The sequence below is a fragment of the Pseudomonas sp. GM55 genome (assembly GCF_000282395.1).
GTDB classification, from domain to species: domain Bacteria; phylum Pseudomonadota; class Gammaproteobacteria; order Pseudomonadales; family Pseudomonadaceae; genus Aquipseudomonas; species Aquipseudomonas fluorescens_CC.
In genome coordinates, this window is the sequence record NZ_AKJJ01000050.1 from 1 (window position 1) to 57,671 (window position 57,671).

General features: G+C 60.5%; 42 protein-coding genes and 1 pseudogene (1 of these 43 running past the window's edge). 20 read left to right on the forward strand and 23 right to left on the reverse strand.

The features are described from left to right. Positions 1-96: 96 nt before the first annotated feature. From PMI31_RS13655 to mexE, 3 genes are read right to left on the reverse strand one after another with little or no spacing between them, the layout of a single operon-like run. Positions 97-1,518 (reverse strand): efflux transporter outer membrane subunit, encoded by a 1,422-nt coding sequence (locus PMI31_RS13655; RefSeq protein WP_008018639.1) that lies wholly within the window; start codon positions 1,516-1,518, stop codon positions 97-99. Then, positions 1,518-4,697: an efflux RND transporter permease subunit gene (locus tag PMI31_RS13660; protein ID WP_008018640.1), complete on the reverse strand. Its 3,180-nt coding sequence runs from the start codon at positions 4,695-4,697 to the stop codon at positions 1,518-1,520. Before PMI31_RS13660 ends, PMI31_RS13655 begins: the two co-directional genes overlap by 1 nt. A gap of 12 nt (positions 4,698-4,709) precedes the next feature. Beyond that, positions 4,710-5,963 carry a multidrug efflux RND transporter periplasmic adaptor subunit MexE gene (gene mexE / locus PMI31_RS13665; RefSeq protein WP_008018641.1) on the reverse strand — a complete coding sequence of 418 codons (1,254 nt, stop codon included), beginning with the start codon at positions 5,961-5,963 and terminating at the stop codon, positions 4,710-4,712. A 394-nt stretch (positions 5,964-6,357) separates the two neighbouring features. Between mexE and PMI31_RS13670 the strand changes: the two genes are divergently transcribed. Beyond that, positions 6,358-7,365, forward strand: coding sequence for an Ldh family oxidoreductase (locus PMI31_RS13670; protein WP_008018642.1), 1,008 nt, complete (start codon positions 6,358-6,360; stop codon positions 7,363-7,365). Between the two features lie 112 nt (positions 7,366-7,477). Here PMI31_RS13670 and abaF read toward each other — a convergent pair whose 3' ends face one another. The 15 genes from abaF to PMI31_RS13745 all read right to left on the reverse strand — a co-directional run bounded on the left by abaF (position 7,478) and on the right by PMI31_RS13745 (position 22,376). Then, positions 7,478-8,872 carry a fosfomycin efflux MFS transporter AbaF gene (abaF, locus tag PMI31_RS13675; RefSeq protein WP_008018643.1) on the reverse strand — a complete coding sequence of 465 codons (1,395 nt, stop codon included), beginning with the start codon at positions 8,870-8,872 and terminating at the stop codon, positions 7,478-7,480. Positions 8,873-8,945: 73 nt separating this feature from the next. Continuing rightward, positions 8,946-9,863 (reverse strand): dihydrodipicolinate synthase family protein, encoded by a 918-nt coding sequence (locus PMI31_RS13680; protein WP_008018644.1) that lies wholly within the window; start codon positions 9,861-9,863, stop codon positions 8,946-8,948. Between the two features lie 126 nt (positions 9,864-9,989). Next, positions 9,990-11,018: a trans-3-hydroxy-L-proline dehydratase gene (locus PMI31_RS13685; RefSeq protein ID WP_008018645.1), complete on the reverse strand. Its 1,029-nt coding sequence runs from the start codon at positions 11,016-11,018 to the stop codon at positions 9,990-9,992. 172 nt (positions 11,019-11,190) lie between these two features. Continuing rightward, positions 11,191-11,913, reverse strand: coding sequence for an amino acid ABC transporter ATP-binding protein (locus PMI31_RS13690; protein ID WP_008018646.1), 723 nt, complete (start codon positions 11,911-11,913; stop codon positions 11,191-11,193). Then, complete coding sequence (locus PMI31_RS13695; RefSeq protein ID WP_008018647.1) at positions 11,906-12,556, reverse strand: amino acid ABC transporter permease; 651 nt, start codon at positions 12,554-12,556, stop codon at positions 11,906-11,908. The genes PMI31_RS13690 and PMI31_RS13695 overlap by 8 nt, the downstream gene beginning before the upstream one ends. A gap of 10 nt (positions 12,557-12,566) precedes the next feature. After that, positions 12,567-13,232: an amino acid ABC transporter permease gene (locus PMI31_RS13700; protein ID WP_008018648.1), complete on the reverse strand. Its 666-nt coding sequence runs from the start codon at positions 13,230-13,232 to the stop codon at positions 12,567-12,569. Further along, positions 13,225-15,003 carry a cis-3-hydroxy-L-proline dehydratase gene (lhpI, locus tag PMI31_RS13705; protein ID WP_008018650.1) on the reverse strand — a complete coding sequence of 593 codons (1,779 nt, stop codon included), beginning with the start codon at positions 15,001-15,003 and terminating at the stop codon, positions 13,225-13,227. The genes PMI31_RS13700 and lhpI overlap by 8 nt, the downstream gene beginning before the upstream one ends. A gap of 10 nt (positions 15,004-15,013) precedes the next feature. Then, on the reverse strand, positions 15,014-15,832 hold the full coding sequence (locus PMI31_RS13710; RefSeq protein ID WP_008018651.1) for an ABC transporter substrate-binding protein: 819 nt from the start codon (positions 15,830-15,832) through the stop codon (positions 15,014-15,016). A 300-nt stretch (positions 15,833-16,132) separates the two neighbouring features. Further along, positions 16,133-16,882, reverse strand: a complete 750-nt coding sequence (locus PMI31_RS13715; RefSeq protein ID WP_043302370.1) for an AraC family transcriptional regulator — start codon at positions 16,880-16,882, stop codon at positions 16,133-16,135. 74 nt (positions 16,883-16,956) lie between these two features. Further along, positions 16,957-18,213, reverse strand: a complete 1,257-nt coding sequence (locus PMI31_RS13720) for an NAD(P)/FAD-dependent oxidoreductase (protein WP_008018653.1) — start codon at positions 18,211-18,213, stop codon at positions 16,957-16,959. Next, positions 18,210-18,446: a 2Fe-2S iron-sulfur cluster-binding protein gene (locus PMI31_RS13725; RefSeq protein ID WP_008018654.1), complete on the reverse strand. Its 237-nt coding sequence runs from the start codon at positions 18,444-18,446 to the stop codon at positions 18,210-18,212. The genes PMI31_RS13720 and PMI31_RS13725 overlap by 4 nt, the downstream gene beginning before the upstream one ends. Then, positions 18,439-19,554, reverse strand: a complete 1,116-nt coding sequence (locus PMI31_RS13730) for an NAD(P)/FAD-dependent oxidoreductase (RefSeq protein ID WP_008018655.1) — start codon at positions 19,552-19,554, stop codon at positions 18,439-18,441. The genes PMI31_RS13725 and PMI31_RS13730 overlap by 8 nt, the downstream gene beginning before the upstream one ends. Further along, entirely contained in the window at positions 19,551-20,483 is a 933-nt protein-coding gene (locus PMI31_RS13735; RefSeq protein WP_008018656.1) for a 4-hydroxyproline epimerase, read from the reverse strand. Before PMI31_RS13735 ends, PMI31_RS13730 begins: the two co-directional genes overlap by 4 nt. A 114-nt stretch (positions 20,484-20,597) precedes the next feature. Further along, positions 20,598-21,269 carry a GntR family transcriptional regulator gene (locus tag PMI31_RS13740; RefSeq protein WP_043302373.1) on the reverse strand — a complete coding sequence of 224 codons (672 nt, stop codon included), beginning with the start codon at positions 21,267-21,269 and terminating at the stop codon, positions 20,598-20,600. Positions 21,270-21,461: 192 nt separating this feature from the next. After that, the gene (locus PMI31_RS13745; protein ID WP_008018659.1) at positions 21,462-22,376 is read right to left on the reverse strand and encodes a LysR family transcriptional regulator; all 915 of its coding nucleotides are present in this window, start codon (positions 22,374-22,376) and stop codon (positions 21,462-21,464) included. A 258-nt stretch (positions 22,377-22,634) separates the two neighbouring features. On the opposite strand from PMI31_RS13745, the gene PMI31_RS13750 reads away from it, so the two are divergent. The 3 genes from PMI31_RS13750 (at position 22,635) to pgm (ending at position 27,693) form a co-directional block, all read left to right on the forward strand. Beyond that, positions 22,635-23,657, forward strand: a complete 1,023-nt coding sequence (locus tag PMI31_RS13750) for a zinc-dependent alcohol dehydrogenase family protein (protein ID WP_008018660.1) — start codon at positions 22,635-22,637, stop codon at positions 23,655-23,657. A 578-nt stretch (positions 23,658-24,235) separates the two neighbouring features. Beyond that, positions 24,236-25,744 carry a hypothetical protein gene (locus PMI31_RS13755; RefSeq protein ID WP_008018661.1) on the forward strand — a complete coding sequence of 503 codons (1,509 nt, stop codon included), beginning with the start codon at positions 24,236-24,238 and terminating at the stop codon, positions 25,742-25,744. Positions 25,745-26,046: 302 nt separating this feature from the next. Continuing rightward, positions 26,047-27,693 carry a phosphoglucomutase (alpha-D-glucose-1,6-bisphosphate-dependent) gene (gene pgm, locus PMI31_RS13760; RefSeq protein WP_008018662.1) on the forward strand — a complete coding sequence of 549 codons (1,647 nt, stop codon included), beginning with the start codon at positions 26,047-26,049 and terminating at the stop codon, positions 27,691-27,693. Positions 27,694-27,999: 306 nt separating this feature from the next. Here pgm and PMI31_RS13765 read toward each other — a convergent pair whose 3' ends face one another. Further along, a complete protein-coding gene (locus PMI31_RS13765) occupies positions 28,000-28,695 on the reverse strand; it encodes a pirin family protein (protein ID WP_008018664.1) in 696 nt (231 codons plus the stop codon). 278 nt (positions 28,696-28,973) lie between these two features. Here PMI31_RS13765 and PMI31_RS13770 point away from each other — a divergent pair, with 278 nt between their 5' ends. Then, positions 28,974-31,439: a UvrD-helicase domain-containing protein gene (locus PMI31_RS13770; RefSeq protein ID WP_008018665.1), complete on the forward strand. Its 2,466-nt coding sequence runs from the start codon at positions 28,974-28,976 to the stop codon at positions 31,437-31,439. Positions 31,440-31,560: 121 nt separating this feature from the next. Here PMI31_RS13770 and PMI31_RS13775 read toward each other — a convergent pair whose 3' ends face one another. After that, a complete protein-coding gene (locus PMI31_RS13775) occupies positions 31,561-31,833 on the reverse strand; it encodes a DUF1652 domain-containing protein (protein ID WP_008018666.1) in 273 nt (90 codons plus the stop codon). A gap of 253 nt (positions 31,834-32,086) precedes the next feature. Here PMI31_RS13775 and PMI31_RS13780 point away from each other — a divergent pair, with 253 nt between their 5' ends. The 4 genes from PMI31_RS13780 to PMI31_RS13795 are packed head-to-tail and all read left to right on the forward strand — an operon-like array spanning position 32,087 to position 35,878. After that, positions 32,087-32,902 (forward strand): helix-turn-helix domain-containing protein, encoded by an 816-nt coding sequence (locus tag PMI31_RS13780; protein ID WP_008018667.1) that lies wholly within the window; start codon positions 32,087-32,089, stop codon positions 32,900-32,902. A gap of 50 nt (positions 32,903-32,952) precedes the next feature. Continuing rightward, entirely contained in the window at positions 32,953-34,359 is a 1,407-nt protein-coding gene (locus tag PMI31_RS13785; RefSeq protein WP_008018668.1) for an NAD(P)/FAD-dependent oxidoreductase, read from the forward strand. Positions 34,360-34,403: 44 nt separating this feature from the next. Further along, positions 34,404-34,745 carry a cupin domain-containing protein gene (locus tag PMI31_RS13790; protein ID WP_008018669.1) on the forward strand — a complete coding sequence of 114 codons (342 nt, stop codon included), beginning with the start codon at positions 34,404-34,406 and terminating at the stop codon, positions 34,743-34,745. A 47-nt stretch (positions 34,746-34,792) separates the two neighbouring features. Further along, on the forward strand, positions 34,793-35,878 hold the full coding sequence (locus PMI31_RS13795; RefSeq protein WP_008018670.1) for a polyamine ABC transporter substrate-binding protein: 1,086 nt from the start codon (positions 34,793-34,795) through the stop codon (positions 35,876-35,878). Between the two features lie 43 nt (positions 35,879-35,921). Here the strand turns inward: PMI31_RS13795 and PMI31_RS13800 are convergent, their stop codons facing one another. After that, positions 35,922-36,578 (reverse strand): lysozyme inhibitor LprI family protein, encoded by a 657-nt coding sequence (locus PMI31_RS13800; RefSeq protein ID WP_043302371.1) that lies wholly within the window; start codon positions 36,576-36,578, stop codon positions 35,922-35,924. Positions 36,579-37,172: 594 nt separating this feature from the next. Here PMI31_RS13800 and PMI31_RS13805 point away from each other — a divergent pair. The 8 genes and pseudogenes from PMI31_RS13805 to PMI31_RS13840 all read left to right on the forward strand — a co-directional run bounded on the left by PMI31_RS13805 (position 37,173) and on the right by PMI31_RS13840 (position 50,661). Beyond that, the gene (locus PMI31_RS13805) at positions 37,173-38,630 is read left to right on the forward strand and encodes a serralysin family metalloprotease (protein ID WP_008018673.1); all 1,458 of its coding nucleotides are present in this window, start codon (positions 37,173-37,175) and stop codon (positions 38,628-38,630) included. Between the two features lie 81 nt (positions 38,631-38,711). Continuing rightward, positions 38,712-39,113, forward strand: a pseudogene (locus tag PMI31_RS13810) (AprI/Inh family metalloprotease inhibitor); the annotation flags it as partial. A 172-nt stretch (positions 39,114-39,285) separates the two neighbouring features. Then, positions 39,286-41,061 (forward strand): type I secretion system permease/ATPase, encoded by a 1,776-nt coding sequence (locus tag PMI31_RS13815; RefSeq protein ID WP_008018676.1) that lies wholly within the window; start codon positions 39,286-39,288, stop codon positions 41,059-41,061. Positions 41,062-41,096: 35 nt separating this feature from the next. Further along, a complete protein-coding gene (locus tag PMI31_RS13820; protein WP_443217001.1) occupies positions 41,097-42,407 on the forward strand; it encodes an HlyD family type I secretion periplasmic adaptor subunit in 1,311 nt (436 codons plus the stop codon). 2 nt (positions 42,408-42,409) lie between these two features. Continuing rightward, the gene (locus PMI31_RS13825; RefSeq protein WP_008018679.1) at positions 42,410-43,777 is read left to right on the forward strand and encodes a TolC family outer membrane protein; all 1,368 of its coding nucleotides are present in this window, start codon (positions 42,410-42,412) and stop codon (positions 43,775-43,777) included. 154 nt (positions 43,778-43,931) lie between these two features. Continuing rightward, positions 43,932-46,979, forward strand: coding sequence for an autotransporter outer membrane beta-barrel domain-containing protein (locus PMI31_RS13830; protein ID WP_008018680.1), 3,048 nt, complete (start codon positions 43,932-43,934; stop codon positions 46,977-46,979). Between the two features lie 23 nt (positions 46,980-47,002). Next, positions 47,003-48,703, forward strand: coding sequence for a polyurethane esterase (locus tag PMI31_RS13835; RefSeq protein ID WP_008018681.1), 1,701 nt, complete (start codon positions 47,003-47,005; stop codon positions 48,701-48,703). Between the two features lie 104 nt (positions 48,704-48,807). Continuing rightward, on the forward strand, positions 48,808-50,661 hold the full coding sequence (locus PMI31_RS13840) for a polyurethane esterase (RefSeq protein ID WP_008018682.1): 1,854 nt from the start codon (positions 48,808-48,810) through the stop codon (positions 50,659-50,661). Positions 50,662-50,757: 96 nt separating this feature from the next. Here the strand turns inward: PMI31_RS13840 and PMI31_RS13845 are convergent, their stop codons facing one another. Further along, positions 50,758-50,982, reverse strand: a complete 225-nt coding sequence (locus PMI31_RS13845) for a YgdI/YgdR family lipoprotein (protein ID WP_008018683.1) — start codon at positions 50,980-50,982, stop codon at positions 50,758-50,760. A 191-nt stretch (positions 50,983-51,173) separates the two neighbouring features. On the opposite strand from PMI31_RS13845, the gene PMI31_RS13850 reads away from it, so the two are divergent. From PMI31_RS13850 to PMI31_RS13860, 3 genes are read left to right on the forward strand one after another with little or no spacing between them, the layout of a single operon-like run. Beyond that, positions 51,174-52,841 carry a VRR-NUC domain-containing protein gene (locus tag PMI31_RS13850; RefSeq protein WP_008018684.1) on the forward strand — a complete coding sequence of 556 codons (1,668 nt, stop codon included), beginning with the start codon at positions 51,174-51,176 and terminating at the stop codon, positions 52,839-52,841. Beyond that, positions 52,838-55,126 carry an ATP-dependent DNA helicase gene (locus PMI31_RS13855; protein ID WP_008018686.1) on the forward strand — a complete coding sequence of 763 codons (2,289 nt, stop codon included), beginning with the start codon at positions 52,838-52,840 and terminating at the stop codon, positions 55,124-55,126. The genes PMI31_RS13850 and PMI31_RS13855 overlap by 4 nt, the downstream gene beginning before the upstream one ends. A gap of 13 nt (positions 55,127-55,139) precedes the next feature. Next, positions 55,140-57,059 carry a hybrid sensor histidine kinase/response regulator gene (locus tag PMI31_RS13860; RefSeq protein ID WP_008018687.1) on the forward strand — a complete coding sequence of 640 codons (1,920 nt, stop codon included), beginning with the start codon at positions 55,140-55,142 and terminating at the stop codon, positions 57,057-57,059. Between the two features lie 117 nt (positions 57,060-57,176). On the opposite strand, the gene PMI31_RS13865 is transcribed toward PMI31_RS13860, so the two are convergent. Continuing rightward, a protein-coding gene (locus PMI31_RS13865) for a MalY/PatB family protein (RefSeq protein ID WP_008018688.1) crosses the window boundary here: on the reverse strand, positions 57,177-57,671 show its final stretch. Its footprint extends 660 nt past the window's final position; the window shows 495 of its 1,155 coding nt (coding positions 661-1,155); its start codon lies off the right edge, out of view — the gene reads right to left on this strand; it ends in the stop codon at positions 57,177-57,179.

Here is a 57,671-nt window from a genome sequence, read left to right on the forward strand (position 1 = left end):
AAGTTTTGGACAAAAAAAGCCCCGCGACCGAATGAGACGCAGGGCAAGGAAATTGGTTGGTTGCGGCCAACCAAAGGAGCGCTTCAAGACATCGAATTAATTGCTCGCGACCGTTTCCGGCTGCCAGCCGCCTCCGAGGGCCTTGTAGATCGCGACGATGCCGCGATACAGGTCCACTTCGGCCTGGGCCTGGGTGTCTTCGGCCGCCAGGCGTTCCCGCTGGGCATCGAGCAGCACGAGGAAATCGGCCGTGCCTTCGCGGTAGCGAATCTGCGCCAGGTCGGCGGCCGAGCGACTGGACTCGCTCTGACGAATCAGCGAGATCAGGCGCTGTTGGCGTTTGCCGTAGTCGCTGAAGGCGTTTTCCGATTCTTCCAAGGCCAGCAACACTTGCTGTTCGTAAGTCGCCAGGGCGCCTTCGGCATCGGCGTCGGCGCCACGTATGCGGGCTTTTACGCTACCCAGGTCAAACGCGGCCCAGGTGATGCTCGGACCCAGTGCCCAGGCGTTGGCCGCTGAAGAACCGATCTGCGAACCACGTCCGGCGGTCCAGCCAAGGAAGCCGCTGAGGCTGACCCGCGGGAACAGATCCGCCTTGGCCACGCCGATTCGCGCCGTGGCCGAAGCCAGTTGGCGTTCGGCGCTGAGGATGTCCGGACGGCGTTGCAGCAGTTCACCCGGATCGCCGATCGGCAGGGCCTTGGCAATCGCCGGCAGGTCTTTGGGGCTCAAGTCCACGGTCAGCTTGTCCGGGCGCTCACCCAGCAGGGTGGCGATACGGTTTTTCTGCCGCACCTGTTCGGCCTGCAGTTGCGGCACGCTGGCTTCAACCGACGCCAACCGCGCATCGGCCCGTTCCACATCGAGTTGGTCGCCAACGCCGGCATCACGCAGGCTGACCGTGATCTTGCGCGACTCCCGCTGGTTTTCCAGGTTGGCCAGGGCGATTTTCTCCCGCAGTTGCGCGCCGCGCAGTTGACCGTAGGAATCCACCAGTTCGGCAATCATGGTGACTTGCAGTTGATACAGATCTGCCTCGAACGCCTGTTGCTCGGCGTTGGCCGACTCCAGGTTGCGCTGGATGCGACCGAACAGGTCAATCTCCCAGGCCATGTCCAGGCCCAGGTCGTAGCGTTCGCTGTTGACCCGCTGGGTGGTCTGGCCCGGGATCTGGCCTTTGCCCAGGTCACTGCTGGCGCGGCTGGTGATGGTCGGCATGGCGTCGTTGCTGACGTCATCGCGGATCGCCCGCGCGGCTTTCCAGCGGGCAAAGGCGACGCGCAGATCGCGGTTGCCTTGCAGGGATTGCGTCACCAACTGGTTGAGGGTCGGGTCTTCGAACTGTTGCCACCAGATGCCTTCGAAATGCGAACGGTCAAAGTTCTTCTGGCCGGCGGCGCCATCGGTGGCGGCCGTGATGTTGGCCGCCTCGGTGGTTGGCGTCTTGTAGTCGGGACCCACGGCGCAGGCACTCAAGGCCAGCGCCAGCAGGCCCGGCAGGAAGGCTTTCAAACTCATCAGTGCGACTCCAGCTTCAGGTTGGCCTTGGCAGCTTTGCGTGCCTGGCCGCGCTCGACAAAGTTACGAATCAGTACGTAGAACACTGGCGTCAGCAACAGACCGAAGAAGGTCACCCCGAGCATCCCGGAGAACACCGCCACACCCATGGCGTGACGCATTTCGGCACCGGCACCGCTGGAGAACACCAGTGGCACCACACCCATGATGAACGCGAAGGAGGTCATCAGGATCGGCCGCAGACGCAGGCGGCACGCTTCCAGGACCGCAGCCAGCGGGTTGAGGCCTTCGATCTGTTTGTCCTTGGCGAACTCGACGATCAGGATCGCGTTCTTGCACGCCAGGCCCACCAGTACGATCAAGCCGATCTGGGTGAAGATGTTGTTGTCACCGCCCGAGGCAATCACACCGGTAATGGCCGACAGCAGGGTCATCGGTACGATCAGGATCACCGCCAGTGGCAGGCTCCAGCTTTCGTATTGAGCCGCCAGTACCAGGAACGCCAGCAGCACGCAGAGCGGGAACACGAACAGCGCGGTGTTGCCGGACAGGATCTGCTGGTAGGTCAGGTCGGTCCATTCGTAGGTCATGCCGTTGGGCAGTTCTTCCTTGAGCAGTTTCTCGATGGCTTTTTCCGCTTGGCCGGAGCTGTAGCCAGGGGCTGCCGCACCGTTGATCTCAGCGGTGATGAAGCCGTTGTAGTGCATCACACGGTCGGGACCCGAGGTGTCGCTGACCTTGATGAAGGTCGCTAGCGGGATCATCTCGCCCTTGTTGTTACGCACTTTCAGCTGGCCGATCTGGTCGGATTCGAGGCGGAACTGTTGTTCGGCCTGGACGTTGACCTGATAGGTGCGACCAAAGCGGTTGAAGTCGTTGGCATACAGCGAGCCCAGGTAAATCTGCAAGGTGTCGAAGATGTCGCTGACGGCCACGCCGTGGGTCTTGGCTTTTTCCCGGTCGATAGCCGCATCGACTTGGGGCACGTTCACCGTGTAGCTGGTGAACAGGCCGGCCAGTTCAGGCACGCTGTGGCTCTTGTTGATGATGTTCATGGTTTCCTTGTACAGCTCTTCGTAGCCCAGGTTGCCCCGGTCTTCGATCTGCAGGCGGAAACCGCCGATGGTGCCCAGGCCTTGTACCGGTGGCGGCGGGAAGATCGCCATGTAGGCTTCCTGGATGTTCGCGTACTGGCCGTTCAAGGCACCGGCGATGGCCCCTGCGGACATGCTCGGGTCTTTGCGTTCGTCGAACGGCTTGAGGGTCACGAACACGATGCCGGCGTTCGGGCTGTTGGTGAAACCGTTGATCGACAGGCCAGGGAAGGCCACCGCACTTTCCACTCCAGGCTGTTTCAGCGCCAGCTCGGACATGCGCTTGATCACGTCTTCGGTACGGTCCAGGCTCGACGCATCCGGCAATTGCGCGAAGGCCACCAGGTATTGCTTGTCCTGGCCGGGTACGAAACCGGTCGGGGTGCTGGAGAAGCCGAAGAAGGTCAGGACCATCAGACCGGCGTACAGCAGCAGGGCGATACCGCTGGAGCGGATCACACGGGCAACGGTGCCGACGTAACCATGGCTGGCCTTTTCAAAGAAACGGTTGAACGGACGGAACAGCCAGCCGCCAAAAATCTTGTCCAGCACCTTGGAAAAACGGTCTTTCGGTGCGTCGTGGCCCTTGAGCAGTACCGCGGCCAGCGCCGGCGACAGGGTCAAGGAGTTGAAGGCCGAGATCACCGTGGAAATCGCAATGGTCAGGGCGAACTGCTTGTAGAACTGGCCGGTCAGGCCGGAGATGAAGGCCGCCGGAACAAACACCGCACACAGCACCAACGCCGTGGCAATGATGGGACCGGTCACTTCACGCATGGCGCGTTTGGTGGCTTCCACCGGGGTCAATCCGAGCTCGATGTTGCGCTCGACGTTCTCCACCACCACGATGGCGTCGTCCACCACGATACCGATCGCCAACACCAGGCCGAACAGCGACAAGGCGTTGAGCGAGAATCCAAACAGGTGCATCACGGCAAAGGTACCGATCAGCGAGACCGGCACAGCCACCAACGGAATGATCGAGGCGCGCCAGGTTTGCAGGAACAGGATCACCACCAGCACCACGAGGATCAGCGCTTCGAAGAGGGTGTGGACCACCGCCTCGATGGAGCCGCGCACGAAGATCGTCGGGTCATAGACGATGCTGAAGTCCATGCCTTCGGGAAAACTCTTCTTCAGTTCGGCCATTTTCGCCCGCACTTCATTGGAGATTTCGATGGCATTGGAGCCCGGACGCTGGAAGATCGGGATCGCCACCGCCGGCTGGTTGTTCAGCAGCGAGCGCAGGGCGTACTGGCTGGAGCCCAGCTCAACGCGAGCGATGTCTTTGAGGCGAGTGATTTCACCGTTGTCGCCAGAGCGAATGATGATGTTCTCGAACTCTTCCTCGGACACCAGACGGCCCTGAGTATTGACCGACAACTGGAATGCCGTGGCATTCGGTGCAGGCGGCGCGCCCAATGCACCAGCAGCCACTTGACGGTTCTGTTCGCGAATCGCCGTGACCACATCGGTCGCGGTCAGATTGCGCGAAGCGGTCTTGTTTGGGTCGAGCCACACCCGCAGCGAGTAATCGCCCATGCCAAACAACTGCACATCACCGACACCGCCCAGGCGCGCCAGCTCATCCTTGATGTTGAGCAGGGCGTAGTTGGACAGGTACAGCATGTCGTAGCGTTTGTCCGGCGAGGTCAAGTGCACCACCATCGTCAGGTCGGGCGAAGCCTTGTCCACGGTGATGCCGATGCGCGTCACTTCCTCGGGCAGTTTCGGCTCGGTGCGGGTCACGCGGTTCTGCACCTGCACCTGGGCGTTGTCCAGGTCAGTACCCAGGGCAAAGGTGATGGTCAGGGTGATCTTGCCGTCAGCGGTGGATTGCGAGGACATGTACAGCATGTTCTCGACGCCGGTGATGGCTTGCTCCAGTGGAGCGGCCACGGTTTCACCGATGACTTTCGGGTTGGCACCCGGGAAGTTGGCGCGCACCACCACGGTGGGCGGCACGACTTCCGGGTATTCGCTGATCGGCAACTGGAACAGCGAGATCGCACCGGCGATCAGGATCAGCAGCGACAGCACCGCTGCGAAGATCGGCCGCGAAATGAAGAATTGGGAAAAATTCATCTTGGAAATCCCTTAACCGCGTGGGGTCGTGGCAGCCAGTTTCACAGCCGTACCCGGTGCAACCCTGGCAGGCGCGACTTGGGGCAGGTTGCTGGCTTCCAGCGCTTGGCGTTGTTGTGCGAGTGCCGCGAGGGTTTGTTCGCTGGCCATCGGAATCACTTCAGGGGTGACCGGTGAACCAGGACGTACCCGCTGCAGGCCCTTGACGATGATGGTGTCGTCCTTGTTCAGGCCGCTGCGCACGATGCGCAAGCCTTCAATCTTCGGACCCAGTTCCACCGCGCGGTAGGCGGTCTTGTTGTCGCCGTCCATCACGATCACGAACTTCTTGCCCAGGTCGGTGCCGACCGCTTCATCGTTGATCAGCATGGCGCTGTAGGTACCGCTGCCCACCAGTTTCAGGCGTGCATACAAGCCCGGGGTGTAGCTGCCATCGCTGTTGTCGAACACGGCGCGACCACGGATGGTGCCGGTTTTCGGGTTGACCTGGTTGTCGACGAAGTTCATCACGCCCTGATGCGGGTTGCCGTCCTCGTTGGACAGGCCCATGTATACCGGAGTGGTGGCGCCGCGCTTGCCCTGGCGAGCGAGCTCCGTGTACTTGAGGAACACACGTTCATCGGCGTCGAAGTAGGCGTACACCTTGTCGGTGGAGACCACACTGGTCAGCGGGGTGGTGTCGGCGGTCACCAGGTTGCCGGCGGTGATTGCCGCACGGCTGACGCGGCCGCTGATTGGAGCCGTCACGCGAGTGAAGCTCAGATTCAACTTGGCCAGATCCAGTTGCGCTTGCAGGGCACCGACCGCGGCGCGAGCTTCCTGGGCTGCGCTGGTACGCGAATCAGCCAGTTCGGCGGAAATGGCGTTGCTGGTGCGCAGGCGTTCACCGCGCTGGGCTTCGTTTTCGCTGCGGGTGGCATTGGCGCGCGATTGTGCAACCAGTGCTTCGAGGCGGCGGACCTCAGCCTGGAACGGACGCGGGTCGATCTGGAACAGCAGGTCGCCTTTCTTGACCAGGGCACCTTCAGTGAAGGCCACTTCATCGATCTGGCCGGAGACCCGTGGACGAATCTCGACGGTTTCCGGCGCTTCGAGGCGACCGGTGAACTCGTCCCATTCGTTGACCGGTTGTTCCAGCACCTTGGCCACGCTGACCTTGGCTGCGGGCATGCTGGCGGCGGTCTCTGGAGCCTTGCCGCAAGCGCTGATCACCACTACGGCCAATAAAGCCAACGGGAAGCGCAAATGTTTGAGTGACTGTTCCATGGATGCATCCGCCAATGTGTTGAGATTGGCGAATGATGCGCGGCGGGTTTGTATCTCACGAATCGAATGGGGCAAAGGTAACTATCATTCGGAATGATATGAGACCCCAGCCAGCCCTCTAGAGTGCGCCTTGCATTCGGTCGTCATCAACTGGGTTGATGACAATTGTGTGTTGCATTGGATGCAATAGTCAGGAGGGAGACCGAGGTGTGGCCATCGCGAGCAGGCTCGCTCCTACGCAGGATCTTTGTCGTTCCCAAATCCCTGCGGGAGCGGCGGTGCGCCGATCCGACCTGCCTGCGCTGTGCCAATTTCGTCACCGCCAATGCCCAAACCCATCAAGCCATAACGCCTCGGATAGACCACTCTGACCGGTCTGTCCAAGGAGATGACCATGATCCGACTGACCCTGATCGAAGCCCGTGAGTTGGCCGAATCGATCTTGTTGCACAACGGTTTTAATCTTGCCCATGCACAAGCGGTGGCGGCGACGGTGGTTGTTGGCGAACGTGATGGCTGTGCCTCCCACGGTTTGTACCGGATTCTGGGGTGTGTGAATTCCCTGCGGGCCGGCAAGGTGTCAGCCGATGCCGAGCCTCTGGTGATCGACCAGGCGCCGTCGATTGTGCGGGTGGATGCTGGCGGTGGCTTTTCGCAGTTGGCGTTTCAGGCGGGGTTGCCGTTGCTGGCGCAGAAAACCCGGGCCAACGGCATTGCGGCGTTGGCAATCAACCGCTGTGTACATTTCTCGGCGCTGTGGGTGGAGATCGAGCAGCTGACTGCTGTCGGTCTGGTGGCACTGGCGTGTAATCCGAGCCACGCCTGGGTGGCGCCGGCTGGAGGACGGCTGCCGGTGTTCGGCACCAATCCGATTGCCTTCGGTTGGCCGCGTGCGGGGCAAGATCCGTTTGTGTTCGACTTCGCCACCAGCGCGATTGCCCGTGGTGATATCGAACTGCACCGGCGTGCCGGCAAGGCGATTCCCGAAGGTTGGGGCGTCGACGCCCAAGGCCAGCCGACCACCGATGCCAACGTGGTGCTCGACAGCGGCGCGATGCTGACGTTCGGCGGGCACAAGGGTTCGGCGCTGGCGGCGATGGTGGAGTTGATTGCCGGGCCGCTGATTGGTGACCTGACCAGTGCCGAGTCGTTGACTTACGACGGGGGCAGCAAGTCGTCGCCGTACCATGGCGAGTTGATCATCGCCCTGGACCCTCGGCGCTTTCTGGGGGACGCCACCGAAGAACATTTGGCCCGGGCCGAAACGTTGTTCCAGGGCATTGAAGGGCAGGGCGCACGCTTACCGTCGCAACGACGTTACGCGGCGCGGGTACGCAGCCTGGTGGAAGGTGTGCAAATTCCCGAGGCGCTGTACAACGACCTCAAGGCCTTGCTCGCCTGATTCAGTAGGAGCGAGCTTGCTCGCGAAAAACGCAAGGACAACGTTTCCATTCAGGCAACACGCGTTATCGTTGACGTCCATCGCGAGCAAGCTCGCTCCTACAGGGATTTACTCAGGCCAGAGAGTCGGCTCGGCGTGGGCTAGTCGAGGCTGGGTCCAGCGCAGCAACCCGCGCCGCCGACTCGGCATCCACCTGGCGCAATGACTTGCCACGAGTCTCGCGGGTCAGACCGACAGCCACCACGGAAATCAGCGCGGCGGCCACCAGATACCAGGCGATCGGAGTCGAGCTGTGGTACTTGTTGAGCAAGGTGATGGCGATCAGCGGTGCTAGGGAACCGGCGAAGATCGGCGCCACCTGGTAGCACAGGGACAGAGCGGTGTAGCGTACGTGGGTCGGGAACAGTTCAGCCATCAGCGCCGAGTAAGGCGCGTAAGTCATCGACTCGATGGCCAGGCCCAGGGTGATGGCGGCCATGATCAGCCAGTTGTTGCCGGTGTCCATCATCGGGAAACCGATGAAACCCCAGAACGCTGTGAGCACCGCGCCGGTCAGGTACACCGGTTTGCGCCCGACGATGTCCGACAGATAGCCCATCAGCGGGATCAGGAAAAAGTGCACCAGGTGCGCGCCGAACATCAGCAGCAGAATTTGCGAAGTGTCCTTGTGCACCACCAGTTTCAGATAGGTAATCGAGAACGTCACCACGGTGTAGTAGAGGATGTTCTCGGCAAAGCGTGCACCGATTCCCACCAGCACCGAACGCCAGTGATGACGCAGCACTTCCACCACACCGAGCTGTTGCTGTTTGGTCTGTGCCTGACGGGCCTGGGCTTCCTTGAAGATCGGCGCGTCATCGACGCTGGTGCGAATCCAGTAACCGATCAACACGACTACCGCCGAGAACCAGAACGCCACGCGCCAGCCCCAGGCAAGGAACTGTTGCTCTGACAGGTTCGACGACAACAGCAGCAGGGCGACCGTGGCCACCAGGTTGCCGGCCGGCACCCCGGCTTGCGGCCAACTGGCCCAGAAACCCCGACGATTGTCCGGGCAGTGTTCGGACACCAGCAGAATCGCGCCGCCCCATTCGCCACCGAAAGCGAAGCCCTGGATCAACCGCAACAGCACCAGCAGCACCGGGGCTGCGTAACCGATCTGGTCGAAGCCAGGCAGGCAACCCATCAGGAAGGTGGTGATGCCGACCACTACCAGGCTCAGTTGCAGCAGGCGTTTGCGGCCGAATTTGTCACCGTAGTGACCAAATACCAAACCGCCCAACGGCCGGGCGAGAAAGCCGACCGCGTACAAGGCGAAGGCGGCGATGATGCCGTCGATGGGGCTGTCGGTCTGGCGGAAGAACAACTGGCCGAAAACCAATGCCGAGGCGGTGCCGTAGAGAAAGAATTCATACCATTCGGCGACGGTGCCAGCCATGGCGGCGGCCACTACGCGTTTGAGTCCCGAGGGTGTGGTTGCGCTTTGCGTGTGATGAGGATTCGACATGCTGACGTACCTTGTTAAGGCGCAAAAAAACGGGCAGCCGGGCGGGGCCAGTAAAGGCCCGCCCGGCAATCTCTCAGAGACCGACGTCCGGTAGTTCCGGGCGGTTGGCCAACGCCTTGGCCATGATCTGCTCGACAAATACGCGGTCGGCTTCCGGCAGGGCCAGGCGTGGCGGACGGGTCAAGGCGCTACCGCGACCGGCGATGGCTTCACACAGCTTGATGCACTGCACCAGGTCGGCACGGGCATCGAGGTGCAGGATCGGCATCAGCCATTCGTAGATCGGCATGGCTTCGGCGAAACGACCGGCCTTGGCCAGGCGGAAGATGGTTTCGCCTTCTTTCGGGAACACGTTGGACATGCCCGAGACCCAACCTTCGGCACCCACGGCGATGCTTTCCAGCACCACGTCGTCGAGGCCGGCGAACAGCACGAAACGGTCACCGACTTCATTGCGCACGTCGATGAAGCGGCGGGTGTCGCCGGAAGAATCCTTGAAGCACACCACGTTGTCGCAGTCGGCCAGGGAAATCAGGATGTCCGGGGTGACGTCGTTCTTATAGATAGGTGGGTTGTTGTAGACCATCAGCGGCACGTCGGCGTTTTTCGCCACGTAGCGGTAATGCTCGGCGGTCTCGAACGGCTTGGAACCGTAGACCAGCGCCGGCATCAACATCACGCCATCGACGCCGACCCGGCGTACGGCATTGGCGACCTTGGCCGCTTGTATGCTGGTGAACTCGGCCACACCGCAAATCACCGGTACGCGACCACGGGCGGCATCGACAGCGACTTCAGTCACGGCGATTTTCTCTTCGGCGGTCAGCGAGGTGTTTTCACCCACCGAACCGCAGACCACCAGGCCCGACACGCCGTCGCGGATCACGTTGGAAATCACCTGATGGGTTTTTTCCAGGTTGATAGAGTAGTCATCGTTGAATTGAGTGGTCACCGCAGGGAAGACGCCACTCCAGTTAATGCGCTTGCTCATTGTTGTCTCCGATTCGTTAATTGTATTTCGTATACGTTTTTTTATAATGACAATGCTCGGCTAGTGCTCTTTTTGGTTTTCAGGGGTTTTTACTGGCCGATGGTCTGGGGGGCAGGGATTGCGTGATCAGGCGCCGGGCCAAGTGTCGGACAGGCGATAGCCTTGTGGCCACGGATCGCTTGGGTCGAGCAGCAATTGATGGGTGCCGGTGATCCACGCCCGGCCGGAAATGCACGGGTAAATCGCGGCGCGGCCGGCGACTTCGGTCAACGAATCAATGCGACAGTGGAACTCGGAGCCGATAATCGAACGGCCGACAAAGCGCTCGCCAACCTGCATCAAGCCTTTGGCCTGCAACACCGCCATGCGCGCCGAGCAACCAGTGCCGGTGGGGGAGCGGTCGATCTTGCCCGGTTGAATCACCACCGCATTGGCGCCGGTGGCGATGCCATTCTCATGGACGATCGGCGCGGCGATCTGGCAGAAGGAAATATGCGACCACTCGGGATTCAGCGGATGCACGAAGCCCAGCTGTTCGTTGGCCGCTCGAGTGATTTTCAGCCCGACCGCCACCAGATCGGCCGCTTCATCCGGGCGGATGGAGAACCCCAGGCCTTTGGCATCGGCAATCACAAAACTGTCGCCACCATAAGCGGTGTCAACCTTCAGCGAGCCGATGCCTTCGACTTCAATCCACGCATCCAGTCGATCCGCGAAGGACGGCACGTTTTTCACTTCCACCCGTTGCACCTTGCCATCCCGGCAGTCGGCCACGGCTTCGATCAGGCCGCCGGGCGCTTCCAGCACCAGGCGGGTTTGCGGCTCGGTCATGGGCAGGATGCCGCTGTCGAGCAATACGGTGGCGACACACAACGAGTTGGAGCCGGACATCGGCGGGGTGTCCGCCGGTTCCATGATGATCCAGGCCATCTGCGCCCGTGGGTCCTTGGCCGGAACCAGCAGGTTGACGTGGCGGAACACGCCGCCGCGGGGTTCGTTGAGGACGAAGTTGCGCAGGGTTTCGTCCCGGGCGATCCAGCGCGACTGTTCCCACACGGTGGCGCCTGGCGGCGGGGCGACACCGCCCACGATCACGTCGCCGACTTCGCCTTCAGCGTGGCAGCTGACTACATGAATGACTTTTGATGAACGCATGACTTGATCCTTGTTTTTTCTGTTAGGACCTCGATCACTGTAGGAACTGGCTTGCCAGCGAAGATTGCAAGGACGACGCGTTTATCCAGCATGCACGCGTCATCGTTGACGTCCATCGCTGCGATGCGGCGACCCGACAAGCCAGCTCCTACAGGATTGCTTTGGCCTTGGGTTATTTCACTGATTTCAGAAACTCTGCAGTCTCCGCACGCACCGGATTGCCAATCACCTGATCCGGCGAACCAATCTCATGCACCAGGCCATTGCGGAAGAACGCCACGCGGTCGGACACGTCCCGGGCAAAGCGGATTTCGTGGGTCACCAACACCATGGTCATGCCGTCTTCGGCGAGCATGCGCATGGTGTCCAGCACTTCACCTACCAACTGCGGATCGAGGGCCGAGGTGGCTTCGTCAAACAGCATGTAGTCCGGTGACATGGCCAGGGCGCGGGCGATGGCCATGCGTTGTTGCTGTCCACCGGACAGCTTGCCAGGGAAGGTCTTGAGCTTGTCGCCCAGACCGACGTGGGTCAGTTGCTTCACCGCTAGCTCTTCAGCTTCAGCCTTGCTTTTACCCAGCACTTTGCGCGGCGCGAGCATGACGTTTTCCAGTACCGTCAGGTGCGGGAAGGCATTCCATTGCTGGAACACAATGCCGATTTTCTGCCGCAGGCGATTCAGGTCGGTGGCGCTGTGATGGACCTCGACGCCGTCAACGCGGATGTTGCCTTTCTGGATCGGTTCCAGGCCGTTGATGCACATCAGCAAGGTCGATTTGCCGGAGCCGGAGCCGCCGATGATCGACACTACTTCGCCCTTGTTCACCGTCAGGTTGACGCCCTTGACCACTTCGAGGTTGCCGAAGGATTTATGTACGTTGTCGATCTCAATCATTTTCTTGCCACCTTCTTTCCAGACGAGCGCCCAGGCGTGCGACCACCAGGCTCATGACGTAGTAGATAAGGCCCGCGATGCACAGCACCAGCAACGGTTCCTGGATGCGGGTGACGATGGTTTGCGAGGCGCGCAGCAGTTCGACGATGCCGATCCACATCACCAGCGCAGTGTCTTTCATTACACCGAGCACCAGGTTCAGCCAGCCGGGGAACGCTACTCGGGTGGCCATCGGCAGAACGATCCAGCGCAAGTCCTGCAAGAAGCTCAGCCCCAGCGAGCGGCTGGCCCGGCGCACGGTGAACGGTACCGCCAGCACGCCGGCACGCACGATCTCGGTGAAGTACGCCGCAGCGTAAACCCCCAACACAATGCAGCCGACGCTAAAGGCGCTGATGTTCAAACCGATGATGCTTTTGAGTGAGTTGAACAGTACGAACTGGATCAGCAACGGCACGCTGCGAAACACGTCCAGCACCCAGGCCAATGGCCGGCTGGCCCGTGGCAACAAGGCGCGCAGCAGGCCGAAGACCAACCCGGCCAAGGAGCCGAGAATGATCGACCAGAACGTCAGTTGCATCGTGACCCACGCACCGTTGAGCAGGAACATCAGGTCATTCGAGGAAAAATCGGTGGAAAACATGGACAGCTCCTCAGTAACGGAACAACCGCCAGGCCATCAGCCGGGCTGCCGCGACGATCGCCTTGGCAATCAAGTAATACAGCACCGCTGCGATGGCGAAATACTCGAAGGTGCGGAAGGTTTTGACGTTGTATTCCTGGGTCACACCGGTCAGGTCATTGTTTAGTCCGACGATCACTCCCAGCGACGTCATCAACACCGCCCAGACCATCTGATTGGTCAGCGGGTAGAACACGACCCGTAGCAGTTGCGGGACGATGATCATGCGGTAGGCCTGGAAGGCGCTCATGCCGAGGGAACGCGCCGCACGCACCTGCGTGTCAGGCACGGCCTTGAGGCCGCCGCGAAAGTTCTCCGCCAGATACCCGGCATTGTTGAAGGTGATCCCGGCCAGCAGGGCGAACCAGGAACTGACGTGCAGGTTCAGCGAGCCGAGGCCGAAGTAGAGGATGTAGATCTGAAACAGCGACGGGGTATTGCGGGCAATCGATACCCAACCGTTGCCGAACCCGCGCAGTAATGGGTGTTTGGCCTCGCGCATCACCGTCAGGACCAGGGCGATCAGTACGCCGAAGATCATCGACAACGCGGCGGTTTCGAAGGTGACGATGGCACCGGCAAGCATGTCCGGCAGGGCGCGCAAGGCGGTGCGCCATTGGAAGCTGTAGTCAAACATGTGCAGGGGTCTCCAGTAGGGCCGCAGGTTGTAACCAGGCCGGCAAACGTCCGCTGGCCGTTGCGGTGCAGGCTGCGTCGACGCATTCGGCAAGGCTGGCGAAGTGCACCTTGCGGCCGACCAGGCCCGGTGCGTAGTGGGCGTATTTGCCCGAGTTGGTCATCAGGGTTTTAGCTGCCAGAGGGATTACGGGTTCGCCGAGCATGCACCAGCAGGTGTCGGTGACCAGGGTCGCGCCAAACACTTCGATCACGGCGATGTGCCCGGCCTCGCGGGCCAGCTCCAACGCGGCACGGCCGCAGGTGATGGCAAGCACCACATCCGGGTGTCTTTGTCGTCCCCGGCACAGTCGCGCCAGGTGAGCGAACTCGCTGAGGGAAAAGTGCGGGTTACCCAGCGACACGACATCCACCCGGCTATCGCGAGCACTGTTGAGTTCGCGCCAACTCTGCAGCAGATCCTTCAGGCGGATTTTTTCCACGGCAATGGCAGTGTCCGCATCCAGCACCTGCGCCGGGTCAATGGCCTCCGGGGTGACCCCGGCGATGTGGAACAGTGGCGCCGCAGAGGTGGTGGCGAAGGCCGCGCCAAAGGCTTTGAGGTCGTCCAGGCTCGGCTTGCGTTTTTCCAGTCCCAGCACCAGCGGCACGCGACTGCCGGCCAGGGCACCAATGTGGTAACCCAGCAGCGGGTAGAAGGCATCGTCCAGTTCACCGAGGGCAGGCAGCTCGAGCTGCAACCGGGCCTTGCGTTGCGCGTCCAGGTGGCAGCCGATCAGCGGGGCGCGACCGGTGAGGGCGATGCAGATGTCCAGGTAATCCGGGTATTTCAGGGTGCGGGCACCGAGCACGCTGTTGGCATAGACCACTGCGTTGGATTCCGCCCAGACTATTTGCTCGCCAGCCTTCGGTGCAGTGTCGAGCAGGTACGGCGCGCAAGTGAAACTGAGCTGTGCGCCCATCGCCATATAGGCATCGCCCAAGGCACTGGCCGGTTCACCCAGTGCCGGATCGATACCCAGTTCGCGCCAACGGCGCTGGTCGACGGAAATTGAATTGAGGGTGGTGGGCACTCGCACTTTTGCTCCCCATTGCACCAGTTGCCCGGCAAAGCGCAGGCTCGCCGGTCCGGTGTAAATGCAGCCGTCGATGTGTGCTTGAGTGACATCCACCAAGTGGTCGGCACCCTGCAGTTCGGCCATGCGCAGGACGATCTGCATGGCCATTTGCGCGGCCTTGCCATGCCGGCCATCGAGCAGCGCCCGATCGTGCTCGGTGAGCCTGATCGAGGCGGTGCTGTCAGTATTTGGTAATGGGCTGTCGAGCGCCTGCCAGGCGTCGCCCGGCAGGTGATCGAACAGGCTCAGCGTTGTATTTTCGACCCGGGCGAAGACTTGGCCGCGCAAGGCGGCGAAGGCCTCCCGACCGATGCACAGCACCGGCAGGGAACGGGCAAAAATGGTCTGCGCCACCAGCACGCCCAAGGTCAGGATCTCGTCGGCTTCGGCCAGCACCAATGCCGCCGGTGCATGGCCGTTGCTGATCAGTTCCATCAACACACTGCTGCCGGTGCACGAGCCGCGACCACTGGGAATCGCCAGCACGCGGCCGGCCAGGTGTTGGCCGCTGAGCGGGTGATGGCGGTCGATGACTTCACCCGTGCAGGGATCGACTCCGCCCCAGAAACTCAAGCCGACATCGGCGAACATCAGGGCGCCTTGCGCGGCACCCGTCACCAGGCTGCGTCCGGTCAGAGAAATTGGCCCAGGCATGCCGGACATCTCAGTAGTAGACCTGAGGCACGGTCAGGTTGGTCGGCGGGATCTCGGTGCCGACCCATTTAACGAACAGCTCCTTGTAGCGACCGTTGCGCACTTGTTGGTTGACGAACAGGTTGAGGTAGTTGAGCAGGCCGTACTCGCTGCGCTTGGCACCCAGGGACACGTAGTCGATGACGTACGGGGCGTTACCGGCGACTTTCAGGTTTTTGTATTTGCCCGACTTGAGGGTGGCGGCGGCCACGGTGTTGGTGACGACAGTGGCATCGATGTGGCCTTGGGCGACGGCTAGCAGGGTATCGCTCTGCGACTGGTAGGCTCGGAAACTGCCCGAGCCCCAGTTCTTCACGTCTTTCTCCAAGGCGATGGCCTCATAGGTGCCGCTGGTGTTGCCCACTGCTTTGCCCTTGAGGTCGTCGAAGCCGTTGATGCCGGTGTCGTCGCGAGTCAGCACCACCATCTGGAAGGCAAAGTAGGGCACGGTCAGGCCAACGGTCTTGGCGCGTTCGAGGGTGTCGGAGGTGGACGCGACGATCACGTCAGCCCGCCCGGAGACCAGTGCCGGAATGCGATCCGGGAACGGTGTTTCCACCACTTCGGCCTCGACCCCGAGGATCTTCGCCAGGTCGCGGCAATAGTCCACATCGAAGCCGGCCGGCGAGTTGCTGGCATCGCGAAAGCCCATGGGCGGGAAGTCCAGGGTCACGGCGCAGCGCAGCTTGCCCGAACCGATGATGTCGTCGAGCTTGTCGGCTTGGGCAGTGGCGATAAAGGAGGTACTGAGAACAGCGCTGAGGGCTACGGCAAATGCGGGGTTTTTCATAGAGGCCTCGTTGATGTGAAGTGCTGTTAAATATCGTATTGGGGATTTCGTATACGATATTAACAATAGCAATCAGCGTGCCTATTTCCAGTCCGAGGGGTGAATTAGTTGTCAGGCCTTGGCGTAGAGGTTTTGTAGCGCTGCAACCCGAAGCACAGTGACGCCAAGGTATCGGGGGCAGGTGTTACATATGGGAGCAGCGGTAGCGCGGGCGCCCCTTTAAGGAACACTCGCAGGCGTTTTAATCGCGGGTGTGCGCGGTCGGCACGGGAGCTGGCGCAGCCTGCGATCTTTTGATCTTCAGCGCTGGTTATCGCGATACTGACTCGGCGACAAACTGGTCAGCGCCCGAAACTGCCGGCTGAAGGCACTGTGGTCGGTGTAACCACAGCGCAAGGCAATCTCGGTAATCGGCAACTCGGTGTGCAGTAACAACCGCGAACCTTCTTCCAGGCGCGTCTTGTGAATCATTTGCCGTGGGGTGAGCTGGAACACCCGTTTGCAGTGCCGCTCCAATTGCGCCACGGAATAGCCAGCGATGGCGGTCAGTTCGGCGAGGCTGATGGCGCGGGCGAAGTGGCGGCGGATATGGGCATCCACCGCGGCGAGTTTCTGGAACGCCGGATGGTTCGACTGCGGTGATTGCAGGTCGCGGGAGATACCGGCCAGGCCCACGATTCGACCCTGTTCATCCTTCAAGGCGAGTTTGTGGGTCAGGCACCAGATCGGCTGATTGCCATAATACAAATGCAGCTCCAGCTGATCGGCCAGTTCGCGACCGCTGGACAGCACTCGCCGATCCTGCTCGGTGTACAGCGGACCGAAGCGTTCCGGGAAGACCATTTCGGCGGTGCACCCCAGCAGCTCGTCCCTGTGTTTGAAACCACAACGCCGGGCCAGGGTCTGGTTGACGAAGGCGTAGCGGGCCTCGCAGTCCTTGATGAAAAACACCACGTCCGACAGGGTATCGAGCAACAGCGCGATGGGCTGAAGGCTGTTCAGCAGCGTCGGCAGATCGCAAGGTTTAAAGGTGGTGAGCGAGGGATACATGGCGCTGGGGGTCTGAGGGTGACCCCCGGGATCATAGAGACTCGGCAGTGTGGCCGAAACCCCAGGCGTGGTCATCACGCTGGCGGGGTATCGTCCAGGGACATCAAGGTTTCGATCCGCGCCGGGCTGAAGGGTGGGCGCGGTGCTGAGGGCTGCCAACCAAACAAATGCTGTACTGCGCCGCCACACACCCGGCCCTGGCAGGCACCCATGCCGCAGCGACTGGCGAGTTTGGCTTCGCGCCAGTCAGAGTGACCGGTCAATGCCGCGTAGGGCACGTCTTCGCAGCGGCAAACCAGGGTGTCGGGTTGGGCCAGGGACTTGAGTCGCGGGTCGAGGGCGAACGCACTGTTCAGCGCCTTGGCGAAACCCTGCCAGCGCGCCCGGCGCGGCCACAATTGCTTGGCGGCTTCCAGATTGCCGACCGCAGCGTGGCCGGCAATCGCACCTTCCACCAAAGCCAGTTCACTGCCGCCGAACCCTGTGCATTCGCCCGCCGCATAATGATCGGCGCGGTTGCTGGCCTGCCAGGCATCCACCGTGATGGCTTGATCTTCGACGGCGCAACCCAGTGCCTGGCCCAACTGGATATTCGGAATCAATCCGAAAGAACAGGCCAGCCGATCACATTCCAACTCAACGATGTTGCCTTGCTGTTGCAGGCGCACGCCTTCCACTCGGTCGGAGCCAAGCGCTGCCAATACGTGGGTGGCGGTGCGGTAGTGGTGGTCGAACAGGCTGAACGATTGCAGCCATTTGCCGGGCCAGCGCGGCAGTTGCGCGGCGAAACCGGCGACGGCGCTGCGGCTGGCTTGTTCGGCGATGCGTTGCACTTGCGCGCCATGCTGTTTGGCGGTGGCGGCACTGGCCAGTAACAGCGGGCCGCTGCCGGCGATCACCACGCGCTCGTTCTGCACCGGCAAACCGGCCTTGATCAGCGCCTGCAACCCACCCGCACCGGTGACTCCCGGCAGGGTCCAACCGGGGAAGGGCAGCAGCAATTCGCGGGCGCCGGTGCACAGAATCAGTTTGTAGTAGCTGATCAACCAGCCATGGTCGTCATCTTCGACCAGCAGTTGTTTCGCGCCGGGGGCGGCGATCACCCGAGTACCGGCATGATGGCGGATGTTGTTGCACGACGCCAGACGCTCGCGCAGGCGCCGGGCCTGACCGGGCACGTTGGCTTGAGGTCCGTCGCGCCAGATTTGCCCGCCCGGCAGCGGGTTGTCGTCGAGCATGACAATGCGGGCGCCACTGGGGGCGGCGGCAAGGGCGGCGCTCATCCCGGCAGGGCCGGCGCCAATGATCAACAGATCAGCGTATTCATTCATCGGCGAGTCTCCACCTGCATGCCGTCACGGCACAGGGTCTGGCAAGCCAGGCGACGCCGGCCATCGATGGTCACCCGGCATTCCTGACAAATGCCCATGCCGCACAGCGGCGCACGGCGCTGACCGCTGATTGAGGTGCGCGTGCAGCCGTCACTTGCCAGCGCCAGGGCAGCGGCGACGCTGGTGCCTTCGGCGACTTTCAGGGCGTGGCCGTCCAGCAACAATTCAGGCATAGACCGGTTCTCCGAGAAAACGCTGGGGCAGATAAGGTTGTGCGGCCAGAGGCGGGGTTTCGTTGAACAGTTGCGCCACCAGTAAATCGGCGGTGCCGGGGGCGGTGGTTACGCCCAGTCCTTCGTGACCGACTGCCAGCCACAAGCCTTGACGTTGTGGATGTTGGCCCACCAGCGGCAAGCCGTCGGGGCTGGCGGCACGGAAACCGGTCCAGGCACGGATGCCATTGAGCCGGGCCAGCCCCGGCATGTACTCGGCGGCACGCTTGAGCATTTTCGCGAGCATCCAGCCTTCGACCTGCGGGTCGGTGGTGCCGAATTGCCGCGAGGCGCCGATGAACAGTTGCCCGGTGGGGCGCGGCTGGATATTGCAGGCGGTCGACGGCCCCGTGGCGTTGTGGGCACTGGTGACGTAACCCAGTTCCACCAGCGTATGGGTGACGCTGCCGGGGTAGCGGTCAGTGATAAGCAAGTGGCCTTTTTTCGGCTCGATGGGCAACTCCGGGCACAGCTCGTTGGCTTGAATACCGTTGGCCAACACCACGGCATCGGCACTCAACCAGTGACCATCATCGAGGCAGACGCGGTTGCCATCGACCGCACTGACCCGTGCCCGGCGCTGGCGGAGGTTCGGTGTTTGGAGCATCCATCTGGCCGTCGCCGGGGCGTATAGAATGCCGTCGCCATTGATCAGCAAGCCGCCTTCCAGTCCTTCGCTCAGCTCCGGTTCGCGCTGGCGCAGGGCACTGGCGCCGATCAGTTCGCAAGCCACGCCCTGGGCTTGCAGGTTCAGGAATTTGCTGTGGGCCACCACCATTTCTTCGGCATTCGCCGCCAGCCACAGCGTGCCGTTGCAGCGGTAGTCACAGCTGTCGGGCAGGTCCGCGCCCAGTTCGCGCCAGCGCTGCAACGAATATTGACTCAGGGCCAGTTCGGCGGGGTTGTCGTCGAGTACCAGCAAGTGGCCCATGCCGGCGGCCGTGGCGCCGTGCAGGCCAGCGTCCAGCACCAGCACCTGCAAGCCGCGACGGGCCAGCGCCTGGGCACAGGCGGCACCGATAATGCCGGCGCCGATCACGATTACATCGGCCACCTGGCCCTCGTTCATGGACGAATGCCCCAGGCGAACGGGTCGTCCTGTTCGATGATCAGGCTCGCCTCGGCACTGATGAACGCACGACCACGAATGGTCGGCACGATGCGCTCACCCTGCAGTTCGTAGGAACCCTCGAACTCGCTGCCGATGACGCTGGCCTGGCGCCAGATCTGCCCCGGTTGCAACTTGTCGTCGGCCGCCAGGCATGCCAGTTTGGCACTGGTGCCGGTGCCGCAGGGCGAACGGTCATAGGCTTTGCCGGGGCAGAGCACGAAGTTGCGGCTGTCGGCGTGATCGTCATCGGCGAACAACTCGACGTGATCGATCACGCCGCCGTCTTCACCGCGAATGCCTTGGGCTTCCAGTGCTTGCTGCACGGCGAAGGTGTAAGCGGTCAGCGCTTCGAGGTTGTCGCCGGCCACCCGCAGGCCATGCTCGGCGATCAGGAAAAACCAGTTGCCGCCCCAAGCGATATCACCGACCACTTGGCCGATGCCCGGCACCTGCACCGCCAGCGCCTTGCGATAACGGTAGGCCGGCACGTTGCGCACGCTCACCGAATGGTCTTCGTGCAGGGTTGCCTGCACCGTGCCCACCGGCGTTTCGATGCTGTGCACGCCAGGGCCGATCTTGCCCAGGTGCGCCAACGACGCCACCAGGCCGATGGTGCCGTGGCCGCACATGCCCAGATAACCGGTGTTGTTGAAGAAAATCACCCCGGCACAGGCGCCAGGGTCCACCGGAGTACAGAGCAGGGCGCCAACCAGTACATCACTGCCCCGTGGTTCCAGCATACAGGCGGCGCGCCATTGATCATGCTGTTCAGCTAATACCTTGCGCCGTTCGGCCATGCTGCCGGTGCCCAGGTCAGGAAAGCCGGCGGTCACCAGGCGGGTCGGTTCGCCGCCGGTGTGGGAGTCGATCACAGAGATGCGATTCATGGGAGGGCCACGTCCATTCGGTTGAGTGAACGCAAGAGTGGCCCGTGCGGCGGGGTGTCGGCTTGATGGATTTAGTCTGTGTCGATGACGAAATCGGCACAGCATCCGCAGCTGTCAGTGGGTGTGGGGCAGGTGCTCGAACAGGGTCGTGCAGACGCCGGCAATGTGCTCGTCCAGAAGCTTCACCGCCAGGTCCACATCCCCGGCGCGGCAGGCCGCCAGGATCTCGCGGTGTTCGTGATCGGCCCGTTCCTTACCGGCCGACAAGCTCATCTGAATGCGTAGATAACGCTCCAGCTTGTCGTTGACCGATCGGATCAGACTCACCAGAAACGGCCGCTGCGCCGGCTCGTACAGGCAGGAATGCAGTTCCCAGTTGAGCTCGGCCCAGCGCCCCACGTCGTCCTCGCCGATGAACTCCTGACAGATGCGCTCGGCACGGGCGAAGGTCTCTTCGGTCATGTTCGGAATGGCCAGGCGCAGAATCTTGTCCTCCAGCAACATCCGCACTTCGAACATCTGCGCCAGTTCCGCATCGGAAACCCGCGTGACCATCGCCCCGCGATTGCGCTGGAACATCACCAACCCTTCGGCCTCCAGCCGCTTGAGAGCTTCGCGCACCGGGATCTTGCTGACATTGAACTGGCGGGCGATGTCGTCCTGGCGGATCGGCTCATCCTCGGCAAAATGCCCGGCGACAATCGCATCCCGCAGATGGCGGGTGATGATTTCCGAAGTCGAAGGCGTGTTACCAAGGTCGGGTGCGTTGAGTTTGGGTAGGTTCACGGCGGCGGTCATTTGGAGTGAGATAGCGCTAGGGTATACGAAATTCTTTTGCTGATCTTCCCCGGTTCGACGTCGATGCACCCGATGTCGGTCATGCAACCCGCTACAACAAAACGGGCGCCTGTCAAGGCACCCGTTTTCATTCAGGCCTGCGCCAAACCTGATCCTCTTAAAGGTATTCTGCAAGCCTTCTCAGAGGCTGTCCGGATCTCCGAAGAACATCTGAATCCTCGATCGCAACCAGCGCTCACCCGGATCATTATCCTGCGACCCGCGCCAGGCCATGTGCAGTTCAAAACTGCGCACTGGCAATGGCGGGTCCTCCGCCCGCACACCGCCAGCAGCAGTCAGTGCATCGGCGGTGTAGTCCGGCACGGTAGCCACGATGTCGGTTCCGGAGAGCAGGGTGCCCAGCCCGTTGAACTGCGGCACCGCGAGCACGACATGACGTTTGCGCCCGAGCTTTTCCAGTTCTTCATCGATGAAGCCGCTGAGGTCGCCGGCGAACGACACCAGTGCGTGGGGGCGAGCGCAGTAGTCATCCAGGCTCAACGGCCCCGGCACGGTGTCGGCGCGCAACAGCTTCGGCTGGCTGCGGCGCAGGACCTTGCGCTTGGCATTGGCCGGCAGGTCGGTGGTGTAACTGACGCCGATGGAGATCTCACCGGATGCCAGCAACCCCGGCATCAGGATGTAGTTGACCCTGCGCACCACCAGCACGATCCCCGGTGACTCCGCGCGCAGGCGCTTGAGCAGCATCGGCAACAATGCGAACTCGACATCGTCCGAAAGGCCGATGCGGAACACCGCGGTACTTGTGGCAGGATCAAATTCGGCTGCACGGCTGACCGCGGTGGAAATCGAATCCAGTGCCGGCGACAGCAGGGCGAAAATCTCGATCGCCCGGGCGGACGGTTCCATGCTGCGACCGGTACGCACAAACAAAGGATCATCGAACAACCCGCGCAGGCGCGAGAGCGCCGCACTGATGGCTGGCTGACCGAGGAACAGTTTTTCCGCGGCACGGGTCACGCTGCGTTCGTGCATCAATGTTTCGAAAACGATCAACAGGTTCAGGTCGACACGACGTAGGTCATTACGATTCATCTGGAGTCCTGGCAGAGTCAGCAAACTTGACGTGAGCGGCCATATGAGAACAATGGCCAGCAGGAATATTACGGGGAAAGGCTGGTACTCTGCACCGGGTAATTCAGATTTCCTGCCAAGGAGGCCAGTTTCCTGCGGCATTTGACGATGCTGTGGAATCAATGACAGGCATGTCGACTATTAATAGCCACTGATAGTGTTGGGTTGAAAGCCCAGCTAGAGTTCAAGGCATTAGAGGTTCATTTGGCGAGGTTTGCGATGTCCCGCACGATCCGTTTTCACAAGTTTGGTCCAGCCGAGGTGCTCAAATGCGAAGAGCATGCGGCGGCTCTGCCTGCACCGGGCGAAGTGCAGGTGCGCGTCGAAGCGATCGGCATCAGTTGGTATGACATTCTTTGGCGCCAGAACCTGGCCTCGTCCCATGCTCGCCTGCCTTCAGGCCTTGGTCATGAAATGGCCGGTATCGTCACCGCGGTCGGTGAGGGCGTGGATGACCTGGCGGTTGGTGACAAGGTTGCCAGCTTTCCGGCCCAAAGCCCGAACGATTACCCAGTCTACGGCGAACAGATCGTTCTGCCGCGCTCGGCACTGACCCGCTACCCGGATGTGCTCAGCCCGATTGAAGCCAGCGTGCACTACACACCGTTGCTGGTTGCCTATTTCGGCTATACGGATCTGGCACGGGTCAAACCCGGGCAGTTTGCCCTGGTGACCGACGCCAGCCACTGCGCAGGCCCCTCGTTCGTACAACTGGGCAAGGCCTTGGGTGTTCGAGTGATCGCCGCGACCAAGAGCGCGGAGGAACGTGAATACCTGCTGTCGCTGGGTGCCGAGAAAGTCATCGTCACCGAGGAAGAAGATCTGCTGATGCGGATCAACAAAATCACCGATAACCGCGGCGTGGATGTGGTGTTCGATGGTTTGGGCGGTCCTCAGATGTCGTTGCTTGGCGATGTGCTGGCGCCGCGCGGCAGCCTGGTGCTGTACGGCCTGCAAGGTGGCAACCAGACGCCGTTCCCGGCCTGCGCAGCGTTCCAGAAGAACATTCAGTTCTTCGTACACTGCATCGGCAACTTCACGGGCAAGCCGGAACTGGGCATCACCCAGGACCAGGTCGCACTGCAACGTGCCTTGCGCGACATCAATCAGCTGACCGCCGATCGCGTTCTGCTGCCGCTCAAGACTCGGGTCTTCCCGTTTGCCGAGTTTGTCGAAGCACACCGCTACATGGACGAATGCCCGTGTCGCGAAAGGGTTGCGCTGCAGGTCCAACCGGCCTGATTTACCCCTGAAGATCACCCTCGAAGAGTCCGTGCGCCCACGGACTCTTTCGCTTTCTGCGCTTTGCTTCATGAGACGCCTTTGGCCTGTCGACGGAACTGTTCAGCAACTGAACTGGTTTTTGCTCTCGATCCGTAGCTTCTAATCGGCAACTAAGCCCTGATAATTGGATGACTACTTTCATCTCAAGGAATGAGCCATGGACGGGTATCAGGTCGATACTTTTTAATGCGCTGCACGGCTGTCTATTGAAAAATAAGCGCACTCTTACACAGTTGCAGAACAATCGTCGGCAACTTCTTTCTTTATTCTTTGTATTAAACGTCTGTGGGATTCTGTAGGGCGTTTCCTAGGATGTCGCGATCCGCTGCCGAAAACCCTTGAGGCCGGGCTTTTCGGCTCCTTGCGTGTGCTCATGGGTGTTTCCACCCGTTCAGTATCTGAAATGCCGAGCTGAAAATTTCAGTGTTAGCATTCGGCCATACATCCACTCATCAAATCATATCCAGGCACATTCCCTGCGCTGTGTGTGCAGTTGTTTGCGCAATATCGAACTTACGAGCATCAGGTAAATAAAAATGACCAGTATTCATGATCAAGCGATGACCTATGTCTACCAACAAGTGCTGCAGCGATTGCTGAGTTTCTTTTCCCGTGCAGAACGCACGGCACTGCAGTTGTTGATTCAACGCCTGGGGTTTGCCGCCGGGGGCATGGAGCGCATAGGTGACTTCAAGGTGCTGGTGATCCAGTCCGGTTCTCGTGACAGTTGCTACACCCTGGCGTTGCTGCGCGCCGCACAATTGTCCATCGCCAGCCGGGCGCCGGCGACGTTCCATTTGCGGGTGGCGACCTTGCGCTTGAACGGCAGCAATCCGACTGCGCTGGAGAACATCCATCGCACCTGCAGCGCCTTGTTCGTCTATGACGATCCACGGGTTGAAGTGCTGATGGTCGATAACCGGGAAGTCCTGGCGCTCGATCACTCGGCACCGATTTCCCCGGCCGGGCACGAATCCAATCGGACGAACCTGCTGATGCTGGGGTATCGTCGGGTCTGGGACGGACCGCTTGATCTGTGGGATGACGGTTATTTGTCCACCGGTGAGTTCTACGGGCAAATAGCTCGCTGGAACCATGGCGTCGATGCCTGGGTCAGCGGCGACACGCCTCGCCAGCAGAAACAGTTTATCGAGGGTTTGAAACGCGCGGCCGCCAAGGCCGGACTTCAGGCCTCGGACCAGCATGAGCCAGGCTACGCCGGGTTGTTCGCGCTGCTCGAGGAGCTGGGCAACCAAGGCTATCAGCGGTTTTACACCGAGGATGGCCTGGATCCGTGGCGCCCGGCCGAACAGTTTGAAACCTGTCGTAGCGCAACGTTCATCGATATCCACGACATGCTGGTGAGCAATCTGGAGGAGCGTTGGCCATTGCTCACCGAATTTCTCGGATTCCAGGCAGACGAGCTGGCGGCGCAGCTCAGTGACAACGAATACATCAGCTTTCCGGTTTCGGCGCATCTGCGAGGGCTGCAGGCCTGTTTCCTGCAGGGTCGCAGCTACGAGGCGGGCGTCGTCGAGTACCTGCAACAGACCTTGGTGATGATGTGCCGCAAGCAACTGCCGGACCGCTTGTGCGAATTGGCGGAGGAGGTATTTGGCGATCCGGCGATCCTGGCGGATCTGCGTGCACGGGCGACGGCCGAGGCACAGTGCAGTCTGGGTCTTAGCGAAGTGCAATTGGTGTGTCTGCTGTTTGCGCCTTTTGCTGACAATGCCGCGAACCTTGAACGTTTTCTGCGTCAGTGCCACCCCGGCATGTTGGTGGCCATGCCGGAGTTGCACCGGGCCATGAAGGGGCATCCGGTCGCGGATCAGGTCAAGCAATGGATGGTCGACGTCAGCGGCTTGCCGGTCAATTTGATTGGCAAGCTCTATCGCATGGGGCCGGCGCCTGCAAATGAGAGCAGGGCCTTTGAATTGGCGACCTGTGATCCGGACGTGGAAGCCGGCAACGACAACACCTCCATGACCGCTCCCCTGATGCCACGTGAGACGTGTCGACATGCCTTCGCTCCCTTGCCATGAAAGGCCCCCTACGGTTATTCGCTCTCGCGCCATTTGAGCGCCGAATGGCAAAGCGCCGGGAGAATTGTTCAGTCTCCAGGCGCTGCATACGCAACATCTGCGTTCGACAGCGATCACGACCTCTCCACCGCGCCGGGCTTGTTGGGGGAGGCGTTGTGCCAGGCGTCGATCGACAGAGCAGGGCTGTTCGGGATTTATAACATTGCGCTTGAATCGAGTCGGGATCGATAACGTCGCGCTGCGGTCAAACTGCCAGTAAACTGCGTTCCAATTCCTGAACCACTCTATTCCAGAGGTTTTGCATGACACTCAGTCATTTTGCGGGTAAACCGGCACCGGCAGAATTGTTGGTCGACATCCCGCGACTGGTAACGGCGTATTACACCGGCCAGCCTGATGCCGCCATTTCGACCCAACGCGTGGCTTTCGGCACGTCCGGGCACCGAGGCAGCTCCTTCGACCTGAGTTTCAATGAATGGCACGTGCTGGCGATCAGTCAGGCGATCTGCCTGTATCGCGAAGCCCAGGGCATCGATGGTCCGCTGTTCGTCGGCATCGACACCCATGCGCTGTCCACGCCGGCCGGCGCCAGCGCCCTGGAAGTGCTGGCCGCCAACGGGGTGACGGTGATGATCGCCGAAGGCGACGAATACACGCCGACGCCGGCCATTTCCCACGCGATTCTTTGCTACAACCGCGGACGCACCTCGGGCCTGGCGGACGGCATCGTCATTACGCCGTCCCACAACCCGCCGCAAAGCGGTGGCTACAAGTACAACCCTACCAACGGTGGCCCGGCCGATACCCACATCACCAAGTGGATCGAAGCCAAGGCCAACGAACTGCTGGGCAACAAGCTCGCCGGCGTCAAACGCATCAGCTACGAGCAGGCGCTGAAGGCCAGCACCACTCATCGTCACGACTATGTGAACACCTACGTCGCCGACCTGATCAACGTGATCGATTTCGATGCGATCCGTGATGCCAAGCTGCGTCTGGGTGTCGATCCGTTGGGCGGAGCCGGGGTGCGCTACTGGTCGGCGATTGCCGAGCATTACCGCCTGGATCTCGATGTTGTGAACAAGCAGGTTGATTCGACCTTCCGTTTCATGACCGTCGATTGGGATGGCCAGATTCGCATGGACCCGTCGTCCACTCACGCCATGCAGGGCCTGATCGGTCTCAAAGAGCGTTTCGACGTGGCGTTTGCCTGCGATCCGGACCACGACCGTCATGGCATCGTCACCCCCTCCGGCGGTCTGCTGGCGCCGAACAACTACCTCGCGGTGTCCATCGATTACCTGTTCCAGAACCGTCCGCACTGGCGTGCCGATGCGGCCGTGGGCAAAACCGTGGTCAGCAGCGGCCTGATCGATCGCGTGGCCAAGCGCTTGGGCCGCCGTCTGTACGAAGTACCGGTCGGCTTCAAGTGGTTTGCCGATGGTCTGTTCGACGGTTCCCTGGGTTTTGGTGGTGAAGAAAGCGCCGGTGCATCGTTCCTGCGCAAGGATGGTGGCGTGTGGAGCACCGACAAGGACGGCTTGATCCCGGCGCTGCTGGCAGCCGAAATGACCGCCCGCACCGGGCGCGATCCAAGCCAGGCCTATCGTGCCTTGACCGACGAATTGGGCGAACCGTTCTCGGTGCGCGTCGACGCCAAGGCCAATCCGGAACAGAAAGCCCTGCTGAGCAAGCTGTCGCCGGCGCAGGTCACGTCGACCGAACTGGCTGGTGAAGCGATCCAGAGCATCCTCAGCCATGCACCGGGCAACGACCAGGCGATTGGCGGTTTGAAGGTCATGACCGAAAACGGCTGGTTCGCGGCGCGTCCATCGGGCACCGAGGACATCTACAAGATCTATGCGGAAAGCTTTGTCAGCGATGAGCATCTGAAGCAGTTGGTGGCTGAGGCCCAGACCCTGGTGGATGGTGCTATTTCCGCGAAATAAGTGATGGCCTGTAGTGAGGGGACTTACCCCGTCACCACAAAAGGGCTAAGCGAAAAAAAGGGGGGCGACCATTCACGGTCGCCCCCTTTTTTTATTGCGTGTGGTTTGGAGGTCACTTCATTTTCGACTCAGACGCGGTCTCGTGTAGGAGCTGGCTTGCCAGCGATGGTCGTTAACGATAACGCGTATGAACTGAATAAACGCGGCGCACTTGAGTCTATCGCCAGCAATCGAGCGTCGACCGGCCGTTCCTACAGTTTTCCGGGATTGCGTGAAGAACCCTTTTTTTGCCCGACAGTTAATGGATCAGGCCAGATCCACCAACACGATTTCACTGTCCTCAACGGCGGTCACTCGCAGTACCTGCTCATCGGCCACCGCAACACCGTCTCGAGCTTGTGCACGCAAGCCATTGACCTCAATGGCACCCGTAGCCGGCACCAGGTAGGCACGGCGGCCATGGTCCAGATGGTACTCGGCACTTTCACCGGCCTTGAGGTTCGCCGCCACCAGTCGCGCATCGGCTCGAATGCGCAGGCTCTGATCGTCGCCGGCCTTGCCGCTGGCCAGAGTCACGAAACCTTCGCGCTGGCCTTTGGGGAAGGGTTTTGCCCCCCAGGACGGCGCCAGGCCCGATTCATTGGGGATGATCCAGATCTGGAAGATCTTGGTCGGTTTCGCTTCCAGGTTGTATTCGCTGTGGGCGATGCCGGTGCCGGCGCTCATGACCTGCACGTCACCGGCCTCGGTACGGCCCTTGTTGCCAAGGTTGTCCTGGTGGGTAATCGCACCTTCACGCACATAGGTGATGATTTCCATGTCCCGGTGCGGGTGCTGCGGGAAACCGGTGCCGGGGGCGATCACGTCATCGTTCCATACCCGCAGGTTGCCCCAGTTCATGCGCTTGGGGTCGTAGTATTCGGCGAACGAAAAGTGGTGATGGGCATCCAACCAGCCGTGGTGCGCGCCACCGAGCGAGTTGAAAGGTCTGAGTTCAAGCATGATCGTCTCCTGAAAAGGTTCGTCATGGGGCAGGGTGCCTGGGCCACGTGGCGAGACCGGTGGTTGATGACGGGCATCATCCTTCAGCCAACGATCGAGAAAAAGCGTAAAAACTGCCTCATAAACATCGAACAATTTGATATGAAACAACCTGGAAACGTTCTTATCCAACATTCAATTCAACGCATAAGCCAATGAACCGAAAGCATTTCACTAGAACTCAACGGCAAATGCAGACACCATAGCTTCCACTGCCTCGAACCCTGGAGTCCGTCCGCGTGTCGCAACACACCCCCGATCTTCCACCCGAACTTCGTCCACTGGCCGAGATGCCGCTGCTCAAGCGCCTGGCCGCGCGTTTTTTTGGTCACGGCCTGACGCGCCTGCGCGCACAACACCGTGCCTCCTGGCTGCACGGCCAGGCGGACGGCTTTCGCAGTGGTCACACCGCAGGCGTGGAATACGGTTACAAGGAAGGCAAGCTTGAGGGGTTGGAAGAGGGCCGGCAGGTCCTGCTGATCCGTGACTCGCGCTCGACCGAGCATCGCCCGCCCAATATCGATGATCATCTGTTTGACGATTGGCGCCTGCCGCTGACCGCCGACATCAAGAAGCGCATGAAAGCCGACGTCGCCCGCCTGCTGCCGGCCCACGCGCAACCCAGTGCCGCCCAGTGGAAGATGATTTTCAGCGACACGCCGTCAACCTCGGTGATCGCCGGCGCCGGTGCTGGCAAGTCGACGACCCTGGTGCTGCGTATTGTGCTGTTGACCCATTACCTGGGGTTTGAGCTGGATTCGATGACGGTGGTGACCTTCACCCGCGAGTCGCGCAAGGACTTCATCAACAAGCTGATCGAACTGTTCGCGCTCTGGGGGCGGTCGCTCAGTTTCAAGGAGGCGCGGGATCTGGTGCGCACCTTCCATTCGCGGATCCTGCCGATGGTGCGCAGCCTGCCAGGCTTCGAACGCCTGCAAGCTTTCGAAAACCTCAGTCTGCGTGCATCCAGCGGTGATGAAGAGGTGGACAGCAATCCGTTCGACCTGCGCATCAACGATGCCCAGCGCCAGCAACTCAACGCCTGCTTTCACGCCTTGCATACCCGAGACGAGCGCTTCCGCGAATTGATCAGGCCGTTGTCACGCCACGCCTTGCAACTCAAGGAGCTGGAGCGCGATCATCCGGATGTACAAAAGCGCATGGCGGTCACTGAGCTGGCGGCCAAGCGCGATGAAGAACTGTGCGACACGATCGAGGACCTGTGGTTTCGCGCCGAGGCCTGGCCGATCAAGGGCATCGAACCGAGTCGCCAGACTTTCGATATCAATGGCTCGGTATTCCATTGCCATGGCTACATCCCATCCCTGGATGCCTGGGTGGTACTGGGGTTCGATCCCCGGGAGAATGCCCAGGTCACTCGCCCCAACGCCAAGTTGACGGTGCGCGCCGAATGGGCGTTAAAGCGCACCCTGTTTCAAGCTTTCTGTCGTAAACCATTGATATGGCTGGATAGTTACGAATCGTCCAGGCGTGTACTGGCGTCACTCGCCGGCGACGCCAGCGCCGGGCCAGGCTTCGAATACAAGGTCAAGGGCGAGTTGGCCGCAGCACCGTTGCTGGATTGCTTTGTTGCGGCGGCCGGATTCATCGAGAACCTTGGCCTGGACGTGCCCAACGCCGTGAGCCAGATGAGTTTCGCCAAGGACGACCCGGACCGGTTTTTCTTCGAGGCCCTGAGCCTGTACTGGCGCGCCCTGGAAGATCATCTGCTCGATCAGAAACCGCCGATCATGACCTACAACCGGATGTTTGCCCTGTTCAGCGAGCATTCCCCGGAGAATCTCAAGCTGCTGAGCGATGAGCTGTTGCGGCCGCTTTCGCACCTGATGATCGACGAATTTCAGGACGTATCGCCGCAAATCGTTTCCTGGATCCGCGCCAGCCTGAGTGAAATCCGTAGTCGCGGTCCGAGCATGCACGTGGGACGCGGTGCCCAGCGCTCATCATTGCTCTGCGTCGGCGACGACTGGCAATCGATCTATGGGTGGCGTGGCAGTTCTCCGAGCTACTTCATGGAGTTCAACAAGGAGTTCTCCTCGCCGAGCACCACCAAAGTCATGCTCAGCGACAACTATCGCAGCCACCAGCACATCATCGATGCCGCCGAACACATTGTGCGGGCCGCACCGGCGATTGCCGGCAAAAAGGCGAAGGCCAGCGGCGAGCCGAAGGATTTGCTGCCGGTCAACGTTCTTGATCGCGACGATCCGGGCATGGCCAGGCGCCTGATCGAGCACTATCGCCAGGGCGATTCAATCTTGATGCTTTATCGAAAAAGTAGCGATAAGTCATTGATAGAAGAGCATATTAAGTCTGTAGTTAATGTTGATTCTAGCTTGCCCCAGGCAGCACGACGCCTTAAGCAACTGACCTATCACAGCGCCAAGGGGCTGCAGGCCGACGCGGTGTTCCTGCTTGGCGATTGCCAGCACCTGACCAGTTCGCCTTACAAGAATCAGGTTTACCGCATGGCGGGACTGGGCAAGCCCGGCGACAGCGAGCCGTATGACAATGCGCAGAAAGACGAAATCCTGCGTTTGGCCTATGTGGGCATTACCCGGGCGGTGAGTCATTGCTACTGGTATGTCGATGGGCAGGATACACAGGCCGCCAACATGCCCAAGGCCTCCGATCGGATTGGCAAGGGCAAGGCGTTTTTTGCCGATCATCGCCAGGGCAGATGAGGAAACTGTAGGAGCGAGCCTGCTCGCGATGGATTCAAGAGCGCCGCGTTTAACCAGTGAACACGCGTTATCGTTAACGACCATCGCGAGCAAGCTCGCTCCTACATACAATCAATCGGACTCAGGCATAACTCCTGAGAGTCTCCGGCGGAATGAACGCTTCCAGCTCATCCTCCACCGCTTCGATTATTCGCTCGACATCGGCGGCATTCATGACCGTCGCACAAGGAATACCGGCAATGGCGATCATGGTCTCGCCACTGGCCCGATCAAACAGACGGGCAATCATGCTGCCCGGGGCATCCATGCTCGCCTCGAATCCCATGGGATGAAAATGCCAGCGCATCAGCTGGCAGGCATTTGGAAATGTGACCTTGCTGAACCCTTTATTCATATGTTGCCCGCCTTCTTCATCGAGCGCTTCCCTTAGCTCACGTTAGGAGGGAAGAACCTTCATTGGCTCAACCAGTAACAGAATTTAAAAGTAGCATCCGGTTGTGAAAAAAATGTGCTTTTTTCAGTTCGTTTGGCGATTGCCGTATTTGTTTTGATTCAGGTCACCGTTCCAGCGCGGCTCGCCCAGCCAGGCAGCCATTGAAGCGGGCGGGAAACTTCGGCAAGCTCGGTTTTTTTTCGTCGAGACCCTTATGCACGCCGAGGATGATGGTCCGCAGCAAACCCAGGCCACGGGCGAGACGGTCATGCGGTATCACTTGTGCTGGAAACACCGGGATCTCGACGGAGTCATGGCGTTGTATCACCCCGAGATTCAGTACAGCGACTTTTTCCAGAACCGCGTGATGGGGCTGGACGAATTGCGTGATTACGTAGGCAACAGCATGCCCCGCGATCCGGATGAAGCACTGGAACACTCGGACCGCATTCGCCTGGACGGTAATACTGCGTTCATTCAGTACCGCATAACCCTGCGCGGCGGGGAAGGCCTGGTGTCGTTTCGCGCCAGCGAGGCCATCACCGTGAGGGACGGACTGATCTGGCGGGTCAACGAGTACGCCTCGCTGGTTCACGAGCAAGCAACCGGCAGAACCATCGGCACGCAGCGTCCGGCGGTCAGTCGCCTCGGCTTGTCGCCGCGCCAGTTGAGCTTCATGGCCAACGATTTGCAGCAGTATTTCCAGCGTCAGCAACCCTATCTCGACCCTGAACTCGACCTGCAACGGGTGGCCAGGGAATGCGGGTACAGCCGCAATCAGATTTCCTATCTGCTCAATCAGGTGCTTGGCCAGAGCTTCTATCGCTACGTCAACCAGGCCCGCCTGCAACACCTGCTGGCAGCGCTGGAAAACGCCACGCCACCGTGGCGCATCGATGAACTGGCATTCGCCGCGGGCTTCAATTCGCTGTCGGCGTTCTACAGTTGTTTCCGCCAGCACACCGGTCAGTCGCCCAAGGCCTACGCCAAACAAATTTCTTTGCGTGCACGCGCGCAAGACAGCCTCTGAACCCACGCACTAGGATCAACTCCATCGAAGTTTGAGTGGCGGAGTCTTGCATGCCGGCGTGGCGCAGTATCAGTTTGTGGATGGACCAACTCGACGAGCCGCTATTGGCACGTCCGGCGCTGGAACAGGATCTGGACATCGACGTGGCAATCATCGGTGCCGGTTATACCGGGCTGTGGACCGCGTACTACCTCAAACGTCAGGCACCGCAGCTGAACATTGCCATTATCGAGGCGCAGACTGCCGGTTTTGGTGCCTCGGGCCGCAATGGCGGCTGGCTGATGGGTAATCTGTTAGGCGAAGACCGGCTGCTGGCCGGCCTGTCACCGGAGCAGCGCCGGGCGTCCTATGACTTGTTGCACAACATCCCCGATGAAGTGCGAGTTGTCCTCGAGCGCGAAGGTATCGACTGCGATTTGCGCAAAGGCGGGGCATTGTATTGCGCCGCCCGCTACCCGGAGCAGGAAGCCAGCCTTCGCCTCTATCTGGACAAGCTCTACCGCCAGGGCCTCAACGAAAACGATTACCGCTGGCTCGGCCCGGAACAACTGGCGCAACAGATTCGTATCGCCAAACCCTATGGCGGCATCCATGCGCCCCATGTAGCGACCCTGCACCCGGCGAAACTGGCGCGCGGCCTGGCACGCACGGTCGAGCGCATGGGGGTCAGGATCTACGAAAACAGCCCGGTCACCCAATGGCACTCCGGCAGCCTGCGCACGGCACAAGCCTCGGTGCGCAGCCGCTGGGTGGTGCCGGCGGTGGAAGGTTATGCCGTCACGCTGCCACCGCTGGGGCGTTATCAGTTACCGGTACAAAGCCTGATCGTCGCCACCGAACCGCTGTCCGCCGCCACCTGGGACGAAATCGGCCTCAGTCAAGGGCAGGCTTTCGGTGAAAGCAGCCGTCAGGTCACTTACGGCCAGCGTACCACCGACAACCGGCTGATCTTCGGCGCCCGGGGGGGCTACCAGTTTGCCGGTCGATTGCGCCATGACTTCGACCTGACCAGCAGCGAAATTGAGTTGCGCCGGTATCTGTTCGGCGAGCTGTTCCCGCAACTCAAGAATGTGCGCATCAGCCATGGCTGGGGCGGCAACCTGGGCATGTCCCGGCGCTTCCAGCCGCACATGCTGTGCGACCGGGCCAGCGGTATTGCCTTGTCCGGCGGTTATGGCGGGGAGGGCGTCGGTGCCAGCAACCTGGGCGGGCGAACCCTGGCGGACCTGATCCTGGAGCGCGATACCGAGCTGGTCCGCCAGCCGTGGGTCATTGCCCAGGGCGGGCTCGACGCACTCAAGGCATGGGAACCCGAGCCGTGTCGCTGGCTCGGCTACAACGCGATCATCCGCAGTTTCGTTCACGAAGATCAGACCCTGGCCAATCCGGTCAGCGCGCCCTGGCGACGCAAACTCGCCAGCGGAATCGCGGGGTTCATGGAAGGTTTCATGCAGTAAAACGGCGCGCTCTTCAACTACAGGCTTTATCGACAGGTACTCCCATGAGCATCACGCAATTCAAGAACACCACAACCATGAAGCTTGAAGAATCGAACCCGGTCACCGTGCCATTGGGTACGCCCGTGGCCGTGGCTTCGACTACCAGCGTGGAGCGCGACGATGGCGTCGAAACCGGCGTCTGGGAATGCACGCCCGGTCGCTGGCGGCGGCAGATCGTCGCCCAGGAGTTCTGTCACTTCATCCAGGGCCGTTGCACCTTCACTGCGGATGACGGCGAAACCCTGCACATAGAAGCCGGCGACGCACTGATGTTGCCCGCCAACACCCTCGGGATCTGGGATATCCAGGAGACCGTGCGCAAGACATACGTTTTGATTTTTTGATTATTTGATTGCCTGCCAACAACAAAAAACCCTACAGGAATCGACTCATGCTCCGAAAAACAGTGACCCTGTTACCCCTGATGCTCGCCGCTTCAATCAGTCAGGCGGCGGAAACCGTCAAGATTTACAACTGGTCGGATTACATCGCGCCGGACACCACGAAGAACTTCCAGAAAGAAACCGGCATCGCCTTCACCTACGACGTCTACGACAGCAACGAAACCCTCGACGGCAAGTTGATGACCGGCAAATCCGGTTACGACGTGGTGTTCCCGTCCAACCATTTCATGGCGCGGCAGATCGAAGGCAAGGCGCTGTTGAAGCTCGACAAGAGCCAGTTGCCGAACTGGAAGAACCTCAACCCGGTGTTGCTCAAGGCCTTGCAGACCAACGATCCGGGTAACGAACACGGCTTCCCGTACCTGTGGGGCAGTACCGGCATCGGCTACAACATTGCCAAGGTTAAAGCGGTGCTGGGCGATAACGCCCCCGTGGATTCCTGGGACCTGATCTTCAAGCCGGAAAACATGCAGAAACTGCAGAAGTGCGGTGTGGCCATCCTCGATAACGGCCCGGAACTGCTGCCCGCCGCACTGAACTATCTGGGGCTGGCGCACCACAGCAAGAACCCGGAAGACTACAAGAAGGCCGAAGCGCTGCTGATGAAAGTCCGGCCTTATGTCAGCTACTTCCACTCGTCCAAATACACCAGCGACCTGGCCAACGGCGATATCTGCGTGGCGGTCGGGTTCTCCGGCGACATCCTGCAAGCGGAAAATCGCGCCAAAGAAGCCAAAAACGGCATCGACATCGGCTATTCGATTCCCAGGGAAGGTGCTGCGATCTGGTTCGACATGGTCGCCATGCCCGCCGATGCCCCGGATGAGAAGGCCGGTTACGCCTTCATGGACTACCTGCTGCGCCCGGACGTGATGGCGAGCATCAGCAACCATGTGCACTACGCCAATGGCAACGAGCAGGCGGACGGCCTGATCGACCCGGCCATCAAGAACGATACCAAGGTTTACCCGAGCCCCGAGATGATGGGGAAATTGTTCGCGCTGGAAGCGATGCCATTGAACATCGACCGGATTCGTACCCGGGTGTGGAACAAGATTCGCACCGGCAGCTGACGAGCGGTATCAGGCCATCGGGAAAGGGTGTCCCGATGTGCCATCAGCCGGCTGGCTCGAACGTACAACGCATTTGCCCCGAGCCAGGGATCTGCAACAGGGGCTCGTTATCGGTTTGCCAAAAGCTGTAGCTACCCCGCAAATCCTTGCCGATGTATTGACTTGCATAATCGTTCGGCACCTGGATAAGCGTGGCAGAGGTGTTCGCCCATTTCAGGTACACCACGCGCGGCTCGACATTGAAGAAAGTGGCGGCAATCAATGCGTTCAATCCTGTGCAACGAAAGGCCACGGGGCCATCGGTGAGCCTGCTTGGATCCTTGGTCCTGGCAATGGCCGAACCCTGGCGAAGCTGGTGTGCGCGTTCGGCATAACTGCGGATCGTGCATGCCTTGGGCTCTGCCTTGGTGGCACATTGATTGCGCGCGTCGACCCAGAAGCGCTGTTCGATCTCGACCTTGTCGGGACGCGGCACCGAATGATCGTCCGTGAGCGCCAGGCGATAAAGGCGTGTCAGTTCGATCTCCATCTGCTTGAGCTGTGGGTCGCGACAGATCAGCTTCTCGACGGATGCGCTGGCCCTGGCACAGTCGAAGCTGGTTGCCAGGACCGTAGTCGTCCCGGCATTCGCACAATTGCTCATTAGCGCACCAGCGCTGGTGGCGATGAGAGCGGTCAAAAAGGGCGTGACCATTTTCATGTCGGCTTCACCCGGATCATTTCGTGAGGCCCGTGGTGCAAGGCAATCCATCGAGCCCTTGCACCGTCATTCGTTCATAGGCTGTATCGCAGTTTAAGGCAGTGTGCAAAACCTGCCACACCGGGGAGGGTTCCAAAGGGACGACAACGCCGGTTGTGTAGCCTTTCTGGAGCTGAAATCGCTATTGCCCGATGGTCATTCGTTACCTGTAATGGCCTCTTCACGAGCCTGCTCGCGAAGAACGATAACTCGGTATTCAGAGGTGATCACTTCATTGAAATGTTTAACAGATTAAACATATATAGTCGGACGATTCAACGCCCAGAAACTTACCTGTATTTAATAATTAAATTGTCGATTGTCCGACAATAACTCCCGTCCAATGTTTTTTAACTCAATACTTTCTGGGCACGCCCATTGTTTACGGGCACAGTCCTGAAATAGACAAATTTGACGTCAAAAAAGTAGTGGACGTTTGATTTCTGATTGTGTCAGTTTTCCTATGCCTTCAATGGGCGAGTGATAGGACGATCTCGCCAGGGATCGTCGTAATCTGACAAAAACTGTTCCATAGCTAAACAAGGAAGTGTGTTTATGTCGAAAGTAAAAGATCACGCTATTGATTCCGCCGAACAGGTGCTGCTGCCACTGTCAGCATTGGCGGCAAGTAGTTCTGCATTCAATCAAATCAATATTTTCAGCCATCAGTATGATCGGGGTGGCAACCTCACGGTCAATGGCAAACCCTCGTTCTCCGTCGACCAGGCAGCCAACCAGTTGCTACGCGACGGCGCCGCTTACCAGGACAAGGACGGTAGCGGCAAAATCGAACTGACCTACACCTTCCTGAATTCGGCATCGTCGAGCACGATGTACAAGCACGGGATTACCGGGTTCAGTCAATTCAGCGCGCAGCAGAAAACCCAGGCCGTGCTTGCCATGCAATCCTGGGCCGACGTGGCCAGCGTCACCTTCACCGAGAAGGCCAGCGGCGGCGACGGTCACATGACCTTCGGCAACTACAGCGGTGGTCAGGAGGGTGCGGCGGCGTTTGCCTACTTGCCTGGCACCGGGGCCGGTTACGACGGGACCTCCTGGTACCTGGTCAACAGCAGCTACACGCCCAACAAGACGCCGGACCTGAACAACTATGGCCGGCAAACCCTGACCCACGAAATCGGCCACACCCTGGGCCTGGCCCACCCCGGCGACTACAACGCCGGCGAGGGTTATCCGACCTACAAAGACGCCACCTACGGGCAAGACACCCGCGGCTACAGCGTCATGAGCTATTGGAGTGAAAGCAACACCAGCCAGAACTTCAGCAAGGGCGGCGTCGAAGCCTATTCGTCCGGTCCGCTGATGGACGATATCGCCGCCATTCAGCAGCTCTACGGCGCCAACACCACGACCCGCACCGGCGACACTACCTACGGTTTCAACTCCAACACCGGCCGCGACTTCCTGAGCGCGTATTCGTCGGCGGACAAGGTGGTGTTTTCGGTCTGGGATGCAGGCGGCAAGGACACCCTGGACTTCTCCGGGTTTACCCAGAACCAGAAGATCAACCTCAATGAAGCGTCGTTCTCTGATGTTGGCGGCCTGGTGGGTAACGTCTCCATCGCCAAGGGTGTCACCGTCGAGAACGCCATTGGCGGGTCGGGCAACGACCTGCTGATCGGCAATAACGTGTCCAACGAGCTGAAGGGCGGTGCCGGTAACGACATCCTTTACGGCGCTGGCGGCGCGGACAAACTGTGGGGCGGCGCAGGTTCGGACACCTTCGTGTTTGCCGCCAGCAGTGACTCCAAGCCAGGTGCGGTCGACCAGATCCTCGACTTTGTCAGCGGTCTGGACAAGATCGACCTGACCGGCATCACCAACGGCGCAGGCCTGCACTTTGTCAGCGCCTTCACCGGGGCAGTGGGCGATGCGGTGCTCAGCACGTCGGGCGGCAACAGTTTGTTGTCGGTCGACTTCTCCGGGCATGGCGTGGCTGATTTCATGGTCAGTACCGTGGGCCAGGCGGCGTATTCGGACATCGTGGCTTGATGTGAGACGAACAAGGAGGGCGGCGCTCGATGCGCCGCTCTCTTACCGTAAGCAGGGGGGCGGCCCGGAGTATAGAAAGCTATGAGGCACAGCGCCTTTTCCCGCAAGGCAAGCGCGTGGCTACTGGCAGCGCTGATGATGTTTTTTGGAGAGGAAACCATGGCAAACAGTCTGAAACTGGCGGATCCGTCAGAATTGGCCGGCAATTGGCTGGCTACGTTGAACGCCGCGCAAGACACGGACAAATCACCGCTCGTCGCTTCGAATGAATGCTTGATCGACCTTCTGCCAAACCAGACCCTGGGCGCTGGCGCGGACTGTTTCACTTCCTGGCTCGGGGAGCAGGCGATCGGCTGGTTTCCTGAACCGGACGGCATCGCAATCACCGGCAATGAGGGCTCGAAAATCCTGTTCCTCAGCCGCCAGTACGAAGGGCTTTATCAAGGCACTTTGCAGTCGGGTCGGATCATTACCCTCAAGCGGCCGATGGGTTTGCCGCAAGGCGGTCCATCGCCAGCCGCCGATACTTTATCGATCACAAAACTGTGTTCGTTACTTGTAACCGATAACGGGCAAACAATGTCTCGACACTGTGCAGACAGTTAACTGGAACCTCGCCCACGCGTGGCGATAAATATCAGTTCAGGAATAACCAATGAAGATGGCGAAGGCCCCAGCCACTGCACCATTAATCAAGGCACTGGGGGACTATAAGAGCATCTTGGTCAGTGTCGGTTGCTTTACCGCCCTGATCAATATTCTGATGTTGGCGCCCTCTATCTACATGCTGCAAGTCTATGACCGGGTACTGTCTTCGCAGAATGAAACAACGCTGGTCATGTTGTCGCTGATGATTGTCGGGTTCTTTGCCTTTATCGGTTTACTGGAAGCTGTTCGCAGTTTCATCGTTATCCGTATCGGCAGTCAGTTGGAGCGCCAATTCAATCTGCGGGTCTATCGGGCGGCGTTCGAGCGCAACCTGTTCAAAGGCGAAGGCAATGCGGGACAGGCGCTGGGGGATCTGACACATATTCGCCAGTTCGTCACCGGCCCTGCGTTGTTCGCGTTCTTCGATGCGCCGTGGTTCCCGGTGTACCTGTTGGTGATTTATTTGTTCAACATCTGGCTCGGCGTTTTTGCCACCGCAGGGGCACTGTTGCTGATTGCGCTGGCCTGGCTGAATGAGTCCATGACCAAAAAACCGCTGGGTGAAGCCGCCGCGTGCTCCCAGCAATCCAGCCAGTTGGCCACCAGCCATTTGCATAACGCCGAAACCATTCAGGCCATGGGCATGCTGGGGGCGTTGCGCAACCGCTGGTTCCAGATGCATTCACGCTTCCTCGGCCTGCAAAACCAGGCCAGCGACACGGGCGCCGTCATCAGTTCCTTGAGCAAAACCCTGCGCCTGTGCCTGCAATCGTTGGTGCTGGGCCTTGGCGCGTTGCTGGTGATCAAGGGTGACATGACCGCCGGGATGATGATTGCCGGCTCGATCCTGATGGGCCGCGTGCTGAGCCCTATCGATCAGTTGATCGCCGTGTGGAAGCAGTGGAGCGGCGCCAAGCTGGCTTACCGCCGTCTCGACGCCTTGCTGCAAGCCTTCCCGGCGGGCGACGAGGCCATGGCGTTGCCGGCGCCGAAGGGCCAGATCACCTTTGAGCAGGTCAGTGCGGCGCCTCCGGGGCAACGGGCGGCGGCCCTGCACCTGGTCAGTTTCAGCCTCGCAGCGGGTGAGGTGATGGGCGTGCTCGGTGCTTCCGGTTCCGGTAAATCCACACTGGCACGGGTACTGGTGGGTGTCTGGCCGACGCTCGGCGGTACGGTGCGGCTCGACGGTGCGGACATCCATCGCTGGAACCGCGACGACCTCGGGCCTTACATCGGTTACCTGCCGCAGGACATCGAGTTGTTCAGCGGCAGCATCGCGCAAAACATCGCGCGTTTTCGCGAGGCCGATCCACAAAGCGTCGTGGCCGCCGCGCAGCAGGCCGGGGTGCATGAACTGATCCTGCGCCTGCCGCAAGGGTACGACACCGTACTCGGCGAAGACGGCAGTGGCCTTTCCGGCGGGCAGAAACAACGGGTGGCCCTGGCCCGTGCGCTGTACGGTCAGCCGAGCCTGGTGGTGCTGGATGAGCCGAACTCCAACCTCGACACCGTGGGTGAAGCGGCGTTGGCCAGCGCGATTGCGCAAATGAAGGCCCAGGGCACCAGTGTGATTCTGGTGACCCATCGTTCCTCTGCGTTGGCCCAGGCCGACAAGTTGCTGGTGCTCAATGACGGGCGCTTGCAGGCATTCGGGTCGAGCCAGGACGTGCTCAAGGCGCTCTCGGGGGCTCAGCAAGCACAACAAGAAAAAACCGCGCAAGCGCCGGGCGGGCTCAGCATGAGCTGGCAGTCTCAGCCCGCGACAAGGAGTTCGGGCGTATGAGCCACAGCCAGGTTAACCCTCAAGACGAAGCGACGATGGAGCAGGACTACCTGGCTGGACAGCCTGAACGCGACGCGCGTTACTTCGCCCGCCTGGGCTGGATACTGGCGCTTGTCGGCGCTGGCAGTTTCTTCACCTGGGCCAGCCTGGCACCCCTCGATCAGGGCATACCGGTACAGGGCACAGTGGTGGTTTCGGGCAAGCGCAAGGCCGTGCAGTCAATGAGCAACGGCGTGGTCAGCCAGATTCTGGTGAGCGAAGGCCATCGGGTGAAACAGGGGCAGCCGCTGTTCCGGCTCGACCAGACCCAGGTCGCCGCGGACGTGCAATCGTTGCAAGCGCAGTACCGCATGGCCTGGGCCAGCCTTGCCCGTTGGCAAAGCGAGCGGGACAACCTCAAGCAGGTGAATTTCCCCGCCGAGTTGAGCAACGATCCCGACCCGCGTCTGGCGCTGGTGCTGGAAGGCCAGCGCCAGTTGTTCAGCAGCCGCCGCGATGCACTCGCCCGCGAGCAGGGCGCTTTGCGCGCCAGCATCGAAGGCGCTGGCGCGCAACTGGCCGGCATGCGCCGTGCCCGCAGCGACTTGAGTGCTCAGGCCGATTCCCTGCAACAACAGCTAAGCAATCTGACGCCACTGGCGGAAAACGGCTACATCCCGCGCAATCGGTTGATGGAGTACCAGCGGCAACTGTCGCAAGTGCAACAACAGTTGGCAGAAAATCTGGGGGAAAGCGGCCGGGTGGAGCAGGGCATTGTCGAGTCCCGCTTGAAGCTGCAGCAGCATATCGAGGAGTACCAGAAAGAAGTACGCACCCAACTGGCCGAAGCGCAGCTCAAAAGCGTGACGCTGGAAGAACAGTTGACCTCCGCCGGGTTCGATCTGCAGCACAGCGAGATCATCGCCACCGCTGACGGCATTGCGGTCAATCTGGGTGTGCATACGGTCGGCGCGGTGGTGCGTCAAGGCGACAACCTGCTGGAGATCGTGCCTCAGGACACGCGCCTGGAAGTGGAAGGGCGCCTGCCAGTCAACCTGGTGGACAAGGTCGGTCCGCATCTGCCGGTGGATATCCTGTTCACCGCCTTCAACCAGAGCCGTACCCCGCGTGTACCCGGTGAAGTCAGCCTGGTCTCCGCCGACCAGTTGCTCGACGAGAAAACCGGCGCACCGTACTACGTGCTGCGCAGCAGCGTCAGTGACCAGGCCATGGAGAAACTCAATGGCCTGGTGATCAAGCCCGGTATGCCGGCGGAAATGTTCGTGCGTACCGGTGAACGTTCGCTCCTCAATTATTTGTTCAAACCGCTGCTCGACCGGGCAGGCTCCGCGTTGACCGAGGAATAAGGATGTTCGGCTGTATGAATAAGCTTTCGATGCTCGGGGCGACGTTGATGTTGTTCGCGGGCAACCCGGCCGTGGCGGCCATGGGACCGTTCGATATCTATGAACAGGCATTACGCAATGATCCGGTATTCCTCGGCGCCATCAAGGAACGCGATGCAGGCCTTGAGAACCGTGCCATCGGCCGTGCCGGGCTGTTGCCAAGACTGGGTTACAACTACAACAAGGGTCGCAATAGCTCCAAGGTCACCTGGCTCGACGAGCGCAGGCAAAACCAGAGCGATGACCGCAACTACAGCAGTTACGGCTCCAACCTGACCTTGCAACAACCGTTGCTCGACTACGAGGCCTACGCGGCTTATCGCAAGGGCGTCGCGCAATCGCTGTTTGCCAATGAAAACTTTCGTGGCAAGAGCCAGCAATTGCTGGTGCGCGTGCTGGAAAACTACACCAAGGCGTTGTTCGCCCAGGACCAGATCGATATCGCCCAGGCCAGGAAAAAAGCTTTCGAGCAGCAGTTCCAGCAGAACGAGCAGTTGTTTCGCCAGGGCGAAGGTACTCGCACCGACATTCTTGAAGCCGAATCGCGCTACGAACTGGCTACCGCCGAAGAAATCGAAGCGCGTAATGAACAGGATGCATCTCTGCGCGAACTCGGCGCGCTGATCGGCGTGCCGGCGATCGACATTGCCGACCTTGCACCACTGGATCAAAACTTCCAGACCTTCACCCTGCAGCCAGCCAATTACGACACCTGGCATGAGATGGCCGTGGCCAACAACCCCAACCTGGCTTCCCAGCGCCAGGCGCTGGAAGTGGCGCGCTACGAGGTCGAACGCAACCGGGCCGGGCACCTGCCCAAGGTCAGTGCCTACGCCACGGTGCGTCAGAATGAGTCGGAAAGCGGCAATACCTACAACCAGCGCTACGACACCAACACCATCGGCATCGAAATCAATGTGCCGCTGTACGCCGGCGGTGGTGTTTCTGCATCGACCCGTCAGGCCAGCCGCGCGATGGAACAGGCCGAGTACGAACTGGACGGCAAGACCCGGGAAACCCTGATCCAGTTGCGTCGCCAGTTCAGCGCCTGCCTTTCGGGGATCAGCAAGCTGCGCGCCTATCAGAAAGCCCTGGTCTCCGCCGAAGCGCTGGTGGTGTCGACCAGGCAAAGCATTCTGGGCGGCGAGCGGGTCAACCTCGATGCGCTGAACGCCGAACAACAGCTCTACACCACCCGTCGGGACCTGGCCCAGACGCGCTACGACTATCTGATGGCCTGGACCCGGTTGCATTACTACGCCGGCACCTTGAGCGAGCAGGACCTGGCCAGGGTGGATGAGGCCTTCGGCCAGGGGCCGAGGGCGCAGTAGCTATTAAAAACAGTGTGGCGAGGGCTCACACAATGCCTGTCTGTCAAGCAATTGAACACCGCAGCCTCTGTAGTAGCGCGTTTTAACCAAGAGGAATTGAGGCAAGGCTTCCAGCAACAGGGATTCAGGCAACACAACTAAGGACGGTAGCTCGATGAATAACAAGTACAACAATCTAGCTTTGCTCTGCGCGTTGGTCACACTGGGCACCGCACACGCGGCACCCTACGTGGAAAACGGCAGGACAGGCGATCCCGCAAGCTGGCGCAGCACAGAATTCAACGCCGACTGGGGCCTGGGGGCGATCAACGCGCAGGATGCCTATGCGGCCGGTTACACCGGCAAAGGCATGAAACTGGGGATCTTCGACCAACCGGTATACGCCTTGCACCCGGAATTTTCCGGTGCCAATAAGGTCATCACGCTGGTGACCAGCGGCATCCGTGAATACACCGATCCGTACATTCCGGTCAAAGCCGGGGACGCCTTTCTTTATGACGGTTCGCCCTCGGTAGGCTCCAACGGCAAACTCGGTGCTCACGGTACCCACGTTGGCGGGATCGCCGCCGGCAGCCGTGATGGCGGGCCGATGCACGGCGTCGCCTTTGGTGCGCAGATTATCAGCGCCGACAACGGCGACCCGGGGCCGGAAGACGGTATCGTACGCGGCAACGACGGCGCGGTGTACAAGTCAGGTTGGGACGCCCTGATCGCCAGCGGCGCGCGGATCATCAACAACAGCTGGGGCATCGGCATTACCGACCGCTTCGACCTGGGAGGTCGAAACCCGGCGTATCCGCACTTCACCGCGCAGGACGCACAACTGCAGTTCAACGAGATCCAGACTTTGCTGGGGACCAAACCCGGCGGTGCCTACGACGGCGCCATCGCGGCGGCCCGCAGCGGCATCGTGACGATTTTCGCCGCTGGCAACGACTACAATCTCAACAATCCGGACGCCATCGCCGGCCTCGGCTACTTCGTCCCCGAGATCGCGCCGAACTGGATGACCGTCGCGGCCTTGCAGAAGAACCCGGACACCAACAGCCCCGAGCTCTACAACATCAGCACCTTCTCGTCGCGCTGCGGCTACACCGCAAGCTTCTGCGTGTCGGCACCGGGCAGCCGGATCTACAGCTCGATCATCAGTGGCACCCATGCCGCTGATCTGACCAGCGGTTACGCCAATTACAACGGCACCTCCATGGCGGCGCCGCATGTTGCCGGCGCCGCGGCGGTGTTGATGGAGCGCTTCCCGTACATGACCGGCGCGCAAGTCGCCAGCGTGCTGCGCACCACCGCCACCGACCTCGGCGCACCCGGCGTCGATTCGCTGTATGGCTGGGGCATGATCAACCTGCGCAAAGGCATCGACGGCCCGGCGATGTTCGTCACCGAGCAGGACATTCCCGAAGAGTTCCGCATCGACGGCGCCTACGGCTCCAGCCAGTTCGTCGCGGACTTGCCGGGTATCGGCGCGATCATCGACGCCGGCAAACCCACCGAGCGTGTGTGCAACGACGTGCACTGCGGGCTCGACGTCTGGCGTAATGACATTTCCGGCCACGGCGGTCTGACCAAGCAGGGCATTGGTACGCTGGTGCTGACCGGCACCAACACCTACGCCGGCCCGACGCTGGTCAATCAGGGCCGATTGGCCATCAACGGTTCGCTGCTGTCGGCCGTCACCGTCAATGACAATGGCATCCTCGGTGGTAACGGCAGCATCGCGGCACTCACTGCGAAAAGCGGCGGTACCGTAGCGCCCGGCAATTCCATCGGCACTTTGCAGGTGACGGGCGACGTGACCTTCGAGCCAGGCTCGACTTACGCCGTTGAGCTGTCGCCCACCCGCAGCGACCAGATCATTGCCGACGGCAAGGCCGCCATCGAAGGCGCAACGGTCAGCCTGTCGCTGGAAAACAGCCCAACACTGCTGACCACCGGCGAGGCGAAAACCCTGCTGGGCAATCAGTACAACATCCTGCAAGCCGTTGGCGGGATCGAAGGGCGTTTCGGTGCGGTGTTGCCGGATTACCTGTTTATTGGTGGCACCCTCGACTACACGGCGGGCGGCATTCAATTGGCGGTGGAGCGCAACGCGACCTCATTCGCGAGCACCGGCCGAACCCCGAATCAAAGGGCCGTGGCCGCTGCCGCCGAGCAACTGGGCGCAGGCAATCCGCTCTATGAAGCATTGCTGCTGTCGCCGACCGCCGCTGTCGCGCAACAAGCGTTCCAGCAACTCTCCGGTGAAATTCATCCGGCAATCGGCACGCTGCTGATCAACGACAGCCGTTACCTGCGCGATGCTGTCGGCGAACGTCTGCGCGAGCGTGATCTGTTCGACGCCACGGCACCGACCGATGAGCGCAGCAACGCCTGGCTCAAAGTGCTCGGCGCCTGGGGCAAGAGCGATGGCGGGCATGACAACGCCAGTTCCAACAGCTCCATTGGCGGGTTGCTGGCCGGTGTCGATGGCTTGCTCACTGAAGGTACGCGGCTGGGTTTCGTCACCGGTTACAGCGACAGCTCGTTGAGCATGGGCGATGGCACACATTCGCAGGCTAAGGTCGACAGCTATCACTTGGGCGCCTACCTGGGCCATGAAATCGATGCGCTGCACCTGAGCGTCGGCGGTGCTTACAGCTGGCATCGCATAGACGTCAAACGCGACCTGCAATTCGGCGACGTCAGCGGCAAGCAGAAATCCAAACGCGATGCGACCACCGCGCAACTGTTCACCGAAGCGGCGTATCGCCTGGACTTGCAACCGCTGGCGCTGGAGCCGTTCGTCAACCTGGCCTACGTGCACCTCAACAGCGACAGCTTCAGCGAAAAAGGAGACGCCGCCGCACTCAAGGGGGGTGAAAACAACCGCGATGTGGTGCTCTCGACCCTCGGCCTGCGGGCGAGCAAAGCCATTGCGCTGTCCGATCAGCAACAACTGGAACTGTCCGGCACGCTCGGCTGGCAACACAACCTCAGCAGCATACGTTCCGAAGACCACCTGGCCTTCGTCAACGGCAACACAGCGTTCAGCGTGCAAAGCGTGTCCATGGACCGCAATGCCGCGGTGGTCGGTGCTCGCGCTGGATGGGCGCTAGGGCGCGATACCCGTTTGAACATGGACTACAACGGAGTGCTCGGCTCCCGGGAAAAAGACCATGGAGTGGGCCTGACCCTGGACTGGCAGTTCTGATTTGACGCAAAGGAAGCAACAACATGGGACTGTTTGATTACAAAAAAGCCGGCAGTGCGGCTGGCAAGGCGTTGTACTCCGACGCGATCGCGCTGACCCTTTACGCGTACACGCCCACCGGTCAGCCACTGCCGGCGACCGCCTGGGCGCCGATTGGCGCCGCGGCCTTGGGCTATCAGGGCAAGGTTGGCGCCCAAGGTACCTTCCATGGCGAGAAGGACGGCTTCACCAGCGCCGAAGCCGAAATCCTCGGTAAATACAACGGGGCAGGGCAACTGATCGGCCTCGGCATTGCCTTCCGTGGAACCGGTGGCCTGGGCTACAGCAACACCTTTAACGACATGAAAAACAGCCTGCTGGCCGCGGTCGGCCCGGTGGATTACGCGACGAACTACGCGAAAAACGCCTTCGACACCTTGCTCGAAAACGTCGCCACGTTTGCCATCGCCCACGGTCTGAGCGCCAAGGACGTGCTGGTCAGCGGGCACAGTCTCGGTGGGTTGGGGGTCAACAGCCTGGCGGAGTTGAGCGGTAATAACTGGGGCGGTTTCTTCAAGGACGCCAACTACATCGCCTTCGCCTCGCCGACCCAGAGCGCCACCGGCAACAACGTGCTGAACATCGGTTACGAGAATGACCCGGTGTTTCGTGTGCTCGACGGCAGCACTTTCGGCAGTGGCTCGCTGGGCAAGCACGACGGTCGTCAGGAGTCGGCGACCAACAACATCGTCAACTTCAATGACCAGTACGCCTCCACCGTGCAGAACCTGGTGCCCTTCAGCATTCTCAATCCGCTGAGCTGGTCGGCCCATGGATCGCTGGGTTACGCCGACGGACTGAACCGGGTGATCGACTCGGCCTTCTATGACCTGACCGGGAAGGATTCGACCCTGATCGTCTCCAACCTGTCGGCGTCGTCTCGCGGCACCACCTGGGTCGAGGACCTCGGGCGCAGCGGCGAGCCGCACACGGGCAGCACGTTTATCATCGGCACCGACAGCAATGACCTGCTCAAGGGCGGTCTCGGCAATGACTTCATCGAAGGCCGGGACGGCGACGACCGTTTCCGCGACGATGGCGGCTTCAACATTCTGTTGGGCGGCAAGGGCAACAACACGTTCGAACTGCTCAAGCCTCTGCAGAATTTCAGCTTCGCCAACGATGGCGATGGCACGTTGTTCGTGCGTGACGCCTATGGCGGCATCAGCATGACCCGGGACATCGGCGCGCTGGTGAGCCAGGAGTCCGGATCATGGTGGAGCGCCAAAGACATCACCTGGACCGTCACCGGCAACGGCCTGAAAAACGGCAATGAACTGACCCACTACAGTCATTCGCTAAACGGTGATGCCCTCGGCAACACACTGTTGGCCGATGTCCGGGGCGACTGGCTGTTCGGCAACGGCGGCGATGACGTATTACGCAGCGACAAGGGGCACGTGACCTTCGTCGGCGGCGATGGCAACGACGTGATGCATTCCACCGGAGACGGCGGCAATACCTTCCTGTTCAGCGGCGCATTCGGATTTGATGCGATCAACGGTTACCAGGGCAGCGACACCCTGGTGTTCATGGGCGTTGAAGGCGCGGGGCAGGGCTATGACTACCGACAGCATGCCTCCCAGGCCGGTCAAGACACGGTGCTGAAGGTTGGCGACTTTTCCGTGACCCTGGTCGGGGTGGTGCTGGATAACCTGTCGACTTCCGGCTTTGTGTTTGCCTGACAGATTTTTTGTAACAGCACGGGAGGTTCCGGGGCACCCCGCGATCGAGGTGTCCTGGCCGTGAGCAATCTCTGACAATTCCAACAAAAAGAGAGGCAATACCCATGGGTGTGTACGACTACAAGAACCTGAGCACTGCAGACGCCAAAGCGTTGTTCACCGATGCGATGGCCATCACGCTGTACGCTTATCACAACCTCGACAATGGCTTTGCCACCGGTTACCAGCACAACGGCTTTGGCTTGGGTCTGCCGGCAACGTTGGTGACCGCGCTGATTGGCGGCACCGGCTCCCAAGGAGTGATTCCGGGTATCCCCTGGAACCCCGATTCGGAAAAAGCCGCACTGGACGCGGTACAGAAAGCCGGTTGGACACCCATCACGGCCGCGCAGCTGGGCTATGACGGAAAAGTCGATGCACGGGGAACCTTCTTCGGCGAAAAGGCCGGCTATACCAGCGCCCAGGTGGAAATCCTCGGTAAGTACGACGCCCAAGGGCACCTCATGGAAATCGGCGTCGCCTTTCGCGGCACCAGCGGCCCTCGTGAAATCCAGATCAGCGACTCCATAGGCGATGTCATCAATGACCTGTTGGCGGCATTGGGCCCACAGGATTACGCGAAAAACTATGTGGGTGAAGCCTTCGACAAGCTGCTCGCCGACGTCGCGGCGTTTGCCCGGGCCAACGGCCTGTCCGGCAAGGATGTGCTGGTCAGCGGTCATAGCCTCGGCGGGCTGGCAGTCAACAGCCTGGCGGATTTGAGCCGCGAAAAATGGGGCGGCTTCTTCCAGGATTCCAACTACATCGCCTACGCCTCGCCAACTCAAGGCAGCAGCGACAAGGTGCTGAACGTCGGCTATGAAAACGATCCGGTGTTCCGCGCGCTGGACGGTTCGGCGTTCAACCTGGCATCGGTCGGTGTGCACGATGCCAATCAAGCTTCGGCCACCAACAACATTGTCAGCTTCAATGACCACTATGCGTCGACCGCATGGAATCTGCTGCCGTTTTCCATCCTCAACATCCCGACCTGGGTTTCCCACCTGCCGACCGGTTATGGCGACGGCATGACCCGGGTGCTGGAATCCCGGTTCTACGACCTCACCAGCAAAGACTCGACCATCATTGTTGCCAACCTCTCGGACCCGGCGCGAGCCAACACCTGGGTCCAGGACCTGAACCGCAATGCCGACACCCACAAAGGCAGCACTTTCATTATCGGCAGTGACGGCAACGATCTGATTCAGGGCGGCAAGGGCAACGACTATCTGGAAGGCCGCGACGGCAACGACACCTTCCGCGATGCCGGTGGCTACAACATCCTGTTGGGCGGCAAGGGGCACAACGTGCTCGACTTGCAGCAGTCGGTGAAAAACTTCGACTTTGCCAACGACGGCGCCGGCAACCTGTACATCCGCGATGCCAATGGCGGCATCAGTATCACCCGTGACATCGGCAGCATCATGAGCAAGGAGCCGGGCTTTTTATGGGGGCTGTTCAAGGATGACGTGACCCACAGCGTCACTGCCAACGGGCTGGCGGACGGCAACCAGCTGACACAGTACGCGTCGTCGATAAAGGGGGGCGCGGGGAACGATACGCTCAAGGCACAGGCGGTCGGCGATTGGTTGTTCGGCCTCGACGGCAACGATCATTTGATCGGAGGCAAGGGCAACGAGGTGTTGATCGGCGGGGCCGGCAGCGACTTGCTGGAATCGGGGGGCGGGATCGATACGTTCCTGTTCAGCAGTGCGTTTGGCCACGACCGGGTGCTGGGCTATCAGGCGAACGACAAACTGGTGTTTCTCGGGGTGCAGGGCGTGTTGCCGAGCGACGACTTCCGGGCCCATGCCACGGTGGTGGGGCAGGATACCGTGCTGACGTTTGGTGATGATTCGGTGACGTTGGTCGGGGTCGGACTCGACAGTTTGTCGGGTGCGGGGATTGTGATCGCCTGAGGGTGATGCGGCGCCTGTAAGGGTGCCCCCGCTCCCACAAGGTTGGCGCATACCCTGTGGGAGCGGGCTTGCCCGCGATGAACGATAACGCGAAATTCAGTCTTCCTTGCGAATCGTGGTCACCTCGTCGGCCCTGACTTTCACTTTCGCCCCGGAAATATCCTCGAATTCGAAGAAGCCATCCTTGGTCCTGGTTTTCGGCATGTCCTTGGTCAAATACTGGGTGCCGTTCTGCAGGGTCACCACCGTTGGCGTCGAGCAACCGGCCAGCACCAGAAAGGCCGCTACCGCCAATGGCAAACCCAGAGTCTTGATGTTCATAACCACCTCTCAGTCTCAAAATGCTGCGACTGTCGCGCGCGACAGCACCCCTAGCGCGGTTGGTGCCATGGATCGACAGAAAGTTCGACGCGCCGGAAAAAATGACCTGACAGCACTTCCGCCTATCCTTTTCCGATTGCATCGGGGAGGGCGTTGCTGGTATCTGTACGCATAACCAGTATTCGCTCGCCATGGCCCATTTTCCCGTGACTGAAAACCCCCTCGACGATCCGTTCTATTACTTGAACAACTTCATGCAAGTGCTTGATTGGCTTGAGCATCGCTATGGCGATGTGTTGAGCGTCGAGGAGCAGCGGTTCATTCGCGACTTCAATGATTTGTCTCGCGAATCCCGGGCATTGCTGGTCAGGATGGTGATGCGCAAGGGCATTCATTTCAGGTGCAGCAAACTGCATTACGCCGAAATCGGTGACATTGCCAGCGCTGCCGAACCGCTCGTGGCACTGGGGTGGCTCGATGAGAAACTGCCATTGTCGGTCGAGGTGCTGTTCGACCTGTTGCTCAAGGCCGAAGTCGTTCAATATTTTGGCAACGCCATCGACCAGCCCAAGGGCAAAAAGACCGATTGGCTGCCGACACTGATCGAGCAGTTTCCCGAAGCGCGCAGTTTCGGTGAGTGGTGTCCGTCGCTGAACGAGCGCTTGTTCCGTTTGACCATCATGGGCCTGTGCGATCGCTTGCGCTTGATGTTTTTCGGCAATCTTTATCAGGACTGGTCCGAGTTCGTGCTGGCCGACCTTGGTATCTTCACCTACGAAAAAGTCGAATTCTGCGCTGATTCCCGGGGCTTTCGCAGCCGCGAGGACGTGGACGCCTGCATGTTCCTCCACCAATGCCAGCAGCGCTTCGAAGCCGGTGAGGCCTTGGCCGGCATCGTCGAGCAGATCAATGGGTTGACGCTGATCAACCCCTGGCTGCAAAGACGTCGTGACAAACTGCTGTTCCAGATCGCCCAGCACTGCGAACGCATGGCGGATTTCTCCATGGCGCTGGCGTTGTACCGTCATTGTGCCTACCCCGGCGCACGTCAACGGTCGATCCGCGTGCTGGAACGCTGCGGGGAATACGAGCGGGCCCTGGACCTCGCCACCCAGGCCGAACAATCACCACAAAGCGTCGCTGAACAACAACAGTTGCTGCGCATGTTGCCCCGGCTGCGACGCAAACTGGGCGGCCCGCCGGTGAAACGTCCGTCTGCGCGGGAAATGCTGCGTCTGGAACTGCAACTGCCCAGGACCGACCCGGTGATGTCGGTGGAATTTCACGTTCAAGCGCACCTGACGGAAGATTCGGCGCCGGTGCATTACGTCGAAAACAGCCTGATCAATTCACTGTTCGGCCTGCTGTGCTGGCCAGCCATTTTTGCGCCGTTGCCGGGGGCCTTTTTCCACCCGTTCCAGCGCGCCCCGGTGGACCTGCTCAGCGAAGACTTCCATGAGCGTCGGGCTGACCTTTTCGAAGCCTGCCTTGCGGAACTCGACGATGGGCGATACCGGTCGACCATTCAACGGCGCTATGACGAAAAATGGGGCGTGCAGTCGCCCTTCGTGTTCTGGAACGTTCTGAGCGACGAACTGCTGGAACAAGCCCTGGACTGCTTGCCGGCCGAGCACCTCAAACATTGGTTCAACCGCTTGTTGCTGGACATCAAGGCCAATCGCGCCGGCATGCCGGACCTGATCCAGTTCTGGCCGCAGCAAAAGACCTACCGCATGATCGAAGTCAAAGGCCCGGGGGATCGCCTGCAGGATAACCAGCTGCGCTGGCTGGAGTTCTGCCATGAACACCAGATGCCGGTTGCCGTGTGTTATGTGCAATGGGCGGAGCAGGGCGCTTGAGCTACAGCATCGCGGTTCGGGTGCTGTGTGAATTCACCGCCAAGACTGGCGACCTCGACCTGCGCTTCACACCTTCGCCGACCGCGCTGGAGGGCATCGTCGGGCACCGTACAGTGGCATCGCGGCGCAGCGAGGGCTATCAAAGCGAAGTCGCTCTTGAAGGCCAGTATCAGACACTGACGGTCAAGGGCAGGGCGGATGGTTATGACCCTGGGCAAAACTGCCTGGAAGAGGTCAAGACCTACCGCGGTGACTTGAGCAAACAACCGGCCAACCACCGTCAATTGCATTGGGCCCAGGCCAAGATCTACGGCTGGTTGATGTGCCGCAAACTGGATCTGCCACAGATCAACCTTGCGCTGGTGTATTTCGACATCGTCAGCGAAAAGGAAACCTGCCTGGTCGAGCCCTTCGAGGCCGCGCAACTGCAACAGTTCTTCGAGCGGCACTGCGCAAATTTCCTCCAATGGGCGCAACAGGAAGTCGCCCATCGCGACGGGCGCAATCTCGCGGCGCAGCATCTGGCGTTTCCCCACGCCGACTTTCGGCCGGGGCAGCGCCACTTGGCCGAGTCGGTGTTCAAGGCGGTCAGTACGGGGCGCTGCCTGATGGCACAGGCACCCACTGGCATCGGTAAAACCCTGGGCACCTTGTTTCCCGTGCTCAAAGCGCTGGCGCCGCAGCAACTGGACAAAGTGTTCTTCCTCACGGCGAAAACCCCGGGACGCAAACTGGCCCTGGACGCCGCGCAAGTGATTCTTGCCTGCGCCGATTCGCCGCCGTTGCGGGTGCTGGAGATGATCGCCCGGGACAAGGCCTGCGAACACCCGGACAAAGCCTGCCACGGCGAGTCCTGTCCACTGGCCCGGGGTTTCTACGATCGCCTGCCCGCCGCACGGCAGGTGGCCAGTCAACTGAGCCTGTTGAACCAGAGCGCCTTGCGCGAGGTCGCTCTGGCCCACGACATCTGCCCGTATTACCTGAGCCAGGAAATGGCGCGCTGGGCCGACGTGGTGGTTGCCGACTACAACTATTACTTCGACTTCAGCGCGCTGCTGTTCGGTCTGGCCCAGGCCAACAACTGGAAAGTCGCGGTGCTGGTCGACGAAGCCCATAACCTGGTGGAACGCGGCCGGCAGATGTACAGCGCCAACCTAGATCAGGCGACCTTCAACGGCGTGCGCAAGACCGCACCCGAAGTGCTGAAAAAGCCGATGCAGCGGGTCAACCGCGAGTGGAATGCCCTGCATAACGCGCAAACCGGCGCCTACCAGGCCTATGACAAGGCGCCGGAAAAGCTCCTTCAGGCACTGTCATCGTGCAGCGCCAGCATCGGTGACTACCTGAACGATCACCCACAAGGGCTGGACAGCACACTGCAGGGCTTCTACTTCGACATGCTGCATTTTTGCCGGGTGGCCGAACTGTTCGATGAGCAGTTCCTGTTCGACATCAGCAAGCGTGACCTCGAGCGCAAGCGCAATCTCTCGCAGCTGTGCCTGCGCAATGTGGTACCCGCCGGGTTCATCCGCCCGCGCCTGACGGCCGCGCGCAGCACGGTGCTGTTTTCCGCGACCCTCAGCCCCCGGCACTATTACGCCGATTTACTGGGAACACCGGCGGACACGGTGTGTATCGACGTCGAGTCGCCGTTTCACGCCGATCAACTGCAAGTGCACATCGTCAACCAGATCTCCACGCGGTTCGTCCATCGCCAGTCCTCTCTCGAACCGATCGTGGACTTGATCGCCCGACAGTTCTGCAAACGCCCCGGCAATTACCTGGCGTTTTTCAGCAGTTTCGATTATTTGCAGCAGGTGGCGCAGTTACTCGCCGAGAAACATCCGCACATCAGTCTGTGGTCGCAGTCCCGAGGCATGGGCGAAGCGCAACGTCAGCAGTTTCTCGATCAATTCCACGCCGACGGCCAGGGTGTCGGCTTTGCGGTACTGGGCGGGGCCTTTGGTGAAGGCATCGATTTGCCAGGTGCCCGGTTGATCGGCGCATTTATCGCCACGTTGGGGCTGGCACAGCTGAACCCGGTCAACGAGCAGTTGAAACGGCGCATGGCCGCGATTTTCGGTGCCGGCTACGATTACACTTACCTGTTTCCCGGTATACAGAAAGTGGTGCAGGCCGCTGGACGGGTCATCCGTACGCAACAGGACCAAGGGGTGGTGATGTTGATCGATGACCGTTTTGGCGAGGGCAAGGTCAAGCAGTTGCTGCCGCGTTGGTGGACTTTCCAAAAGCCCGGTATGACGCATACTCCAGAGAAACAATGAAGCGGTGGGATCAATGAGCGAAGATCGAACCAGGGTCAGTGCCATCGAAGACGGTCGTTTTCGGCTATTGATCGATGCGGTGATCGACTACGCGATCTACATGATTGATCCCGATGGCATCATCACCAGCTGGAATGCCGGTGCGAGGCGTTTCAAGGGGTATGAGGAAGCCGAGATCCTCGGCCAGCATTTCTCGCGTTTCTATACCGATGAAGATCGCCGTGCCGGCTTGCCCCAGCGGGCACTGGACACGGCCATTCGCGAAGGGCGGTTCGAGGGGGAAGGCTGGCGCGTACGCAAGGACGGCACGCGTTTCTGGTCCCATGTGGTCATCGATCCGATTCTCGACCCGTCGGGCACGTTACTGGGTTTCGCCAAGATCACCCGGGACCTGACCGATCGCAAAATGGCCGAGGAAGTCCTCAAACAGAGCGAGCAGCAATTCCGCCTGCTGGTGCAGAGCGTTACTGACTACGCGATCTATATGCTTTCGCCGGACGGACGCGTGAGCAACTGGAATCCTGGCGCCCAGCGCATCAAGGGTTACTTGCCGGAAGAAGTCATTGGCCAGCATTTTTCGATGTTTTATACCCCGGAGGATCGCGAAGCCCGCGAGCCACAACGGACGCTGGACATCGCCGTTCGTGAAGGGCGCTTTGAAAACAAGGGCTGGAGGATGCGCAAGGACGGTACGCGGTTCCTCGCTCATGTCATTGTCGACCCGATCTGGGGCGACACCGGCACCTTGCTCGGTTTTGCCAAGATTACCCGCGATATCACTGAAGTCACGCAAGCGCAGCAGGCGCTGGAGCAAACCCGGGAGGCCTTGTTCCAGGCGCAGAAAATGCAGGCCATCGGCCAGCTCAGCGGCGGGATCGCTCACGATTTCAACAACCTGCTGACGGTGATCCTTGGCAATCTGGAAATCCTGCGCAAACGGGTGACGGACGATCCAAAAATAATCCGTTTGATCGACAATGCCACCCAGGGTGCCTTGCGCGGTGTTTCCCTGACTCAGCGCATGCTGGCGTTTGCCCGACGTCAGGAGCTCAAGTCGGAACCGGTGCGGATACCGGCATTGGTGGACGGCATTTCCGGGCTATTGCGCAGCTCCCTCGGGCCTTCGGTGAAAATCGAAACGCGTTTTCCCGAGGGGCTCGACCCCGTGATGGCTGACCTCAACCAGCTGGAACTGGCGGTCCTGAACCTGGCGACCAATGCACGCGATGCCATGCCTCACGGCGGGACCCTCATCTTCAGTGCCAGTACCCATGAAGTGACGGACAGCGCCAGCTCATCCCTGGCGGCGGGGCGTTACGTTTGCCTGAGTATTGCCGATACGGGCGAGGGCATGGACGAAACCACGCTGGCCTCGGCGATGGACCCGTTCTTTACCACCAAGGGCGTGGGTAAAGGCACGGGCCTGGGGTTGTCGATGGTCCACGGCTTTATCGAGCAATTGGGTGGGCGCTTCATCCTCAAAAGCCAGAAGCACCAGGGTACGACCGCCGAACTCTGGTTACCGGTCGCCGCCAGTGATTCGGCCGCCCAACCGGTCGCCAAAACGTTGGCCGTGACGGTGCCTCGCCTGTGCGTACTGGTGGTGGACGATGACAGCCTGGTGTTGACCAGCACCAGCCTGCTGCTCGAGGACCTCGGGCACCGGGTCATCAGTGCGGCCTCCGGTGCCACGGCGCTGGAGCTGTTTGAAAGTGAACCGGATATTGATCTGGTCATCACCGACATGGCCATGCCGCAGATGAATGGCGCGCAACTGGCCAATACCATCAGGATCATGCGACCGAGCGTGCCGATCATCCTCGCCACCGGTTATGCCGAAAGGCTGGAAGGCCTTGCCGCCCATCTGCCACGTTTGTCGAAACCTTTTACCCAACTCAACCTGGTGGAAGTCATTGCCTTGGCGATGAAGTGACGCGGTAGGCCAGATTGCCAGGTGTTTGTAGGAGCGAGCTTGCTCGCGATGGAGTGTCAGCTGAGTGAGTGTCGACTGACACACCATCGCGAGCGAGCTCGCTCCTACAGGGGGATATCAGGCCCTGAGCTGGCGCAAACTGCGCTCCATCCGCGCAATGCCTTCTTCCAGCAGCGACCGAGGGCAGCCGAAATTCAGGCGCACGAACTGCTTGCAGTCATCGCCGAAGTCCAGGCCGGCGCTCAAACCGACCCTGGCCTGTTCCAGGAAGAACTGCTGCGGGTTGTCCAGCCTCAGTGCCGTGCAGTCGAGCCATGCCAGGTAGGTGCTTTGCGGCAGGTTCATGGTGATGCCCGGCAGGCGGGTGCGCACGGCCTCGGCGAGGAAATCGCGGTTGCCCTGCAGGTAGACCTTCAGCGCGGCCAGCCATGGCGCGGCTTCGCTGTAGGCAACGCGGGTGGCTTCCATGCCCAGCGGATTGACACTGTCGACCATGCCGCAACGGGCGTGGTTGACCTTCTCGCGCAGGTGGCGGTCCTGGATGATCATGAACGAGGTTTTCAGGCCGGCGATGTTGTAGGCCTTGCTCGCCGACATCAGCGTGATGGTGCG

Coding starts and splice junctions, on each gene's coding strand:
- PMI31_RS13860 (WP_008018687.1), top strand. CDS start 55,140: ATGAGCGAAGATCGAACCAGGGTCAGTGCCATCGAAGACGGTCGTTTT.
- PMI31_RS13695 (WP_008018647.1), bottom strand. CDS start 12,556: ATGTTTTCCACCGATTTTTCCTCGAATGACCTGATGTTCCTGCTCAAC.
- PMI31_RS13795 (WP_008018670.1), top strand. CDS start 34,793: ATGCTCCGAAAAACAGTGACCCTGTTACCCCTGATGCTCGCCGCTTCA.
- PMI31_RS13825 (WP_008018679.1), top strand. CDS start 42,410: ATGTTCGGCTGTATGAATAAGCTTTCGATGCTCGGGGCGACGTTGATG.
- PMI31_RS13850 (WP_008018684.1), top strand. CDS start 51,174: ATGGCCCATTTTCCCGTGACTGAAAACCCCCTCGACGATCCGTTCTAT.
- PMI31_RS13820 (WP_443217001.1), top strand. CDS start 41,097: ATGGAGCAGGACTACCTGGCTGGACAGCCTGAACGCGACGCGCGTTAC.
- PMI31_RS13655 (WP_008018639.1), bottom strand. CDS start 1,518: ATGAGTTTGAAAGCCTTCCTGCCGGGCCTGCTGGCGCTGGCCTTGAGT.
- PMI31_RS13680 (WP_008018644.1), bottom strand. CDS start 9,863: ATGAGCAAGCGCATTAACTGGAGTGGCGTCTTCCCTGCGGTGACCACT.
- PMI31_RS13725 (WP_008018654.1), bottom strand. CDS start 18,446: ATGCCTGAATTGTTGCTGGACGGCCACGCCCTGAAAGTCGCCGAAGGC.
- PMI31_RS13670 (WP_008018642.1), top strand. CDS start 6,358: ATGATCCGACTGACCCTGATCGAAGCCCGTGAGTTGGCCGAATCGATC.
- PMI31_RS13660 (WP_008018640.1), bottom strand. CDS start 4,697: ATGAATTTTTCCCAATTCTTCATTTCGCGGCCGATCTTCGCAGCGGTG.
- PMI31_RS13835 (WP_008018681.1), top strand. CDS start 47,003: ATGGGACTGTTTGATTACAAAAAAGCCGGCAGTGCGGCTGGCAAGGCG.
- PMI31_RS13750 (WP_008018660.1), top strand. CDS start 22,635: ATGTCCCGCACGATCCGTTTTCACAAGTTTGGTCCAGCCGAGGTGCTC.
- PMI31_RS13690 (WP_008018646.1), bottom strand. CDS start 11,913: ATGATTGAGATCGACAACGTACATAAATCCTTCGGCAACCTCGAAGTG.
- PMI31_RS13775 (WP_008018666.1), bottom strand. CDS start 31,833: ATGAATAAAGGGTTCAGCAAGGTCACATTTCCAAATGCCTGCCAGCTG.
- PMI31_RS13805 (WP_008018673.1), top strand. CDS start 37,173: ATGTCGAAAGTAAAAGATCACGCTATTGATTCCGCCGAACAGGTGCTG.
- PMI31_RS13830 (WP_008018680.1), top strand. CDS start 43,932: ATGAATAACAAGTACAACAATCTAGCTTTGCTCTGCGCGTTGGTCACA.
- PMI31_RS13790 (WP_008018669.1), top strand. CDS start 34,404: ATGAGCATCACGCAATTCAAGAACACCACAACCATGAAGCTTGAAGAA.
- PMI31_RS13700 (WP_008018648.1), bottom strand. CDS start 13,232: ATGTTTGACTACAGCTTCCAATGGCGCACCGCCTTGCGCGCCCTGCCG.
- lhpI (WP_008018650.1), bottom strand. CDS start 15,003: ATGCCTGGGCCAATTTCTCTGACCGGACGCAGCCTGGTGACGGGTGCC.
- PMI31_RS13685 (WP_008018645.1), bottom strand. CDS start 11,018: ATGCGTTCATCAAAAGTCATTCATGTAGTCAGCTGCCACGCTGAAGGC.
- PMI31_RS13845 (WP_008018683.1), bottom strand. CDS start 50,982: ATGAACATCAAGACTCTGGGTTTGCCATTGGCGGTAGCGGCCTTTCTG.
- PMI31_RS13765 (WP_008018664.1), bottom strand. CDS start 28,695: ATGCTTGAACTCAGACCTTTCAACTCGCTCGGTGGCGCGCACCACGGC.
- PMI31_RS13815 (WP_008018676.1), top strand. CDS start 39,286: ATGAAGATGGCGAAGGCCCCAGCCACTGCACCATTAATCAAGGCACTG.
- PMI31_RS13800 (WP_043302371.1), bottom strand. CDS start 36,578: ATGAAAATGGTCACGCCCTTTTTGACCGCTCTCATCGCCACCAGCGCT.
- PMI31_RS13755 (WP_008018661.1), top strand. CDS start 24,236: ATGACCAGTATTCATGATCAAGCGATGACCTATGTCTACCAACAAGTG.
- PMI31_RS13715 (WP_043302370.1), bottom strand. CDS start 16,882: ATGTATCCCTCGCTCACCACCTTTAAACCTTGCGATCTGCCGACGCTG.
- pgm (WP_008018662.1), top strand. CDS start 26,047: ATGACACTCAGTCATTTTGCGGGTAAACCGGCACCGGCAGAATTGTTG.
- PMI31_RS13785 (WP_008018668.1), top strand. CDS start 32,953: ATGCCGGCGTGGCGCAGTATCAGTTTGTGGATGGACCAACTCGACGAG.
- mexE (WP_008018641.1), bottom strand. CDS start 5,963: ATGGAACAGTCACTCAAACATTTGCGCTTCCCGTTGGCTTTATTGGCC.
- abaF (WP_008018643.1), bottom strand. CDS start 8,872: ATGTCGAATCCTCATCACACGCAAAGCGCAACCACACCCTCGGGACTC.
- PMI31_RS13840 (WP_008018682.1), top strand. CDS start 48,808: ATGGGTGTGTACGACTACAAGAACCTGAGCACTGCAGACGCCAAAGCG.
- PMI31_RS13720 (WP_008018653.1), bottom strand. CDS start 18,213: ATGAATGAATACGCTGATCTGTTGATCATTGGCGCCGGCCCTGCCGGG.
- PMI31_RS13735 (WP_008018656.1), bottom strand. CDS start 20,483: ATGAATCGCATCTCTGTGATCGACTCCCACACCGGCGGCGAACCGACC.
- PMI31_RS13780 (WP_008018667.1), top strand. CDS start 32,087: ATGCACGCCGAGGATGATGGTCCGCAGCAAACCCAGGCCACGGGCGAG.
- PMI31_RS13710 (WP_008018651.1), bottom strand. CDS start 15,832: ATGAAAAACCCCGCATTTGCCGTAGCCCTCAGCGCTGTTCTCAGTACC.
- PMI31_RS13730 (WP_008018655.1), bottom strand. CDS start 19,554: ATGAACGAGGGCCAGGTGGCCGATGTAATCGTGATCGGCGCCGGCATT.
- PMI31_RS13745 (WP_008018659.1), bottom strand. CDS start 22,376: ATGAATCGTAATGACCTACGTCGTGTCGACCTGAACCTGTTGATCGTT.